The sequence below is a fragment of the Pseudonocardia kongjuensis genome (assembly GCF_039526905.1).
Classification (GTDB): domain Bacteria; phylum Actinomycetota; class Actinomycetes; order Mycobacteriales; family Pseudonocardiaceae; genus Pseudonocardia; species Pseudonocardia kongjuensis.
Window position 1 is genome coordinate 1 of the sequence record NZ_BAAAJK010000004.1, and the last position, 55,271, is coordinate 55,271.

The window sequence follows — 55,271 nt, forward strand, 5'->3', positions numbered from 1 at the left end:
GGCTGTCCGCAGCCGCCGAGCAGACCGAGGCATCATGGCGGTCGGTGGACCGACTGGCCCGATCACTGGGAACCGACGACCCCCGCACCCTGGACCAGCGCCGCGTCGATCTGGCGCATCAACTGCTGCAGGGCACGATGACGGTCACCGACGTGGAGACCATCCGGGAGGCCGTCACCCAGATCCTGGCACCCCACCCACCCGACACCACCAGCACAGCTAGTGCCACCGGCACGGCAGGTCTGCACGGCACAGCAGGTGCCGCCGCCACCGCCGGTGCCCGGACCACCGGTGCTGCCCGGACCACCGGTGCTGCCCGGACCACCGGTGCTGCCCGGACGACCGGTGCAACCGGAACGACCGGAACGACCGAAACGACCGGTGCAACCGGAGCGGCCGAGCCGGACGCCGGAGACCGAGCCGCCGGGGCCCGAGCCGCCGGGGCCGGAGCGGCTGGAGTCGGAGCGGCCGGAGCCGGTGGGGGCATCGGACAGATCGATCAGGTCCCCCGCGCCGCCGGATACGTCAGCCCCCCGGCCGAGATACTCACAGACATCGTCGCCGCCGTACTGGCGGCACGCCCCGATCCAGGCACGGCGATCGGACGCAAACCACTGATCCAGGTCGTCGTCTCCCTCGACACACTGCTCGGCGACGACCACCCCGCCGAACTGGTCGGACACGGCCCGATCCCCGCCACCACCGCACGCGCCCTGGCCGCCGGCGGCACATGGACCCGCCTGGTGATCGACCCGCTGTCCGGAACGGTCCGCGACCGCGGCCGCACCACCTACACCCCACCCGAGGACATGGCCGACCTCATACGAGCCCGCGACGGCCTCTGCCGCGGACCACTGTGCAGCCGACCGATCCGCGACCTCGACCACCTCATCCCCTGGGCCCACGGCGGCACCACCGACACCACGAACCTGCACGGCCTGTGCCAGCACCACCACAAACTCAAAGACGCACCCGGCTGGCAGGTCCTCGCCGCCACCGACGGCTCACTGACCTGGATCAGCCCATGCGGACACCGGGAGACCACCCACCCACACGACTACCGACCCCACCTCACCGGCTCGGACACGACATCGCCCTCCGATGGCTCGGCAGCCGCAACCACGGCGGCCGCGGCCCGAGACGACGCCGATGACGATGCCCCGCCGTTCTGACCCGGAGGTAGGGGAGGAACCTCCGGGCCCGCTCGGGTCCTTCGGGCCCGTCCGATCAACGGTGTCACTGGCGTTGTCGGACAGGCCCTCAATCACAGGCTCTCGGCCGGGGCGTCGGCGCATCTGTCTTCTGTGGACCCGTCGCGGGTGGCATCGGCGTCGACCAGGTGCGGGCGAACCGCAGCGCGTGTTCTGAGCGTTCCTGTCGCAGTGCAGGATCAGCCGCCCAGGGCTCAGGGTTCGGGAGCACAGGGTTCGGGAGCGTGGGGAAGGTGAGCGTCAGGGCCGTCGTGGTGTGGGTCGGTGGCCCAGCCGACGACCGGGCGGCCGCCGGTCCTCGCGGGCGGCCGCGCGGCAGGAGCGGTCTGCGGACCGGGGCGCCACTGGTGTCGTCGCGCTGGAGATCCCGGTCGGTGAACGCGTCCCGCATCGCGGTGGGCCATCGGACATTCTCGCCGGTGCCGGTGCCGGTGCCGGTGCCGGTGCCGGTGCCGGTGCTGGTGCTGGTGCCGGTCGGGGTCAGCTCGGCTCCCCGCGCGCCTGGGCGCGGTTCGGGGGTGGAGGCGGTGAAGTCCCACTTGCGTAGGTCCGCGGGTCGGTGCTGGCTCTCGCGGGCGGAGCCGGTTGCGGGCGCAGGGTGTGCGTCCTGCGGGCCGTGCTCGCGCATGATCCGCTCGACCCGCTCGACCCGCTCGACCCGCTCGACCCGCTCGACCCGCTCGACGCGCTCGACGCGCTCGACGCGCTCGACGCGCTCGACGCGCACGTGCACGCCGTGGCGGCGCAGTTCGGGCCGGCGCCGGGGGAGAGCCGCGGCGGCGGGCTCGCTGACCGGCCGCATCTCGATGATCCGCACGGCTGCTGCCGCGGTCGTGCGGCGGACTCTCCGGCCGGATCGCTGACCTCACGCCGTGACGGGCGGGTCTTCGGCGGCTTCGGCGCAGCGGGAGAACCCCCACTGCGGTACGACCCGGGGGGCGGGTGCAGCGCGATGCGACCCCGCGGCAGGCCGGGCGGGATGCACGCAGAGCACCGGGCGGGGGATCGGCGGCCGACAGGTCTGTCGTGCGCAGGGCCCGTACGCGGACACGCGACGGCGTGGGTGCGCACCCCGGACGTCGGCGACGAGGCGCTCCGTCCGGGCCACCGGGCCGGGCACTGCGAGCTGCACGCCGGGACCGGCGGCATCCCGCCGGCCTCCCCGCCCCGTGGCCCGCCGGGGCGCACGGGCAGCGCGCGGACGAGAAGGCGCGGGACCGGCGGTGCCGGCGATGAGCGGGAAAGACACTGTGCCACAGCATCATCAACCGGTCGGTGGCCCCGCATGACGAGGGCACCCGGCCGACCGGTGCGATCGACCGAGGCGGCATCGCCGAGCAGGAGCCTCGAACCCGGGTCCCGTTCCCACGGCGTGGCACCGCCCGGATCGCGCTACGGTCCGCAACCCTCTGGGTCACCTGAACGAGTGAGGATCGAGTGGGGTGGGGGAAGTGGGTTCCGTACGGTCGCTGCGCGTTCCCGCCGTCGTGCTGGGCGTGCTCGTCCTGGCCGGGTGCACGCGCACGTCGATCGAGGGCCTGCAGGTCCGCTCCGGCCCCGGCACCGGGCACGGCGTCGTCGCCACGATCCCGGAGGCGGGCACCCCGGTCCGGGTGAGCTGCTGGCAGCGCGGCGAGCCGGTGCGCGGCGACGACGTCTGGTACCGGATCGGTTCCCCGGAACAGGGCTGGGTGACCAACTACTACATCCGCACCACCCGGGACTTCGGCAGCGCCCCCGCCTGCTGAGCGTGGCCCGTCACTCGTGCTCGGGCAGCAGCGGGACCTCCAGGTCGTCGCCCCGCCCGAGCCCGGTCGCCCGGGACACCGCCGCGGCGCCGAACCGGCGGCGCACCGCGTCCAGTGCGGTGTCCAGCGCCGGGCCGGACCGCGCGTCGAACGGGAGCTCCAGCTGCGGCGCGTCGTCCCGGTCGAGGTTGGTCAGCGACAGCCCGAGCAGGGTGATGCCGCGCTCGCGGATCTCCGGGAGCGCCGCGACCAGCAACCGCCGGGCCGCGCCGAGGATGGTCGGGGTGTGGGCGGTCGGCGCCGGCAGGGTGTGCGAGCGGGTGACCCGGGCGTAGTCGGCGAAACGCAACCGCAGCACCACCGTCCGGCAGGTGCGCCCGCCGCCCGGCCCCGCCGGGTCGAGGTCGCTCCCCTTCGGCGCGCGCAGCCGCCGGGCGAGCCGGTCGACGGTGCCGGCCAGGATCGCGTCCAGCTCCTCCGGATCACGGTGCCGGCGCCCGAGCGCCCGCTGCGACCCGATCGAGCGCCGCGCCCGGCCGGTCTCGACCGGGCGCGGATCGCGCAGGTGCGCCAGCGCGTGCAGGTGCCGCCCGGCGGCCGGGCCGAGCAGCGACACCAGGGCCGGCTCGCCGAGGCCCGCGACGTCGGAGACGGTGCGCACGCCCAGCTCGTGCAGCCGGCCTGCGGTGACCGACCCGACGCCCCACAACCGTTCCACCGGCAGCGGATGCAGGAACTCGCGCTCCCGCTCCGGATCGACGACGAGCAGCCCGTCGGGTTTCGCCACCCCGCTCGCGACCTTCGCCAGGAACTTGGTGCGTGCGACGCCGACGGTGATCGGCAGGCCCGCCTCGGCCAGCACCCGTTCGCGCAGCCGGGCGGCGATCTCGCGCGGCGCCCCCGCGATCCGGGCGAGCCCGCCGACCTCCAGGAACGCCTCGTCGATCGACAGGCCCTCCACCTCGGGCGTGACGTCCCGGAAGATCGCGAAGACGGCGCGGCTCGCCGCCGAGTACGCGGCCATCCGGGGCGGCACGACGACCGCGGCCGGGCAGAGCGCCCTGGCCTGCCTGCCGCCCATCGCCGTCGCGACGCCGTACGCCTTCGCCTGGTAGCTCGCCGCCAGCACGACCCCGCCGCCGACGATCACCGGCCGGTCCCGCAGGCGCGGATCGTCGCGCTGCTCGACCGAGGCGTAGAACGAGTCCAGGTCGGCATGCAGGATCGTGGCCAGGCCGCGCACGAACATATGTTCGCACACCCGGCAGCCCCGCGTCACCCGCCGCCGGTGCGGCTCTCCCAGCGCGTCCGGGCCCGCCGCGCCGCCTTCGCGACGACCTGGTCGGGATGGTTCGCGCCGAGCTCGGCGAGCACGTCGCCCAGGTGCGGGTTGTCGAGCCGCCAGAGCACCTCGAACACCGGGACGGTCTCCGGCGGGAACTCCCGGGCGAACAGCTCCGGCCACTGGTCGGGGGCGATCGTGTCGATCGTGACGGCCAGCACGTCGACCGAGGCGTGCAGCAGCAGGTCCGGCTCCACCTCGTCCGGGTCGAGCAGCCCGCGGCCGACCAGCCGGCGGGCGACCTGCGCGCGGTGCGGCCCGTCGAGGTGCTCGTGCAGCAGGTCGTCGACGATCGATCCGAACCGCTCGGCGGCGACGCTGGTCGCGGTCAGGACGACGACCAGCGGCCGGCCCGGGGCGAGCGCCTCGGTCACGAACGCCGAGACGGCCTGCGCCGGATCGGGCTGCGCCGCGTACCAGACGTCGATGTCGTCGCGCCACTGGTCGGGTGGCACCTCGCCGGCCAGCCCGACGACGTCGGCGGCGGTCGCGACGGCCGGATCGGGCCGGGTCGGGAAGTCCAGCCCCTCGGCGGAGAGCACCAGCAGCGCGCAGGCGATCCCGCCGGGGGTGAGCGTGACCCGCCCGCCGGCCCGCCGGACCTCCCCGGGGGCACCGGAGTCGGGCACCGGCTCGGCACCGTCCCAGCGGACCAGCCCGAGCCGCTCGAGCCGGGTGACCAGGGTGCCGGTCGTCGCGGGGACGACGTCGAGCTGCCGGTACCACTCCGACCAGCCGAGGACCAGGCCGAGCAGCTCGGCGAGGGTGTCGAACTCCAGGCCGTCGGCGGGATGGCGGAGCAGGGCCAGGAAGCCGGGCGTCGCGTCGTCGGCGGGATGCGGCAACGGCTCGTCGTCGTCCTCGGAGTCGGCGAGCCGGCCGGCGACCGCCTCCAGGTGCTCCTGCAGGACCTCGACGGCGTGCCGCTCGATCTCGTCGGCCGGCGCGTCCGCGGCGTCGAGCAGCCCGTCGAGGCCCTCGTCGATGAGGTCCCCGGACCACTCGTCGTCGTCGGCGCGGCGGTCGCCGAGCACGGTGAGCACGCCCTCGTCGCGGGCGCCGAGCACCAGGTCCTCGTGCGCCGTGGTGTCGTCGAGCGCGGCGAAGCGGGGCACCGCGACCAGCCGCCCGCCGTCGCGGCGGACCGCCCCGGCCCGCACCGCCGCCCCCAGCACCCAGGTCAGCGTCGGCAGCTGGCCGGCCCGGACGAGCCGGCTCCCGCCCGGGCGCTCCACGTCGTCCCCGGTGCCGAGCAGCTCCACCAGCTCCCGCGCGTCGGCGAGCCGGAGGTTGCCGGTCTTCGTCAGCGCCCGGCCGCCCTCGCCGCACCACTGCGCCAGCAGCCGGGCGTCGCGCAGGATCGGGGCCTGCGCGGCGCTGCGCGCCCGGTCGGCCGGCGACGGGATCCGCACCGGGTCCGGCGGCGACTCGAACTCGGCGAGCAGCGGCTCGACCGGGCCGGCCTCCAGCTCGTCGTAGGTGTCGGCGAAGCCGGTGCACAGCCGCCGGATCGCCGACGGCCGCGGGCTCGCCTGCGCGAGCAGGCCCTGCTCGTCGAGGTACTCCACGAACACGACGACGGTCAGCGGCACCAGCCGCAGCGGCAGCCGGTGCTCGGCCATCACGTGCGGGCACCAGTCGTCCAGGAACTCGGTGAGCTGCTCGAGCGGCCAGCTCGCCAGGTCGCCGTCGGCGGCGAGCCACTTGTACTGCATCAACAGCTCGGCGGACATCGGTTCGCCGACGAGCTCGTGCTCGTCGAGCCACGCGGCGAAGCCGGTGCTCAGCTCCGCCAGCCGCTCATGGAACGCGTCGCCCTCGTCCACACCGAACTGCATGCGCATGACGTCGAGTGTGCACTGCCGGTCCGACAGTGGCAGACCGGCGTGTCCGACGCCGGTTCGGCCCGGAACGGGCAGGATGGGCCGCGCCATGACCACCCTGTTCGCGCTGCTCATCGCCGTCGCCGCGATGATCGGCAACACCGTCGCGGCGCTCTGGGAGGCCAAGGGCAGCCGGCTGGCGAAGTACGGCAGGCCGGTGTGGCTGCAGCCGTGGTTCCTGGCCGGGCTGTTCGCCGACGTCGTCGCCTGGGTGCTGACCGTGGTCGCGCTGCGCTACCTGCCGGTGTTCGCGGTGCAGTCGATCCTGGCCGGGGCGATCGCGCTGACCACGCTGGCCGACCACGGCTGGAACCCGTGGAACCTGATCTGGCGCGACCGCTGGGCGGTGGTCGCGGTGCTGGCCGGGCTGGTGCTGGTCGCGGCGAGCGCCGAGCCGGAACGACCGGAGGCGCTGCCCCCGGCCGCGACGCCGGTGCTGCTGGTGTCGTTCGCGGTGCTGCTGGTCGCGGCGCCGTTCGTGTGGCGGGCCGGACGGCCGATGCTGCTCGCGTTCCTGGCCGGGCTCGGCTTCGGCGGCACGGCGCTCGCGGTGCGCGCCATCCATCCCGGCCCGATCCGCTGGGAGACGGTCGGCGAGCTGCTGCTCGATCCGCTCGTCTACGGCGTCGTGGTGATGGGGGTGCTCGGCGTGCTGGCCTTCGCGAAGGCGCTGCAGGACGGCGCCGTCGGCACGGCGACGGCGGTGCTGTCGGTGACCGAGGTGGTCGTGCCCGGCGTGGTCGGCATCGCGCTGCTCGGCGACCGGATCCGGCCGGGCTGGGAGGGCGCGGCGCTGCTGGGCGTCGTCGTCGCGCTGGCCGGGGTGGTCGCGCTCACCCGGCCCGATCCGGACTCGCAGCGCAGGCGGGTGCACTGACCCGGGAAGCCCGGCGGCGCCGCAGGCGTTGCCCGGACATGACGACGACCGGGACCGACATCCGCACCGAGCACGCCGCGTGGAGGGCCGAGCGGGAGGAGCAGCTCCGCGCACCGCACGGCTGGCTGTCCCTGACCGCCCTGCACTGGCTCGACGACGGCCCCGGCGACATCGGGTCGCTCCCGGGCACCTGGCGGGTCGCCGACGCCGACACCGTCGAGATCACCGCGGCGGCGGCCGACGGGGTCGTGCTGCCGGGCACCGCCGGGCCGCTGGACGGCAGCGCGCAGGTCCGCCCGGTCGACGGTGCGCCCGGCGCGATGGTGACGGTGGGGGAGCGGATCGTCGAGATCGCCCGCCGCACCGACGGCTACGCGTTGCGGGTGCGTGACCCGCAGGCGGTCACCCGGACCGCGTTCGACGGCGTCCCCACCTGGGACTTCGACCCGGGTGCCGTCCTGACCGGCCGGTTCACCGCCTACGACGAGCCGCGCCGGATCACCGTGGACGCGGTCGTCGAGGGGCTGCAGCACTTCCCGACCGCGGTCGGCGAGGTCGAGTTCGAGCTTCGTGGCGGCACCCGGCGGCTGGTCGCGCTGGCCGGGAAGGACGGCGGGCTGTCGCTGCACTTCCGGGACGCGACCTCGGGCCGGGAGACCTACGGCGGCGGCCGCATCCTGAAGACCGCCGATCCGGACGCCGACGGCACCGTGCAGGTCGATCTGAACCGCACGGTGAACCTGCCGTGCGCCTTCACCGCGTACGCGACCTGCCCGCTGCCGCCCGCGGGCAACGCGCTCGACGTCGCCGTCGAGGCGGGCGAGCGGACGCCGCCGCGCCCGGACCTGGTCTGAGAGAGGGAGGCGCCCGGCCCGGAAGGGGGGCGGGCCGGGCGCCGGGGAGCGTTCCCGGCGTCAGCCGAGGAAACGCTGGTACAGGTCGGTCACCAGGAGCGTCAGGAACAGCGCGGAGGACGCGCCGAGCAGCGTGTTCGACAGCCACCGCGAGCGCCCCTGCGCCGGGATCCGCTTCGAGTTGAGCAGCAGCATCAGGGTGATCGCGAGGAACGGCATGAACACCGAGCCGAGCACGCCGTACACCAGGGTGAGCCCGAACGGGCGGTCGATGAACAGCAGCCCCATCGGCGGGATCGTCAGCCACAGCAGGTAGCCGCGGAACGGCAGCGAGCGCTCGATCTCGGTGGCGACGAACGCGCCGGAGCGCTCCTCGGCGGTGTCCGGGGCGGCCGCGGCGCCGGCCGCAGCGGTGTTCGCCGTGGCGCCGACGGCGGCGTCGTTGCCGACCGTCTCGGCGGCCCTGCCGTGCGGCAGCCGCAGCGTGCGGACCATGTCGGCGAACAGCAGGCTGACCCCGTTCCAGACGCCGAGCAGCGAGCTGGAGGTCACCGCGAGGAACCCGAACAGGAACAGCAGCCGGGCCCACTCGCCGTAGCTCTCGCCGAGCGCCTCGCCCAGGGTGAGCAGGCCGCGGTCGTTCTCGGTGAGGTCCTGGCCGAGCAGCATGGTCGAGCCGACCACCAGCATCGCGACCACGAAGATGCCGGTCATCACGTAGCCGACGGCGTTGTCCAGCCGCATCATCGACAGCCAGCCGGTGCCCTTCCAGCCCTTCGCGAACATCCAGTAGCCGTAGGCGGCCATGGTGATCGTCCCGCCGACGCCGCCGATCAGGCCGAGCACGTAGACGACCGAGCCCTCGGGCAGCCGCGGCACCAGCCCGTTCGCCAGGTCGCCGAGATCGGGGGTGACCAGCACGGCCACCGACACCACGGACACGAACTTGATCAGGACCAGCACGGTCATGAACTTCTCGAACACGTGGTAGCGCTGCGCCCAGACCAGCGCCAGGCCGACCACCCCGGCGATCATCGCCCAGTAGCGCACGGTCAGGCCGCCGAACAGCGCGTTCAGCGGGAGCCCGACGGCGGACATCGCGGTCGCCCCGTAGACGAAGCCCCAGATCACGATGTAGGCGGCGAAGAAGGTGGTCGCCCAGCGCCCGAGCCGCCGCCAGCCGTCGAGCAGCGTGGATCCGGAGGCGAGGTGCCAGCGCCCGACCCCCTCACCGAGCGCGAGCTTCAGGACGGTGCCGAGCACGGCAGCCCACAGCAGCGCGGTGCCGTACTGCGCGCCGGCGATCATCGTCGCGACCAGGTCACCGGCCCCGACTCCGGTGGCCGCGGCCAGCAGGCCCGGTCCGAGGCTGCGGAACCGGTCCTTCCCGGTCGGCGGGAGCATCGGTTCCGCGGGGAACTTCTGCAGGGCGTCATTGCTCATGGGGTGGGGGCTCCTCGGGCGCGCCAATGCTCGGACGCGGGGACGCTAGACGCCGCCGGCGGTCCTGCCCGGCGGTCTTTACCGGGGCTTAAGGCGGATCAGCCGTGCAGGTCGCGGTAGGCGGCCGCGGCACCCGGGTGCAGCGGGACGTCGCCGGTGTCGACCAGCGAGGGCTGGTCGAGATAGCGGGTGCCCAGCGCCGAGCCCGGCATGAGCCGGGGCGCGTGCTCGACGAGCATCCGCGCGATCGCGCCCGCGTCGTCGTCGGCGAGCGCGGAGGTGGCGACGAGCAGGTTGGGCACGCCGATGGTCAGCACCGGCTCGGCCGCGCCGTACACCCCGGGCGGGACGACGGTCGCCGTGTACAGCCCCGGGCCGACGACATCGCGCAGCCCGCCGGCGTACCCGGCCAGCGGCAGCAGCCGGATCGCCAGCCGGGCGGCCAGCGCGTCGGCGGCCGGGGTGGGCAGCCCGCCGGACCACAGCAGGGCGTCGATCCGGCCCTCGGCCAGCGCCGCGGTGGCCTCGGTCAGCGGGAGCTCCAGGCTCTGCACCGCGACCCCGGACAGCGCGACCAGCCGGGCCCCGGCGAGCGCCGAGCCCGAGCCGGTGGAGCCGAGCGACACCGGCCTGCCCGCGAGATCGGGCAGCCCGGTGAACGGGGAGTCCGCCCGGACGGCGAGCTGCAGGTAGTTCTCGTAGACGCGGCCGATCGCCAGGTACTCGACCGGCCGGTCGAACGGGGGCACGCCGGCCCGGGCGTCGCGCACGACGTCGGTCATCGCCAGCCCGACGGCGGCCTCGCCGCTCGCGACGAGCTCCAGGTTGGCGCGCGATCCGCCGGTCGTGACCGGGTCCAGCGGGTGCCCGGCCTCGCGCGAGACCGCGCCGAGCAGGGTGCCGAACTCGGCGTAGAACCCGCCGGCCTCGCCCGCGGCGAACGGCAGGCCGCCCGCCCGGGCGCGGGCGCAGCCGGCGAGCGGCAGCGCGAGCAGCCCGGCCAGGAACACCCGCCTGCCGAGCGCGGTCACCGCCGCCCCAGGGTCACCGTGGCGAGCAGCCCGCCGCGCGGGGCCGGGCCCAGGGTCAGCTCGCCGTCCCGGGCCCGGACGAGCCGGTCGGCGATCGCCAGCCCGAGCCCGGAGCCACCGGAGGACCTGCCCTGCCAGAAGCGCTGCCGGGCGCTGGCGAGATCGCCCTCGGAGAGACCGGGGCCGTCGTCGGCGACCGAGACCGCGATCGTCGAGCCGGTACCGGTCCAGCGGACCCGCACGGTGGTGCCGGGGCCGGTGTGCCGGATGGCGTTGTCGAGCAGGACGTCCAGCACCTGCTCCAGGTCGCCGGCCGGCCAGCCGGTGACCAGGGCGTCCTCCCCGTCGCCGAGCAGTGCGACCTCCGCGGCGTCGGCGGCCGGCCGCCAGGCGTCCACCCGGCCGGCCGCGACCTCCCCGACGTCGCACCGCGATCCGCCGTCCGATCCGGCCGCGACCGCCGACGCCGTGGCCTCCGCCGAGGCCAGCCCGAGCATCCCGTCCAGCAGCCGCTCCAGCCGGTCCACCTCGTTGAGCGTGGAGTCGTAGGCGGACCGGCCGTCGCCGTCGACGTGCGTCTCCAGCCCGTCCACCCGCAGCCGCAGCGCGGCGAGCGGATTGCGGATCTGGTGCGAGGCGTCGGCGACCAGGCGCTGCTGCTCCTCGGCGCCGGCCCGCACCGAGGCCGACATCCGGTTGAACGACTCGGACAGCTCGCGCAGCTCGGCGGGGCCCTCGGAGACGGCGATCTGCTCTCCGGCCCGGCCCGCCGCGAGGGCACCGACCCCCTCCGCGAGCGCGTCCACCGGGCGCAGCACCCAGCGCGCCACGGCCAGCGCCAGCGCCGCGAAGGCCAGCGCCGCCGCGAGCGCGCCGAGCAGCACCAGCGACCAGGCGACGGTGACGTCGGCGGCCGCCCGGGACGGGTCGACCTGCAGCAGGACGGCGCCGTCGGCCCGGCTGCCGGTGCCGACCGGCTGCCACATCAGCACCGGCTCGTCGTCGAACGGGGTGACCCGGGCGGGCACCGCGGACGGCTCGTTGCGCAGCGCGGCGTTCAGCGCGGCGTCCACGCCGGGCGCGTCCGGGGACAGTCCGGACCACACCACCGGCCTGCGCAGGGCGTCGACGACGAGCACGCCCTCGCCGTACAGCTCGGCGTGCCGGCGCACGCTGCGTTCCAGCTCCGCGCACAGCTCGTCGCGCTCGGCGTTCAGCGCGGCCAGCGCGACGAACCGGTCCAGGTCGTGCGCCCGGCTCATCGTGAGCACCTGGGCCCGTGCGGTCGCCCGCTCGTCGAGCAGCGGCACGACGAACGCGGTCATCGTGAGCAGCGAGAACAGCGAGAGCACGACCAGCAGCCGCCGGCGCACGGCGTCACCGCCCCAGCCGGTAGCCGAACCCGCGCACGGTCGCGACCAGACCGGGCCGGTCGAGCTTCGCGCGCAGCGCGGCGACGTGCACGTCGAGCGCCTTCGAGCCGGCGACCGTGGCGTCGCCCCACACCTCGTCGAGCACCTGCTGGCGGCTGACCGCGACCCCGGCCCGCCGGGCCAGCACCGCGACCACCGCGTACTCGGTGGCGGTCAGCGCCAGCTCGGTGCCGGCCACGGTGACCCGGCGCGCGTCCAGGTCGATCCGGACGTCCTCGGCGTCGACCACACCGGGCGCGGCCGTGGCCGCGGGCGCCCGGCGGGCGACGGCGTCGACCCGGGCCAGCAGCTCCCGCAGCCGGACCGGCTTGACCAGGTAGTCGTCGGCGCCCAGGTGCAGCCCGCGGATGACGTCGCGCTCGCTGGACCGCGCGGTCAGCACGATCACCGGCACGGGCGAGTCGCGGCGCAGCCTGCGCAGCAGGGTCAGCCCGTCGCCGTCGGGCAGGCCGAGATCGAGCAGCACCAGATCGGCCTCGCCCAGCAGCGCCGACGCGGTACCCGCGGTCGGCGCGTGCAGCACGCCGTGGCCCCGGGTCCGCAGGGCGTCGACCACCGCTCCGGCGACCCCCTCGTCGTCCTCGATCACGAGCACCCGCACGTTTGCGAGCATGCCGCACGGCACCGGTGCGGCACAGTCATTGCAACCTCACCGCAACCGTGTCGCCGGACACGCCGGGTGGTGTTCACTGCAGGCGTTGCCCCGACGACCGTGGCACGGACGGCGAGCACCGCCGCGGTCGTGGCGAACCCGCTCGCAGGAGGCCCCGACGTGACCGAGACACTCGAGAAGTCCGCGGCGCGCGACACGGCGCAGACCTGGTTGACCGCGTTCGGCGACGCGCTGGCCGCCCGCGACGTCGACCGGGCCGTCGGCCTGTTCGCCGCCGAGAGCTACTGGCGGGACCTGGTCGCCTTCACCTGGAACCTGAGGACCGTCGAGCACCACGACGGCGTCCGGGACCTGCTGACCAGCACCCTGGAGAGCACCGACCCGTCGAACTGGACGATCACCGCCGAGCCCACCGAGGCCGGCGGCGTCACCGACGTCTGGTTCTCCTTCGAGACGGCGGTCGGCCGCGGCTCCGGGCACGCCCGGCTGGTGTCCGAGGACGGCGCGCCGCGGGCCTGGACCTTCCTCACCACGCTCGACGAGCTGAAGGGCCACGAGGAGCCGCGCGGCGACAACCGGCCGTTCGGCACCGAGCACGGCGCCAACCCGAATCGGGTCACCTGGAAGGAACAGCGCGAGCAGGAGCTCGCCGAGCTCGGCCGCACCCGCGACCCGGAGGTCGTGATCGTCGGCGGCGGGCAGGGCGGGATCGCGCTGGGCGCGCGGCTGCGGCAGCTCGGCGTCGACACGATCATCGTCGAGCGCAACGAGCGGCCCGGCGACTCCTGGCGCAAGCGCTACAAGAGCCTCGCCCTGCACGACCCGGTCTGGTACGACCACCTGCCCTACCTGAAGTTCCCGGACAACTGGCCGGTGTTCGCGCCGAAGGACAAGATCGGCGACTGGCTGGAGTTCTACACCCGGATCATGGAGCTCACCTACTGGGGCTCGACGACGGCGCGCTCGGCCACCTTCGACGAGGCGAGCGGCCGGTGGGCGGTGGTCGTCGACCGGGCGGGCGAGGAGATCACGCTGCGGCCGCGGCAGCTGGTGTTCGCGCTCGGGGTGTCCGGGAAGCCGAACATCCCGGACGTCCCGGGGCGGGAGCGGTTCTCCGGAGACGTGCAGCACTCGTCGCAGCATCCCGGCCCGGACGCCTACCGGGGCCGGAAGGTCGTCGTCATCGGGTCGAACAACTCGGCGTTCGACATCTGCGGCGCGCTGTGGGAGGTGGGCGCCGACGTCACCATGGTGCAGCGGTCCTCCACCCACATCATCAAGTCCGACACCCTGATGGAGCTCGGTCTGGGCGACCTCTACTCGGAGCGGGCGGTCGCGAACGGGATCGACACGCACACCGCCGACATGATCTTCGCGTCGCTGCCGTACCGGATCATGCACACCTTCCAGAAGCCGACCTACGACAAGGCCCGCGAGGTCGACGCCGACTTCTACCGGCGGCTGACCGAGGCCGGGTTCGATCTCGATTTCGGCGACGACGACTCCGGGCTGTTCATGAAGTACCTGCGCCGCGGCTCCGGCTACTACATCGACGTCGGCGCCGCCGAGCTGGTCGCCGACGGCCGGGTGAAGCTCGCCAAGGGGCAGGTCACCGAGTTCACCGAGAAGGGCGTCCGGCTGTCCGACGGCACCGAGCTCGACGCCGACCTGGTCGTCTTCGCGACCGGCTACGGCTCGATGAACGGGCTCGCCGCGGACATCGTGGGCCAGGAGGTCGCGGACGCGGTCGGCAAGGTCTGGGGCCTCGGGTCGGACACCACCAAGGACCCCGGTCCGTGGGAGGGCGAGCAGCGCAACATGTGGAAGCCCACCCAGCAGCCCAACCTGTGGTTCCACGGCGGGAACCTGCACCAGAGCCGGTTCTACTCGCTGTACCTGGCGCTGCAGCTCAAGGCCCGGCAGGAGGGCATCCCGACGCCGGTGTACGGGCTGCAGGAGCGGCACCACCTGTCGTAGCCGGCGGGCACGCCGGCGGCCCGCGTATCCCCCCGGAACACGCGGGCCGCCGGTCGGGAGCCCACGGGCGGCCCCCACCGCCCCGGGCGGGCCGCGGATCCGGATCCGGGCCCGGCCCGGACGATCTGGACAGGTGTCAGGATTTTACTGGACGACTGTCCAGCCCGGATCGCGGGCCCGCCGCCGGACGGACCGAGGGTCAGGAACCGGCCGGTGCGGCCAGGTCCTCCACCGCCGACCCGACGTCGACCGGGCTGCGCAGCACGCCGTAGTCGGCGTAGCGGTCGGCGACGCCCTGCAGCTCGGCGACCAGGTCGTCGTCCAGCGCCTCGGACTCGCGCTGTGCCCGGTCGGCCATCAGCTCGGCGACCTCGGCCGGGCGGCCGGTCAGCTCCGAGTAGATCGCCGCGTTCTCGGCCGGGTTCTCCCGGGCCCACTGCAGGGCAGTGGCGTAGCGCTCGGTGAAGTCGGCCATCGCCGCCCGGGTGCCCGGGTCCTCCAGGGCCGCGGTGTTGGCGTCCAGGAAGGTCAGGCCGGTGCCGAGGCCCTCGGCGTCGCGCAGGATCCGGGCGCCGGACTCCTGCTGGGCGACCGCGGTGTACGGGTCCCAGGTCGACCACGCGTCGATCGCACCCGAGTTCAGCGCGGCGGCCGCGTCGACCGGCTGCAGGAACGAGATCTCGACCTCCTCGGCGGGCACCCCGGCCTCCTCCAGCGCCCGCAGCAGCAGGTAGTGCCCGATGCTGCCCTGGGTGGTGGGGGAGACGGTCTTCCCGCGCAGGTCGGCGACCGACTGCACCGGGGAGTCGCCGGGCACGAGCAGCGCGAGGCCGCCCTTCGCCGGGGACCGGGTGGCCTTCACGATCTTGATGCTGTCGGTGGAGGACAGCGCGGTCAGGGTCGGCGCGTCACCGGCGATGCCGATGTCGATCGCCTCGCTGCGCAGCGCCTCCAGCAGCGGCGCCGCTGCCGGGAACTGGGCCCACTCGACGGTGTACGGGGCGCCGTCGAGCGCGCCGGAGGCCTCGACCAGCGCGGACTGGATGCCGGCCTGGTCGCCGACCCGCAGCGTCACCTGGGACAGGTCGACCGGGGCGTCGTCGTCGGCGGGGGTGCCGCCGGCGCAGCCGGTGAGGGCGACGGCGAGTGCGGCGAGCAGTGCGGGGAGCGCGAGCAGGCGGTTCACGGGGCGGGCTCCGGATCGGTGAGCGGGGTGAGCGAGGGGAGGTTCACGACGATCCCCTCCTGGGTGCTGCGCGAGATCACCACGACGGCCGGGTTGTCCGGGTCGGGGTTCTCCTCGCGGTGCGGGACGTAGGGCGGGACGAACACGTAGTCGCCGGGCTCGGTCTGCAGCACGACCTCGCCGGTGCCGTCGTGGAAGACGAACCGGGGCCGCCCGCTGACCACGTAGATCGAGGTCTCGGCCTCGCCGTGGTGGTGGTCGCCGGAGTTGGTGTCCGGCGCGACGTGCGTCTCGCCGGTCCACAGCTTCCGCGAGCCGACGGTCCGGCCGCTGACCGCCTCGCGCCGGGACATGCCGCTGGTCTGCGCGGTGTCCGCGGACAGATCGGCACCGCGGATCAGGTGCACCCGCGCGTGCGCCGGCGGGTCGCCGGGGGTCGCCGGGAGATCGGGATGGAAGGCGTCGGTACTGCTCATCGGGGGTCACGCTCCGGGGTGAGTGCGGTCAGGGTGTGGCCGGTCAGGAAGTCGGCCACGGTGCGTTCGAGGTCCGCCCACAGGACGGCGGCCGGTCCGGTGCCACGGACCGTCGCGAGCGCGCCCTCGGTCGCGCGGACGACGTCGGCGACGGTGATCGCGCCGGCCGGCCGGGCGAGCCGGTAGCCGCCCTCGCAGCCGCGCCTGCTGGTGACCAGCCCGGCCCGGCGCAGCTGCAGCATGATGTTGACCAGCGAGTTCAGCGGGATGCCGCGGGACCGGGCGATGGCGTCGCAGGTGACCGTTCCGTCCCCGGCAGCGCCGCCGTCCCCTGCCGCGCCGCCGTCCCCTGCCGCGCCGCCGTCCCCGGCAGCGGCCGCGAGCTCGGCCAGTGCCCGCAGCGCGTGGTCGAGCCGGGCGGACACGTTCAGCGGTGCGGCCCGCCGGGCGCGCGCCGCGGGTTCCGCCGCGGCCGGGGCGAGGAAGGCCGCCCCCTTCGCGGCCTTCTCCAGGAACAGCACCAGGCGGGCGGCGACGATCCGGTGGAACTGGTCGTTCAGCACGTCGTGCACCCCGTCGGCGACGACGGCGAGCTCGTCGGCGGCCCGCACCAGCGGCCGCACCGCGGCGACCGGGGCGACGGCGTCGGCGGCGCCGTGCAGCCACAGCACCGGCACCCCGGGCAGCGCGCCGGACGGCACCGCCCCGGCCGGCTCGGCGATCTCGCCCCAGCGGAACCCGGGATCGGCCTCCAGCACGCCGCGGTGCACCGGGCAGGCGGTGCGCGCGTCCAGCTCGCCGGCCCGGTCGCGCGGCGGCCCGCCGTCCGGCGGCGCGGCGGGCAGCCCGGCCAGCACCAGCGCGTCCAGCGCGACGGTGCCCGCGGCGGCGATCTCCCAGGCGCGCAGCGCGCCCGTGTCCGAGCCGAGCAGCACCCGGGCGCCGGTCGCGCCGTCCAGTGCCGCCGCGACCGCCGCGGTCGCGGCGCCGGGGCCGGGATCGGCGCCGGGGTCGATGCCGATGCCGCCTGCGCCGGTTCTGCCGGTGCTGGTACTGCCGGTGCCGCTGCTGTCGGTGCTGGTGCTGCTGCTGGTGCTGCCGGTGCCGTCCGAGTCGTCCATGGGCTCCGCGGCGACGACCGTCCAGCCGTCGAAGGCCAGCCGGCGCCCGAGCCGGGAGTAGAGGCCCGGGTGCTCGCCGCGGCCGGGGAGCACGACGACGGTGCCCCGGGACGCGCTCTCCGGTGTCCAGCGGACCGACGCGGTGGCGGGTGCGCTCATGCCGGGACCCCCACCGCGGCGCCCCGGCGGGCCAGCTCGGCGCGCACCGCGGGCAGCAGCTCGCTGCCGTAGCGGCGGGCGTCGGCGATCGGGTCGTAGCCGCGGATCAGCAGCGTGCCCACCCCGATGTCGACGTAGTCGGCCAGCGCGGCGGCCACCGTGTCCGGGGTGCCGACCAGCGCGGTGGAGTTCCCGGCCGCGCCGGACGCCGCCGCGGTCGCCGTCCACAGGCAGCGGTCGTGCACCTCACCGGCGGCGGCCGCGGCCAGCAGCCGCTGCGAGCCGACGTTGGCCGGGGCGCCGGGCTCGCGCATCCGGGTCCCGGTGAAGGATCCGTGGCCGCCGTTCGCCGCGACGATCCGGGCGTGCACCTCGCGGGCCCTGGCCCACGCCTGCTCCTCGGTGTCGCCGAGGATCGGCCGGAACGACACGCTGATCCGCGGTGCCTCGGCGCGCCCGGCCGCGTGCGCCGCGTCCCGGACACGGGCGATCTGCTCGGCCGTCCCGGCCAGCGGCTCGCCCCACAGCGCGAACACGTCGGCGTGCCGGCCGCCGACCCGGTAGGCGGCCTCGGACGAGCCGCCGAAGTACACCGGGATCGGCGACAGCGGACGGATCTCCTGCCGGACGCCGGCCACCCGGTAGTGCTCGCCGTGGTGGTCGAACGCGTCCGGCTCGGTCCACGCGCGGCGGACGACCGACAGGTACTCGTCGGTGCGGGCGTAGCGCTCGTCCTTGTCCAGCCAGTCGCCGTCGCGCCGCTGGTCGACGTCGCTGCCGCCGGAGATGACGTGCATCGCGACCCGGCCGCCGCCGGTGAAGTGGTCCAGCGTCGCGAACTGGCGGGCGGCCAGCGTCGGCGCGGTGAACCCGGGCCGGTGCGCGACCAGGAACCCGAGCCGCTCGGAGTGCGCGGCGGCGTAGGCGGCGACCTGCAACCCGTCCGGGGTGGACGACGAGTGGCCGACCAGCACCTTGTCGAAGCCGGCCTCCTCGTGCGCCGCGACGAAGCCGCGGACGGTGGCGCGGTCGATCACCGGGCCGGTCGCGGGCCGGATCTCGGAGACCTCCTGGGTCCCGATCATGCCGATGAACTCGACGGACATGGAGTGCCTCCGGTCAGTGGACGCCGAGGCGGCCGAGCAGCTCGGCGCGCAGGCGCTGGAAGTCGGGATCGGTGACGTCACGCGGCCGGTCGATCGGGACCGGCGCGTCGTAGGAGATCCGGCCGCCCTCCATCACGAGCACCCGGTCGGCGAGCACCAGCGCCTCCTCGACGTCGTGGGTCACCAGCAGCACCGCGCACCGGTGCCGCTGCCACAGCTCGTCGACCAGGCCGCGGGCGGTGATCCGGGTGAGCGCGTCGAGTGCGGAGAACGGCTCGTCGAGCAGCAGCAGGTCCGGATCGCGGACGAGCGCGCGGGCCAGCGCGGCGCGCTGCGCCTCGCCGCCGGAGAGCACCTTCGGCCACACGTCGGTGCGGTGCGACAGGCCGACCTCGGCCAGCGCGGCCTCCGCGCGGGCCCGGTCCGGTCGCCCCGGGAGGCCCATGACGACGTTGCGCCACACCTTCTTCCACGGCAGCAGCCGGGGCGCCTGGAACCCGACGGCGCGCCGCCGGGCGACCGTCACGTCGCCGGTGACGTCGTGGTCGAGATCGGCCAGGATCCGCAGCAGCGTGGACTTGCCGCAGCCGGACGCGCCGAGCAGCGCCACGAACTGGCCGGGCTCGATGTCGAGATCGAGGTCCTCCAGCACGGTGCGGTCGCCGAAGCGGCGGGTCAGCCCGCGCACCGAGACGGGGCGGGTCACTTCCCGCTGAACGCCGGTCGCCACGACAGGAACCCCCTCTCCAGCATCCGCACGACGAAGTCGCCGAGCAGCCCGAGCAGCGCGTAGAGCGCCAGGCAGACGACGATCACGTCGGTCTGGAAGAACTCGCGGGCGGTGTTCATCTCGTACCCGATGCCGGAGGTGGCGTTGATCGTCTCGCCGAACACCAGCGCCAGCCAGGCGGTGCCCAGCGAGAACCGCAGGCCGACCAGGAACTGCGGCATCGCCGACGGCAGGATCACGTGCCGGACCTGGCCGAACCAGCCCAGTCCGAGGGTGCGGGCGGCCTCGACCAGGGTGGCGTCGACGTTGCGGATGCCGCCGAAGAGGTTCATGTAGAGCGGGAAGGTGACGGCCAGCGCGATCAGCGCGATCTTCGGCTCCTCGCCGATGCCGAACCAGATGATCAGCAGCGGGATCAGGCCGATCACCGGGACCGTGCGCAGCATCTGCACCGGGGCGTCGATCACGTCCTCGCCGAGCCGGAACAGCCCGGACAGGGTGGCGAGCACGACCGCGGTGACCAGGCCGATCGCGATCCCGGCGACGACCCGGCCGGTGGAGGCGAGCACCGCGCTCTGGATCGCACCGTCGGCCCACATGTCGGCGGCGGTGACGGCGACGGTGAGCGGGGCGGCGAGCACGTCGCGGGGGAGCACGCCGGTGCTGGACAGCAGCTGCCACAGCGCGACGAGCGCCACCGGCGATGCGGTCTTCACCACCCAGCGCGGGACCCGGCCGGCACCGCGTTCGTGCCGGGTCCGGAGGGTCTCCACGTCGGGCGGCGCCTGGGCGCGCGCCCGTTCGGAGGTCGTGGTCATGGCTGCTCCCAGCGGGATTCGGGGCGGGTGCGGGCACACCGGTGCACCGCCCGGCCCGGAACGGGCGGCGGGCGGATCGGGTGCCTGCGGGTGTGTGGGTTGGGTGCGGCGCGGCCGGTCGCGCCGTGGTGCGGGCCGCGCGGTCCGGGAGCCGGCCGGGACTGTGCGGGCCGGGACCGTGCGGGCCGGGACCGTGCGGACCGGGACCGTGCGGACCGGGACCGTGCGGACCGGAGCCGCGCGAACCGGAGCCGGGGGTGCCGTCAGGGTCGACAGAGCGCCGACGCGACGCGCAGCAGGTCGATGTGACCTCGCGTCGTCAGCAGCACCGATCCGGTCATGGGAGGACGGTAACCCGGCGCGGCCCGAAACCCAACCCCGCAGGTTGGGATTGACCTCACTGCGTTTCGGCTGGTGGGACGCGGTGCACCCGTCCGGACACGTTGCCCGCTCCGGTCACACGCCACGAGCGGGCCGTCCGTGGGACCGACCGTCCCACGACAGGCCCGCTCGTGACGGTGGGGCGGGCTCAGACCGTCAGGGCCAGCCCCCGGGCGCGCAGCACCCGGCGCTCCAGCGGCCGGAACACCAGCAGCTCGATCCCGATCCCGACGATCAGGATCAGCAGGATGCCGGCGAACACCTGGGAGATGTTGCTGACGTCGGCGCCGTTCTTGAGGTAGGCGCCCAGCCCCAGCCCGAGGGCGGGCCCCATCGCGATGATCTCGGCGGCCATCAGCGACCGCCAGGCGAACGCCCAGCCCTGCTTGCAGCCGGCCAGGTAGCCCGGCAGCGCCGCGGGCAGCAGCACGAACCGGGCCATCGCGAAGCCGGTCGCCCCGAGCACCCGTCCGGCGCGGGGCAGGATCGGCGGCACCTGGTCGATCCCGGCGACCAGCCCGTTCGCGATCGAGGGCACCGAGCCGAGCAGCACCACGTAGAAGATCGTGGCGTCGGTCAGGCCGAACCACAGCACGGCCGCGGGCACCCAGGCGACCGACGGCAGCGACTGCAGCCCGGTCAGCAGCGGGCCGATCGCGGCGCGGACCAGCGGGACCTTCGCCACCAGCAGGCCGAGCGGGGTGGCGATGGCGAGCGCGAACAGGAACCCGATCGCGGCCCGGCTGACCGAGGTCCACAGGATCGACCAGATCGAGCCGTCGATCACGATCGCGGCGAACTCCTCGCCGACCGCCGACGGCGAGGGCAGCCGGAACTCCGGCAGCACCGCCGAGGCCCACACCGCCTGCCAGATCCCGATGATCGCGGCGAGCGCGACCAGCGGCGGCAGCCAGGTGCGCAGCAGCATCTGCCACCACGGCGTCCGCCGGACGACCGGGGTGTCCAGCGCGTCCAGGCCGGCGATCGCGTCGGCGGTGTCGTTGTCCGGGGCGGTGCGGTCGTCCAGTGTGGTGCCGCCGGTCACGCCGACCGGGCGGCGTCCGTCCTCACGCGGCATGGCTGGTGATCACCTGCCGCAGCCGTCCGGTGATGTCGTCGTGCAGCTGCGCCTGCTGCTCGGCGCCGTGTCCGTGGGTGGGGACCTCCCACTCGCGGACGACGGTGCCGGGCCGCGACGACAGCAGCACGACCCGCTCGGCCAGCCGGACGGCCTCGCGGACGTCGTGCGTGACGAACACGATGGTCGTGCCGGTGGCCCGCCACACCCGCAGCAGCTCGCCCTGCAGGACGTCCCGGGTGATCGCGTCGAGCGCGGCGAACGGCTCGTCCATCAGCAGCAGGCCGGTCGCGTCGGAGCCGGGGTCCTCGGCACCCAGCCCGGTGGCCGCGGCGAGCGCGCGGGCCAGTGAGACGCGCTGCCGCATGCCGCCGGAGAGCTCGTGCGGGCGCTTGTCGCCCACGCCCTCCAGCCGGACCAGCGACAGCAGCTCCTCGGCCCGCCGGGTGCGCGCCGCCCGGCCGTGCCCGGCGAGCCGCAGCGGCAGCTCGACGTTGCGCCGGGCGGTCAGCCACGGCATCAGCGCGGCCTCCTGGAACATGAACGACGGCCGGGCCGCGCCGACCGAGACGGAGCCGGCGGTGGCGTCGTCCAGCCCGGCGAGCAGGTTGAGCAGCGTCGACTTGCCGCAGCCGGAGGCGCCGAGCAGGCAGACGAACTCGCCGTCGGCGACCTGCAGGTCGATCCCCTTCAGCGCGGTCACCGCCGCCGGGCCGTGGCCGAAGGTCTTGCCGACGCCGCGCAGCTCCACGGCGGCGGTGGCGGAGCGGGCGCCGGCCCGGTCGGTGCCGTCGGTGCGGCTCGTGCGGTCGGTGCGGTCGGTGAGGTCTGCGGGCATCGCGGGGGTCCCCCTCGTCGTGGTGGCGGTCGTCAGCTCGCGTCGAGCCCGGCCGGGTCGATGGCGGGCTCGCCTGCGGCCTCACGGACGGTGTCGATCGCGGTCGGGTCGAGGAAGCCGGTGAGATCGGCGGGGGTGTCCGCGATCTCGGCGGTGACGGCGTCCTCGGCGAGCTGCGGCCAGGTCGCGGCCAGCGGGTCGGTGTCGAAGGTCAGCTCGCTGAAGGCCCGCTCCAGCACCGGCTCGGTCAGGGCGTTGCCGGTGATCTCCTGGATCGCCTGGTTGGAGATCGTGCGGGCCTGCTCGGGCTGCTCGCGGATGAACTCGATCGCCCGCTGCTCGGCGCGCAGGATCGCCTCGACGGTCTCCGGGTGCTGCTGCAGGAACTCGGTGCGGACGATGATCACCGTGGTCGGGAACTCGCCGTCCGGCCAGAGGGTGCGCTCGTCGAGGAAGACCGACGCGCCGGCGTCGACCAGCCGGGAGCTCCACGGCTCGGGCAGCCAGCCGCCGGCGACCTCGCCGGTCCGGAACAGGTCGAGGGTGCGCGGGTTCTCGATGTTCTGCACGGTCACGGCGTCCGGCCCGTCGCCGATCGGGAGGTCGTTCTCCTTCAGCCAGGTCTTCAGCGCGACGTCCTGGGTGTTGCCGAGCTGCGGCGTCGCGATCGTCTTGCCGCGGAGCTGGTCGGGGGTGGTGATGTCCGGGGAGGTCACCAGCTGCGCGCCGGCCGAGGTGGAGCCGGCGACCAGCCGGACGGCCTCGCCGTTCGAGCGGGAGAAGGCGTTGATCGCCGGGCCGGAGCCGATGAACGCGACGTCGATCGAGCCGCCGAGCAGCGCCGCGACCTGGTCCGGGCCCGCGTTGAAGGTCTGCGGGGTGAGCGCGGTGTCGCCGAGCTCCTCGGCGAACAGGCCGTTCTGCACCGAGATCAGGGCGGGCGCGTGGGTGATGTTCGGGAAGTAGCCGAGGCGGACCTCGGCGGCGGGGGAGGTCTCGCCCGAGGCGGCCGCGCCGCCTCCCTCGTCGGCGCGGGAGCAGCCGGCCAGCACGCCGACCGTGGCGAGCAGTGCGACGAGGACGGCGGCGGTGCGCCTCCGGGAACCGGGGCGCAGGACGTGCGGGGGCATCGGGACGTGGTCCTTCCGTGGTGGGGCCCGCGCCGGAGGGTGGGCGCGGGGCGGGGACGCCCGGTGCGGTCGCCGGGGGTCGGGGCGCGCCGGGGACACGGCACGCCGGGGAGCCGGCCGGGCCGGCGGCCGGGGGAGGGCGTCCCCCGGGTGGAGGTTCAGCGACAGTGCTCGCTGAAGGCCGGGGCGCGCCGGCTGGGCCAGAACGGCTCGAGGCCGGTCGGGCGGACGGGGACCGTGCAGCGCCGCGTGCGGAACCGCACGGCGGCGGGCCGGTCACCCCGCGTCGTGGTGTCCGGAGCCTCGAGCGCGCCCCGGAGACGCGGACCGGGACGCGATGGCCGTCCCTGGCACGTCGTCACCCGGACAGCGTGCGGTGCGGTCACCTCTCCGGACAACCCTCGGTCCACCCGCCAGGAAACGGGACATCCTGTCCGGACAACATCGGCCGGAATCGGCGATCATCCGTCCGTAGCCCGGGACGACCGGAATATTCCGGACGCGTCGCAGGTCACTCCCGGTTCGCGCGGGTTGACACATCCGTGGCGACACTCCTTAGAGTCGTGGTCGGACACCATCCGGAGCGGCCGAGAGACCCGGCTCGACGACGCCGCAGCAACCCCCCGCAGCACGCGGGTGCGGGTGCTCCTGCCGGGCACGATGGAGGGGATCATGCGGTCGGTGGCGGATCGGGTGCGCGGCGCGCACCACCCGCGGTACCGCAGGCACGTCGATCTGCTGCGGGTCACCAGCGCGGCCTGTCGCGGCTGACGCGTCCCCGACTCCCGCCCCCACGTTCCGCCGCGCGCCGCCGCGCGGCGAGGAAGCGATGCCCTGATGTCCTCATCGGACACCCCTGTCCGTCCGGCGCGGCCACTGCACCTGGCGGTCGCGCTCGACGGCGCCGGCTGGCACCCCGCCGCCTGGCGCGAGCCGGGAACCCGCCCCGGCGAGCTGTTCACCGCCCGGTACTGGGTGGAGCTGGCCCGCACCGCCGAGCGCGGGCTGCTCGACCTGATCACCATCGAGGACGGCCTCGGCCTGCAGTCCGGCGACCACCTGTCCGAGCCGCAGCGGCGGACCGACCGGGTCCAGGGCAGGCTCGACGCCTCGCTGGTGGCCGCCTTCCTGGCGCCGCTGACGTCGCGGATCGGGCTGGTCCCGACCGTCACCACCACGCACACCGAGCCGTTCCACGTCGCCTCCGCGCTGGCCACGCTCGACCACGACTCGCACGGCCGGGCCGGCTGGCGGGTGCAGACCTCGGTGCGCCCCGACGAGGCCGCCCACTTCGGACGCAGGCAGGTCCCGGCGGTCGGCCGCGCCGACCTGGACACCCCGCAGGGCCGCGCGCTGGTCGCCGAGCTGTTCGGCGAGGCCGCCGAGGTGGTCGACACGGTGCGCCGGCTGTGGGACTCCTGGGAGGACGGCGCCGAGATCCGGGACGCGATCACCGGCCGGTTCGTCGACCGGGACCGGCTGCACACGGTCGACGTCGAGGCGTCGCAGTTCTCGGTGCGCGGCCCGTCGATCGTGCCGCGGCCGCCGCAGGGCCAGCCGCTGGTGGTGTCGCTGTCGCACGGCTACGAGCCGTCGCTGCTCGCCGCGAAGGTCGGCGACGTCGTGTTCACCACCCCGCACGACGCCGACGACGCCGTCCGGACCGTCGACCAGGTCCGCACCGCCGAGCGGGCCGCCGGGCGCACCGCGCCGCCGCTGAAGATCCTCGCCGATCTCGTCGTCGTGCTCGCCGACACCGAGGCGGCCGCCCGGGACCGGCTGGCCCGGCTGGACGCCCGCGATCCGCTCTCCAGCGACGCGCTGGTGCTCGCCACCACCCCGGCCGGCCTCGCCGACACGCTGCTCGACTGGCAGGCCGCCGGGCTGGACGGCTACCGGCTCCGCCCGGCCGTGCTCCCCACCGATCTCGACGCGATCGTCGACGGCCTGGTCCCCGAGCTGGCGCGGCGCGGCGCGTTCCGCACCGGCTACGCCGAGGCCGGCCTGCGCGAGCGGTTCGGCCTGCCCCGCCCCACCAGCCGCTACGCACCGGACGCGGACCCGGCGCTCGTCCCCGGACTCGTCCCGACCACCACCGGGAGTCCCGCATGACCCGCAAGCAGATCGTCCTGGGCGCCTACTTCCCGGGCGTCAACCACGACACGGTGTGGAGCGATCCGGCGTCCGGCAGCCACATCGCCTGGGAGTCGTTCGAGCACTGGGCGCGCACCGCCGAGCGTGGCGGGCTCGACCTGCTGTTCCTCGCCGAGGGCCTGCGGCTGCGGACCCGCGGCGGCGAGATCTTCGACCAGGACGTCGTCGGCCGCCCGGACACCTTCACCGTGCTCGCCGCGCTGGCCGCGGTGACCGAGCACATCGGACTCGCCGGGACGATCAACTCCACCTACAACGAGCCCTACGAGCTGGCCCGCAAGTTCGCCACCCTGGACATCCTGTCCGGCGGGCGGGCCGCCTGGAACGTGGTGACCAGCTCGGACGCCCCGACCGGGGAGAACTTCCGGCGCGGCGCGTTCCTCGGGCACCACCAGCGCTACGAGCGGGCCGGTGAGACGCTGGCCGCGGTCCGCGCGCTGTGGGACTCCTGGGGGTCCGATGCGGTCGTCGCCGACCAGGAGTCCGGCCGGTTCCTGTCCGATCCGCAGGTGGGCGACTTCGCGGTGTCGGGCAACCAGTTCGACATCGCCGGCCGGTTCACCACCCCGCGCAGCCCGCAGGGCCATCCGGTGATCCTGCAGGCGGGCGAGTCGCCGGCCGGGCGGGACTTCGCCGCGGCGAACGCGGACGCGATCTTCTCCCGCTACCAGAAGTTCGACGAGGCCCGCGCCTTCTACGACGACGTCAAGGCCCGGGTCCGCAAGGCCGGCCGGGACCCGCACGAGGTCCGCATCCTGCCGAGCGCCGGTGTCGTGCTGGGGGACACCGACGCCGAGGCCCGGGAGCGGCACGAGCACATCCACGACCAGCAGGTCGACCCGTGGACCGCGATCGTGCTCGCCGAGATGGTCTGGAACCGCGACCTGTCGTCCTACGACCCGGACGGCCCGCTGCCCGACGTCGACCCGACCCCGGAGGCGCCGCGCTGGATCGAGGGCCGGGCCCCGCTGACCCAGGACCCGCACGCCACCGCCGCCGCCTGGCGGGAGATCGCCGAGGCCAACGGGTACAGCCTGCGGGACACCGTGAAGCACGTCTTCGACCGGGCCGTGTTCGTCGGCACCCCGGAGCACGTCGCCGACGAGATCGACCGCTACGTGCAGTCCGACGCCAGTGACGGGTTCATCCTCGGCTCGCACGTCAGCCCGTCGGGTCTGGACGAGATCGTCGACCGGGTGGTGCCGATCCTGGCCGAGCGCGGGGCGTTCCGGACCGGGTACGACGGCGGCACGCTGCGCGACAACCTCGGTCTGGCCCCGCCGGCCCGGTTCGGCGAGCGCGCGGCGGTGGCGTCGTGAGGCCCGCCCGCCCGGTCAACGGCCGGTCCGGCCGGCGGTCGTCCCGGTTGCGGCGGCTGGTCCCCGGCGGTGCGGGGCCGCTGCGCCGGCTCCCGGCCGGGCGCAGCGCCGTGCTGCTCGCGGCGACCGCGCTGACCCTGACCGCCTGCGGCTCCGGGCCCGAGGCGGCCGGCGCCGCCGGGGAACCGCAGCCCGGCGGCACCCTGGTGTTCGCGGTGTCGTCGGACCAGGGCTGCGCCGATCCGCAGCAGGTCGGCTCGAACGACTCGATCTACTCGCTGCGCCAGGTCGTCGACTCACTCACCGACCAGGACCCGGAGACCGGCGAGATCGTCCCGTGGCTGGCCACCGAGTGGTCGTCCAACGACGACGCGACCGCCTGGACGTTCACCCTGCGCGAGGGCGCCACCTTCTCCGACGGCACCCCGGTCGACGCCGCGGCCGTGAAGGCCAACTTCGACCGGGTCCCGGACATCGGCGCCCGCGGCACCCTCCCGAAGGGCTACCTCGCCGGGTACGCGGGCACCGACGTGACCAGCCCGACCGAGTTCACCGTGCGCTTCGAGCAGCCGAACGTGCAGTTCCTGCAGGGCACCTCGACGCACAGCCTCGGCCTGCTCTCCCCGGCCAGCGCGGCCGGGACCGACGAGGAGCGCTGCGCCGGCGTGATCGGCTCCGGGCCGTTCACCCTCGAGTCCTACGTCAAGGACGACATCACCGTGCTGGCCAAGCGGACCGGCTACGACTGGGGCTCGTCGCTGTTCACCCACCCCGGCGAGGCCTACCTCGATCGCGCCGAGTTCCGGGTCGTCCCGGAGTCCGGCGTGCGCTCGGGCAGCCTGCAGTCCGGCGAGATCGACGCGATCGCCAGCGTCGGCCAGCAGGACGAGGCACCGCTCACCGCCGCCGGTGTCGAGCTGCAGGCCCGGCCGAACCCGGGCATCCCGTTCGGGATCACCTTCAACCACGAGACCCCGCTGGGCGCCGATCCCGCGGTCCGCGAGGCCGTGTCCCGGGGCATCGACCGGGACGAGCTCGTCACGGCCGTCTACCCGACGCAGACGGTGAAGGCGACCAGCTCGCTGTCCTCGACCACACCGGGCTACGCCGACCAGTCCGCACTGGTCGACTACGACCCGGCGGCGGCCACCGCCGCGCTGGACGCCGCGGGCTGGGTGCCCGGGCCGGACGGCATCCGGGCCAAGGACGGCCGGCCGCTCACGCTGCCGCTGACCTTCGCGCAGAACATCGCGACCGCCAAGCCGTCGCTGGAGCTGATCCAGCAGCAGCTGCGCCGGATCGGGATCGACCTGCAGCTGCGCGAGGTGCAGATCTCCGAGACCCCGGTCGTCCAGCAGGACGGTGACTTCGTCGCCCTGTGGGGCAACCTGACCCGGGCCGACCCGGACATCCTCCGGTCGCAGTTCTGGACCGGCGGCAACAACTACTACCGGTTCCCGCCGAGCCCGCTCGACGACGCGCTGGCCGGCCAGGCCGCCGCCACCGACGAGGCGCAGCGGGCCGAGCTGGCCGGGACCGCGCAGCGGCTGCTCGCCGAGGGCAACCACAACGTGCCGGTGGTCGAGCTGACCACCGTCCTCGGGGTCGGACCGACCGCGCACGACGTGGCGTTCGACGCGTCGTCGCGGATCCAGCTGCACGACACGTGGAAGTCCGGATGACGCCCGCCGACGTGCTCTTTCCCGCGGAGGCGGCATGAACACCGCCGACGTGCTCTTTCCCGCGGAGGCGGCATGAACACCGCCGACGTGCTCTTTCCCGCGGAGGCGGCATGAACACCGCCGACGTGCTCTTTCCCGCGGAGGCGGCATGAACACCGCTTACCTGCTGCGCCGGCTCGGCCTGGCCGTCGTCGTCCTGTGGGCGGCGTGGACGGTGTCGTTCGTCGTGCTCTACCTGCTCCCCGGCGACCCGGTGGCCACCATGGCCGCCGGGGGCGGGGACGGCGAGCAGCTCAGCCCGGCCGAGCTGGACGAGCTGCGCGCCCGGTACGGGCTCGACCAGCCGCTGATCGTCCAGTACGTGACGAAGCTGCTGGCTGCGGTGCAGGGCGACCTCGGCACCTCGTTCGCCACCGGGCAGGGCGTCCGGTCGGCGATCGCCGAGGCACTGCCCCCGACCCTGCAGATGGCGGGGGCGGGTCTGCTGGTCGCGATCGTCGGCGGCACCGCCCTCGCCGTCGCCGCGACCTGGACCCGCCGCCCGTGGCTGCGCCAGGTGCTGGCCGGGCTGCCCTCGCTGGCCGTGTCGCTGCCGGTGTTCTGGGTCGGGCTGATGCTGGTCCAGCTGTTCTCGTTCCGGCTCGGCTGGCTCCCGTCGGTCGGCGACCGCGGGTTCGCCGCGCTGGTGCTCCCGGCGATCACGCTCGGCCTGCCGACCGGTGCGCTGATCGCCCAGGTGCTGGCGAAGAGCCTCAGCCAGACCCTGGAGGCGCCGTTCGTCACGACCGCCCGGGCCAAGGGCGTCGGCCCGGCGGCGGTGCACCTGCGGCACGCGCTCGGCAACGCCGTCATCCCCGCGCTGACGGTGCTCGGCTACGTCGTGGGCAACGTGCTCGCCGGGTCGGTCGTCGTCGAGACGGTGTTCACCCGGCCCGGGCTGGGCCGGCTCACCGTCGCCTCGGTCGGGGTGCAGGACATCCCGGTCGTGCAGGGCGTCGTGCTGTTCGCGGCGCTGGCGTTCGTCGTGGTCAACCTGCTCGTCGATCTCGCCTACCCGCTGCTCGACCCGCGGGTCGCCGTCACCGGAGCCGTCCGGTGAACGCGGTGACCCTGCTGCCCCCGCCCGGAGGTGCGTCATGACCGAGCTGCTGGACCGCGCCGCACGCGGCGCACCCGATCCCGCGGCCCGCCCCGGCTCCGGCGGCCGCGGCGGAACCGGCCGGGCCGGACGGCCGGGTGGTGGACCCGCCCGGCTCGGCCGGTTCCTGCGGGCCCGGCCGGGGCTGGTGGTCGCGGTCGCGGTCGTGCTGCTGGTGCTGACGGCCGCCTTCGTCCCGGGGCTGCTCGCCCCCGGCGACCCGGCGATCGGCGACACCGCGGACCGGATGCTCCCGCCCGGCCCCGGGCACCTCTTCGGCACCGACCACCTGGGCCGGGACGTGTGGACCCGGGTCGTGCACGGGGCGTCGCTGTCGTTGCAGGCCACGGTGATCGCGGTGTCCGTCGCGCTGATCGCCGGTGGCCTGATCGGCCTGGTCGCCGGCTTCGCCGGCGGCTGGGTGGACGAGGTCCTGATGCGCATCGTCGACGTGCTGCTGGCGATCCCGGCGATCCTGCTGTCGCTGGCCCTGATCACCGCACTGGGCTTCGGCACGGTGAAGGTGGCGATCGCGGTCGGCATCGCCAGCGTCGCGAGCTTCGCCCGGGTGATGCGCGCCGAGACGCTGCGGGTGCGCCGTTCGCTCTACGTGGAGGCCGCCCGCGCGGTCGGCACCCGCAGGCACGTGACGCTGCTGCGGCACGTCCTGCCGAACGCCGCCGGGCCGGTCGCGGTGCTCGCCGTGCTGGAGTTCGGGCTGGCCATCCTGGCGATCTCGGCGCTGTCGTTCCTCGGCTACGGTGCGCCGCCGCCGGCGTCGGAGTGGGGGTCGCTGGTCGCCGACGGCCGCAACTACCTGGCCGTCGCCTGGTGGATGTGCGCGATGCCCGGCCTGGTGATCGCGGCGACCGTGCTGTCGGTGAACCGGATCTCCCGGGCCCTGGACGGCGAGTGGAGGCGTTCGGCATGACCGGGGAGCTGCTGTCGGTCCGCGACCTGGAGATCACCTACCGCGGTTCCGCGGGACCGGTGCACGCCGTGCGCGGGATCGACCTGGACGTGGCGCCCGGCGAGGTCGTCGCGATCGTCGGGGAGTCCGGATCTGGCAAGTCGACGCTGGCCCAGGCGGTGCTCGGGCTGCTCCCGGAGAACGGCTCGGTCACCGGCGGGTCGATCTCGCTGGCCGGCGCCGGTGAGCTGACCGGTCTGTCCGAGAAGGCGTACCGCGCCGTGCGCGGCGCCCGGATCGGGCTCGTCCCGCAGGATCCGGGGGTCGGGCTCAACCCGGTGCAGCGGGTCGGCGAGCAGGTCGCCGAGGTGCTGCGCACGCACGGCCTGGCCGACCGGCGCTCGGCGGCCGGCCGGGCCGTCGAGCTGCTGGAGCGGGCCGGGCTCACCGACCCGGCGACCCGGGCCGGGCAGTACCCGCACGAGCTGTCCGGCGGGATGCGGCAGCGGGTGCTGATCGCGATCGCGATCGCCGCCGATCCGTCGCTGGTCGTCGCCGACGAGCCGACCAGCGCGCTGGACGCGACCGTCGCCCGCCGGATCCTGGACCATCTGGACACGCTGCGCCGCGGCTCCGGCACCGCGCTGCTGCTGATCACCCACGACCTGGCGGTGGCCGCCGACCGGGCGGACCGGATCGTCGTCATGCGGCACGGCCGGATCGTCGAGCAGGGGCCCGCGGCGCAGCTGCTGGCCGGCGCGACCGACCCGTACACCCGCGAGCTGCTCGCCGCGGCGCCGGGACTGGCGGTGACCGCACCGCCGCCGCGGCCCGCGGTCGATCCCACCGGCGTCCCGATCGCCGAGGTCCGGGACCTGGTGAAGGACTTCCCGCTGCCGCGGGTGCGCGGGCAGTGGCGGCGCCCCACGCACCGCGCGGTGGACGGGGTGTCGTTCAGCATCGCCCGCGGCGAGACCCTGGCCCTGGTCGGCGAGTCCGGCTCGGGCAAGTCGACCACGGCGCGGCTGCTGCTGCGGCTGGAGGACCCGACGTCCGGCGAGATCCTGATCGACGGCGCGGACGTCACCCGGGTCCGGGGCGAGGCGTGGCGACGGCTGCGGCGCCGGGCCCAGCTCGTCTACCAGAACCCGTACGCCTCGCTGGACCCGCGGTTCCGGGTGCGCGAGATCGTCACCGAGCCGCTGCGGGCGTTCTCCGTGGGCACCGCGGCCGAGCAGGCCGAGCGGGCGGCCGAGCTGATCGACCGGGTCGCGCTGTCCGCCGAGCTGCTGGAGCGCCGGCCCGCGGAGCTGTCCGGCGGGCAGCGCCAGCGGGTCGCGATCGCCCGGGCGCTCGCGCTGTCGCCGGACCTGGTGGTCTGCGACGAGCCGGTGTCCGCGCTGGACGTGTCGGTGCAGGCGCAGGTGCTGGAGCTGCTCGCCGAGCTGCAGGAGCGCGACGGGCTGGCCTACCTGTTCATCTCGCACGACCTGGCCGTCGTGCGCCGGGTCGCGCACCGCACCGGGGTGATGCGGGACGGGGCGCTGCGCGAGCTGCGGCCCACCGCGGAGCTGTTCGACGACCCGCGCGACGACTACACCCGGGAGCTGCTGGCCGCGATCGCCGGCCGCCGCGCCGAGGTCGCCCCGTGAACCGCCAGGTGATCCGCCCGGTGAGCCGCACCGTGACGTCGCGGCGGCGGATCGTCGACTTCGGGCTCACCCACACCACGCTCTGTCGTCCGGCCGGTCCACCTCGACCCGACCAGACCGCAGAGCCCAGGAGGCCGCCGTGAGCACTCCCGTCCGTACCCTTCCGACCGACCGCACCAGCCGATCCGGCGCCGTGGACCCCGGCGCCCAGCTGCTCGACGGGCTCGAGGCCCTCGTCCGGCGGCACCGGGCGCTGGCCCGCGACACCGCGGGCACGCTGCACGCCGAGCTGATCACCGCCGAGGTGGCGCAGCAGCTGGCGGTGGCCCGCAACGCGCTGCGGCGCGTCCCGCGGTCGGCCTGACCGACATCGCGGGCCCGGCCGGATCCCCGGCCGGGCCCGCGACGGCGGTGCGGTCAGACCACCTCGTTGAGCTTGCCGGTCGCGACGTCGAACACGAACCCGCGGATCGAGTCCTTCTTCGGCACGAACGGGTTCGCCTTGATCCGGGCGATCGACTGGCGGACGTCGGTGTCCAGGTCGGTGAACGACTCGGCGGCCCACTCCGGCTTGATGCCGGTCTCGTCCTGGATCGACTTCTTGAAGGCGTCGTCGGTGAAGGTCAGCATCCCGCAGTCGGTGTGGTGGATGAGGATGATCTCCTCGGTGCCGAGCAGCCGCTGGCTGATCGCCAGCGAGCGGATCTCGTCGTCGGTGACGACGCCGCCGGCGTTGCGGATGACGTGCGACTCGCCCTCGTTCAGGCCGAGGACGCGGTAGACGTCGATCCGGGCGTCCATGCAGGCGACCACGGCGAGCTTGCGGGCCGGCGGCAGCGGCAGCGGGCCGGAGAAGGACTCGGCGTAGCGGGCGTTGTTCTCGAGAAGTTCGTCGGTGACGGACACGGGCTCTCCTGGAGCGTGGGGGGATCGCGGGCGTCGTGCCCGCGCAGAAGGGCACGGGGCGGCCACGCGGCGACCCACCGGTCGCACGGTGCGACGGGTCGCTACGCGGCCCACCGACAGAACTCGTCGAACTGCACGATGCGACGGCTGGGCCAGAACGGCTCGAGCCGGGTGCGCATCACAGCATGATTCGACCGTGCAGGCCCACCGCGCGCAAGTCGGGGGCCGGCGGATTCTCCGATCGGTACCGCCGACCGCACGAACGGTGTCCCGTGTCCACCGGCATCGGTCAGGTGTCCGGACCGGTGAAGAACTCCAGCGCGATGTTGTCCGGATCGCGGAACGAGATGCCGCTGCCGTAGTGCGCCTTCTTGACGCCGTCGTGCGGGACGCCCAGCTCGGTGAACACGGTGTGGTGGAACCGGCCGCCGCAAGCACGCGGGCATCGCAACCTGTCTATCAGTCGGGTCCGCGCGGTCGGGCCCTCCGACCGGACGGGGACCCCGACCGGCCGGGCACGCCGACGGGCCCGGGGGTCTCCCCGGGCCCGTCGGCGGATGTCGCAGGTCAGGCCTGCGGCATGAGCACCTTGTCGATCACGAACACGGTGGCGTTCGCGGTCGGGATGTTGCCGCAGAGCACGTTGGCGGTGTTGCCCTGGCCGTCGGTGACGGTCGGGGCGTCCGCGGTGCCGCCGATGGTGAGGTCGCCGCCGGCCAGCTCGGTCAGCGTGCCCTTCTCGACGATCCCGGCGGCGTCCAGGCGCTCCGGGGTCACGTGGTAGGACAGCAGGCCCTGGAGCTGCTCGGTGTCGGCGAGCAGCGCGTTGAACTGCTCCTCGCCCAGCTGCTCCTGGACCGCCTCGAACGCCGGGTTCGCCGGCGCGAACACCGTGATGGCCTCCTGCTGGTTGAGCGTGTCGGCCAGGCCGGGGACCTCACCGACGGCGGTGACCAGCGTGCTGAGCAGCGGGTTGCTGCCCGCGGCGGTCGCCACCGGCTGCGGCCCCATCGCGTTCAGCGAGCCGGGCTCGTCGCCCTGCGGGAGCTGGCCGCAGGCCGGGCCGAACACGTCGTCGTTGGTGGTGACGCCGTCGGCGGCGGCCGGCTCCGCCGGGGCCGACGACATCGCGGGCGGGGCGGAGGCGGCCGGCTCCTCCTCGCCGCCCATGCCGCCGCCACAGGCGGTCAGGCCGAGGGAGAGTGCGGCCAGCAGGCCGACGGTGGCCATGGTGCGGGATGCGCGCATCGCGATGTTCCTTCCGTGGATTTTCCGGTCCGGTTCCATACATTCATCAATCGTGACCGTCGTGGAGTTGTTCGATCCGGGGAGGCGATTGGTTCGGCAATCCCGGAAATATTCTGAGGAGTCGGCCCGACGATTTCCGGAAATGGCATGGGGGTGCCCCGGAACCGCGTTCGGGCGGTGTCAGGCGACGGTGACGATCACCGACGGCCAGCCGGTGGCGCCGTCCGGTATCGGATCGACCCGCTCCTCGGTCTGGGTGAGCCCGCGCCGGTCGGTGGCCCGCGCGGTGAGGATGTGGTTGCCGGGTCCGAGATCGAGCTCGGCCGTCCACATCCGCCAGGTGTTCGGATTGACCTCGGTGCCCAGTTCGGCCCGCACCCACGGCCCGTCGTCGGCCCGTACCTCGACCTGCGCGACGCCCACCGGCTGCGCCCACGCGACACCGGCCACCCGGACCGCCCCCGCCGCCTGCTGGGAGAACCCGGTGGGGGAGTCGATCCGGCACTGGGTCTTGATCGGCGCCCGCTCCGCCCAGCCGCGGTCGCGCCAGTAGACGGTCCGGTCGGCGAAGGTGGTCAGCTCGATCTCGGTCAGCCACTTGGTGGCCGAGACGTAGCCGTACAGGCCGGGCACCACCATCCGCACCGGGAAGCCGTGCTCGACCGGCAGTGCCTCGCCGTTCATGCCGATCGCGAGCATCGCGCCGCGGCCCGGTTCCAGGACGGTCGCGGTCGGGGTGCCGGCCGTCCAGCCGTCCCGGCTGGTCGAGACGATCTGGTCGGCGCCCGGATCGACACCGGCCTCCAGCAGCAGGGGGGCCAGGTCGACACCGACGAAGTTCGCGGTCGACACCAGGTTGCCGCCGACGGTGTTGGAGACGCAGGTCATCGTGATCGTCCGCTCGACGAGGGGACGGGCCAGCAGGTCGTCGACACCGAGGGTGAGCTCGCGATCGACCCGGCCGTGGATGCGCAGGCTCCAGTCCTCGGCGCGCACGGCGGGGATCCGCAGCGCGACGTCGATCCGGTAGAAGTCGGCGTTCGACGTGACGAAGGGGACCGTGCCGAACCGGGCGAAGCCCGCCGACTCCGGCACCGCGGGTGCCCGCTCGGTGAGCCGGGCCGCGGCCAGCCGCCGGGTCAGCGCCGACCGGGACTCGGCGATCCCGCGACCGGAGGCCGCCAGCGCGACGCCCGATCCGCCCGCGACCAGCGAACCCAGCGCCACCGCTGCGGAGGCGCCGGCGAGGACCGAGCGGCGGCGGACCGGGGTCGCGACCGGTCCGCCGCCGGGCATCGGCGCGTCCGGCGCTGCCGCGCCTGCCGGATCGGCCGCGGCGGGTGCGGCTGCCGCGGATCGGGCCGCGCGGTGCAGGCCCAGCTGGGTGAGCAGCCCGATCACCAGCGCGACGAGCGGCGCGACCACGTCCGGTGGCTGCAGCGCGGGCGCGGTGAGCACCGCGGCCGCCGAGACGGCGCCGAGCACCGCGACCGCGACGGTCCCGGGCAGCGGACGGCGCCGGGCGGCGAGCCCGGCCAGCGCCCCGGCCAGCACCAGCAGCACGGCCGTCCCGGCGAGCAGCACCGGCTTGTCGGCGGTGCCGAACGCCGATTTGGCGAACTCGACCACCGGCTGCGGGGACAGCCGCACGACGGCGTCACCGACAGCGACGAACGGCGACGACGCCGGCGCGAGCAGCCCGGCGACGAGATGCCCGGACGCCACCGCGGCGCCGACGGCGAGCAGTTCCACGCCGATCGCGACCCGCCGTGACAGAACGGTGCTCGCGTTTCCCGGTGCCCGCTCGTCGCTGCTCACGCCTGTTCTTCGAGAATGCGGGGCCGCACGGTTCGGAGGATTTCCTGTTCGCCCCCGAAATGCTCACCCGGTGAGCGGGGCCGGCGGCGCAGCCGGGGGAGCGGCGGCGGGCGCCGGGGCGGGCAGCGCGGTGTCGGCGCCCAGTCCCATCTGTGCCGCGGCCGTCCGGATCGCGTCGATGACCAGCAGCAGCGCGGCCCGCCGTCCGGAGTTCGTCCGGTAGGCCAGCGACACGGTGCGGGTGAGTGCGTCGCCGAGTGCGACGACGTCCACCCCGGGTGGCCGCAGCGCCAGCCCCAGGTCGGACACCAGCGTCACGCCCAGCCCGGCCGACACCATCGCCATCGCGGTGGCCTGCTCCTCCACCTCGTGCTCGATCCGCGGGACGTACCCGGCGGCCTGGCAGGCGAGCCGGGCGGCGTGCCCGAAGTGCGACCGGGCCGGGGACATGATCCACGGGTGCTCGGCGAGCTCGGCCATCGTGACGCTCGCCGCGGGCACCGCGCCGGCCGGGACGGCGGCGTAGAGCCGCTCCACCGCGATCACCGAGCGTTCCAGGCTGCGGTCCCAGGTCATCGGGTAGTTGGAGTAGTCGATCACGAAGGACAGGTCGAGCTCGCCGTCGCGGACGGCGGCCGCGGTCTCCTCCGGGGCGAGCTCCCGGCTGCGCACCACGACGCCCGGATGGGTGCGGGCCAGTGCGGTCAGCGCGTCCGGCAGCAGCCCGGACGCCACCGACGCCCACACCCCGGCTGTGACCTTCGCCGCGACCGACTCGCCGGCCTCCTCGATGGCCTGGGTCGCGCGTTCCACGGCGGCCAGGATCTCCTCGGCGTGCTCGGCCAGCAGCACGCCGAGATCGGTCAGCTGCACCCGGCGGCCGCGCCGTTCGAACAGCCGGGTGCCGACGTCGCGTTCCAGCTGCGCCAGCTGCTGGGACACCGCGGACGCGGTGTAGTGCAGTGCCGTCGCGGCCGCGGTGATCGTCCCGCGCCGGTGCAGCTCACGCAGCATCCGCAGCCGGGGCAGCGACAGGTCCATGGACCGGAGCCTAGGCGTTGTGCAGGAACGCTGAACACCGCCGTGAATGATCCGTAAATGGACGGGGCCGCCGCTGCGCCCGCAGGCTGGGGTCACCGGTCGGCGAGCGAAGGGCCGGGGGGACGACGAGGTCCGCACAGGCGATGACGCGACCGGCGTGGCCCCAGGCCAGGCGACCGGCACGAGCACGACGAGGAGGTGGGTCGCCATGACCACGATGCAGAACCCCGCCGGGAGCACCCCGCAGACAGCGGTTCAGGCCGCCCCGGCCGTCCCGGGCATCGGCGCCGCGCCCGTCGCACCGGCGGTCCGCCGTTCCGAGCCGTACATGCGCCTGCAGTGGAACGACTCGGTGACCGGCGCCGTCGGCTACCTCGTGGTGCACACCCTGCGCGGCGGCCTCGCCACCGGCGGCACCCGGATGCGGGCGGGCTGCACGCTCAGCGAGGTCGAGGACCTGGCCCGCGGGATGGCCAACAAGACCGCCACCTTCGATCTGCCCATCGGCGGGGCGAAGGGCGGCATCGACTTCGACCCGAAGGACCCGCGCGCCGTCGAGGTGCTGGAGCGGTTCTGCGAGGCCATGCGCCCGTGGATCGACCGGCACTGGGTCACCGCGGAGGACCTCGGTGTCCCGCAGCACCTGATCGACGACGTCTTCGCCCGGCTCGGCCTCGGCCAGAGCTACCACGCCGCGATCAGCCGCGCCGACGACCCGGCAGCCACCCTGGAGCGGGTCCGCAAGGGCCTCACGGCCGAGGTCGAGGGCGGCTTCGAGCTCGGTGACGTGATCGGCGGCTACGGCGTCGCGCACGCCTGCCTGGCCGCCGCGGTCTCCTGGGGCCAGGTCCCGGCCGAGACGACGGTCGCGATCCAGGGCGTCGGCACCATGGGCGGCGCCGCCGCCTACTACCTGCACGAGGCCGGGATGAAGGTCACCACCGTGGCCGACGCCGCAGGCACCCTGCACTGCGCCGACGGGCTCGACGTCCCGGCCCTGCTGGAGCTGCGCGACGGCTACGGCGAGATCGACCGCAGCCGGCTGCCGGCGGGCGTCGAGGAGCTGCCGCGCAACGCGATCCTCTCCGCCGAGGCGGACATCCTGGTCCCGGCGGCCATCTCCTACGCGATCACCCCGGACAACTCGTTCGACGTCCGGGCGCGGGTCGTCGTGGAGGCCGCGAACGCCGCGACCACCCCGGAGGCCGAGGCCATGCTGGCCGCCCGCGGCGTCCCGGTGCTGCCGGACTTCGTCGCGAACGCCGGCGCGGTCGCCTGGGCCTGGTGGCTGCTGCTCGGGGAGGTCGACGACGACCCGCAGAACTCGTTCGACCGGCTCCGCACCGTGATGCACGCCAAGGTCGCCACCCTGCTGGCCGCGTGGGCCGAGGAGGGCGTCACGCCGCGGGAGAGCGGCCACCGCTGGGCCGACGACCCGGCCCCGACGACCGGCCCGGTCGTCATCCCCTGATCACGGGCACCACCGGAGTGGGCCCGGACCTGCACGGTCCGGGCCCACCGGTGTGTGTGCGGTCAGCCGGCGAGCGCGGCGATCCGGGACGCGAACGCACCGAGATCGTCCAGCCCGCCGTCGGCGATACTGCGGGCGAGCAGCTCGTCGTCGACCTCGGCGTAGAGGTGCACGATCACGTTCCGGGCGCCGGCGAGCGAGACCATCCGTGCGGCGAGCCCGTCGTCGAGCACCCCCACCTCGGCGAGCACGCGGAAGGCGTCCCCGTAGTCGCGTGGTGTGCGGTGCCCGTCGGCCGCGATGACGTGGTTCGCGAGGTCGATGCAGATCTGGGCCGCGGTCTGGACCAGATGTCTGCGCCGGTAGGGATCGGGGCCGCCCTCGGCGAGCAGGTCGCGGTAGCGCTCCAGCATCACCAGGAGGCGTCGTACCCGGTCGGTGTCCACCATCTAGCGCAGGCCCTCCCGTGCGACCCGTGCGAGGAACGACCGGGTGGTCTCCTCCAGCACCGGGCGGAACTCGATCCACCGGATCCGGGCGTCCACCTCGAACCGCACCCGGGCCGGCTCGTCCGCGCTGAACAGCAGCCGCCCGGACTCGGCGACCTTCCCGCGCAGCTCCAGACCGGCGCCCGCCAGGTCGACGACGTCGACCCGGGTCCCGAGCACCGGCGCGAGATCCGCGGCGAGCCGCTGGGTGGCGTCCAGCGCCGGCCGTCCGGCGGTGAACAGGACGGCGACGTCGTGATCGCTCGCCGGGGTCGCGGTGCCCTCGGCCCGTGACCCGAACAGGTAGGCGACCGCGACACCGTGTGCGGCGAACACGCCGTCGAGGTCGGGCCCCATGCGGCCATCGTGGCACAGCGGCTTGACCTGGAGCGCGCTCCAGGCCGGATGCTCGTCGCATGAGCACCCCGCAGATCGTCCTCGGCGCGATGAACTTCGGTACCCGCGTCGACACCGGCACGGCGTTCGCCCTGCTCGACCGGTTCGTCGAGCGCGGCGGCGAGTGGATCGACACCGCCGACGTCTACGCGTTCTGGAACGACCCGTCCGGTGCCGGCGGCCAGAGCGAACGGGTGATCGGCTCCTGGCTCGCGGCGCGCCCCGGCGTGCGCGAGCAGGTGCGCATCTCCACCAAGACCGGGGTGCGCGGCGGGCTCGGCCCGGCCGCGGTGACCGAGGCCGCGGCCGGCAGCCTGCGGCGGCTCGGCACCGGACACGTCGACCTCTACTGGGCGCACACCGACGACCGCGACGCCGATCCGGCCGCGACGGCGGAGACGTTCGGCGGGCTGGTCACCAGCGGTGTGGCCGGCCGGATCGGGGCGTCCAACCACACCTCGTGGCGGGTGCAGCGGTTGCGCGGCCTGGCCGGGGAGCGGGGACTCCCGGGCGTCGACGCCGTCCAGTGGCGGCACTCCTACCTGCTGCCGCGGCCCGGCGCCGCGCTGCCCGACGTCGGGCACATGCTGCTCACCGCCGACGGCGCCGATCTCGCGACCGCCGAGGGGCTCGATCTCTGGGCCTACACTCCGCTGGTGAACGGCGCCCTCACCCGCACCGACCGCGCGCTTCCCGACGCCTACGACCACCCCGGCACGACCGCCCGCGTCGCCGCGCTGGACGCGGTCGCCGCGGAGCTGGGGGCCACCCGCAACCAGGTCGTGCTGGCCTGGCTGCTCGCCGGGGGCGGCGGACGCGGCGGGCGGGCCGGAGATCTCGCCGTCCCACCGGCGTGGCCGCTGGTCGGGGTCAGCACGATCGGGCAGCTCGACGAGGCGCTCGACGCCCGCGATCTCGTGCTCGGCGCGGCCGCCCGCGAGCGGCTGGACACCGCCGCATGACGCTGCTCGGCGCCGGACCGTGCGCGACGGGCGAGGCCGCCCGGCGGACCGGGCTCTCGATCGACACACTGCGCTACTACGAGCGGGTCGGGCTGGTCCCGGCGCCGGCCCGGGACCGGGCCGGGCGCCGGATCTACACCGACGACGACCTGGCCTGGATCGGTATGGTCGGCTGCCTTCGCCGCGCCGGTCTGGGCATCGCCGATCTGCGCGAGTTCCGGGCCCGGCTCGACGACCGGGCGGGCGCCGCGGACCTGGTGGCCTTCCTGACCGCGCACCGGGCGGAGCTGCTGGAACGCCGGTCCCGGCTGGACGCGGCGCTCGCCGTGCTGGACGAGAAGATCGCGCACTACGGAACGGGCTGACGCTCAGCCAGGGCGGTCGCCCCGGCCGCGCTCGTCGCGGTAGATCTCGTCGTACCGGCGGCGGGCCTCGACGTGCTGCTCGGACCGGCGGGCCTCGCGGGTGGAGGCCGCCGCACCCACCGGGTACCCGGCCTTCATCACCCGCGTCTCCGCGGCCTCGACCATGTAGACCAGCGAGTAGAAGAACCCGATGAACGCGCCCGACATGATCGCGCCGAGCCGCACCCACGGCGGCCCGGGCACGACCAGGTAGAGCAGCGCCAGCAGCGGGGTCAGCTGGACGGCGGTGCGCGCGAGATGACGCAGCCACCAGGTGCGGCACGTGACGTCGTGCAGCACCCAGCGCCGGTGCCGCTCGGGCAGCCGGGCACCGAAGGCGTAGGCGAGCCAGCGGAAGGGGTTCGGGCGTTGCATGACGTCCTCCAAGTCAGGTGACCCTAACCCGGCGTGCTGCGGGGGGCGCCGACGGCCCCGGGCGGCGGACGAGCAGGGCGAGCGAGTCGCCCCGCAGGTGCCTGCTGCCCTCCGGTGCGACGGCGATGCCGTCCGGGTCGGGGACCGGCCGGGGCAGCGGCCGCCCGGCCCGCGCCGCGCCGACCAGGTCCCGGACCCGCTGCCCGGCGCGGTGGTAGAACTCCAGCTGCACCGCCCGCCCGAACAGGGCGAACCCGGTGGCGAGGACCGGATCGGGGATGGGCGCGCGCCGGGAGAAGGCCCGGATCACGAACTCGACCTCGCCCGTCGCCAGGTCCTTGACGACCTCGTAGGTGAGCCGGCCCTGCTCCAGGTGGCCGTGCAGCGTGTCGTAGCTCCAGCCCCAGACGCGGGTCCCGTCGCGCACCTCGTCGACGATGCCGGTGACCCGCACCCCCAGGTGGAAGCGCAGCGGCCCGAACCGGCCCTCCAGCAGCATGTCCCGGCCGAGCAGCGGATCGTCCGGCCGGAAGATGCCGCGCAGCCGGTGCGGGTCGGTGAACTGGTAGCCGCGCACCACCGTGCAGGCGCGCTCCCAGTCGCCGCCGGGCACCGGATCGCCGGGCGGTTCGGTGCCGACCAGGGCGCGGCCGTGGTCGACGTGCCAGGCCGGGTCGTCGGCGGCCCGCGGCTCGTCCGCCGGATCGACGTTCACGGCGAGACCGGCGAGCGCGTCCAGGTCCGCGGCCCGGCGGGCGGCGGACGGGCGGCCGAGGCGGGTGCTGATCAGGACCGGCCCCCCTTCTCCTCGCGGCGCATCGACTCGCCGATCATCCAGAGCATCGACGGCCACAGCCCGACGAACACGGCCCGGCGCTCGGCGTTGCCGCGCTCGTCCTGGTCGACCGTCTTGGCGCGCAACCACAACCCGATCGACAGGCCCACCGACCCGAGCGAGAGCCACTGGAGCTGCGCGCCGCGCAGACCAGTGCGGAGCAGGACCCGTCCGACCGTCATGCCGGACGGTTCCCCGCTCGCGCGCCGCCTACACCCGTGCTGCGATGCCGGAATGCATGCACGCAGCGCCCCGGCCACCGGTGACCGCCGATCCCGGCGGGTCGCGGCCGCCCTGCGCTGGCCGGTCGGCTGCGCGCTGGTGTCCTGGCGGTACTTCTGGCGGACCACCCCGATCCACCGCAGCGACGTCGCCGGCGACCGGTCCGACCTGCCGCCGCCGGACCCGGCCGGGACCGACGAGGACGGCGTCCAGCACCCGGCCGACGGGTACGGCACCCTGCTGCACCGCGTCTACCAGGTCCGGATCGCCGGCTCCGGCCTGAGCCCGCGGGAGCTGATGGGCCGCCTCACCGCCGACCCGGACCGCTGGTCGCCGGAGTTCGCGGTGTTCCGCCGGACCCGCGGCACCCCGGGCGCGATGGCGGTCGGCGACGAGTTCCTGATCCGGATGCCCGGCCCGTGGGACGGCCCGGTGCGGGTCTGCGCGGCCGATCCGGAGGGGTTCTCCTTCGTCACCCTGCGCGGGCACCTGGAGGCCGGCCGGATCGCGTTCCGGGCCGGCCGTGATCCCGGCGACCGGGATCGCCTGCTGTTCACGATCGAGTCCTGGGCGCGGCCGGGGGACCGGCTCTCGCACCTGATGTACGACCGGCTGCGGGTGGCGAAGGAGGTGCAGCTCAACATGTGGACGCACGCCTGCATCCGGGCCGCCCGGATCGCCGGTGGCCGGCTCGACGGCGGCGTGAGGGTGTCGACCCGGCGCTGCGTTCCCGCGGACTGACACCGCGGCCCCGCCGGGGCGCGGAAACCGGGTGCGCCGCCCGCACCGGGCGCCTACCGTCCGTCCCGTGGCAGCCTCCATACGCCTGCGCGTCGCCTGACGGCGGCGCCCTCTCCCGCGGCACCGCCGTCCCCGCAGCCGGTCCCCGACCACTGCCGGGCGGCGCCCCCGTGCGCGTCCGGCTCCCCTCCCCGGGAGCGTCCCTTGGCACGCCCACTCGGCCGTCACGAGCACGGCCAGAACTTCCTCGTCGATCCCGCCGTCCCGGCCGCGCTGGCCGCGGTCGTCGGCGGCTACCCGGCGTGGCCGGTCCTCGAGCTCGGCGCGGGCGACGGCGCGCTCACCGCCGCGCTGCTGCGGCTCGACCGGCCGGTCACCGCCGTCGAGATCGACCCGCACCGGGTCGACCGGCTGCGCCGCCGGTTCGGCGCCCGGGTCACCGTCCGGCACGGCGATCTCCTGCGCGAACGGCTCGACCGGCCGGTCGACGTCGTCTCCAACGTCCCGTACGCACTGACCACCCCGCTGCTGCGCCGGCTGCTGCCCGCCCCGCGCTGGGCGCACGCGCTGCTCCTGCTGCAGTGGGAGGTGGCGCGCAAGCGGGCCGCCGTCGGCCCGACGACGGCGCTGACCGCCCGCTGGTGGCCCTGGTTCGGCTTCCGCCTCGTCGGGCGCGTCCCGGCCGGCGCGTTCCGGCCGGTCCCCTCGGTGGACGGCGGCATCCTGGAGATCACCCGCCGGGCCCGGCCGCTGGTCGACGGCCCGGCCGGGCCCTACCAGCGGATGGTCGACCAGGTGTTCACCGGCCGCGGGCGGGGCGTGGTCGACGTCGTCGCGCGCCGGTACGGCCGCACCACCGCCCGCGGCTGGGCCGCCGGGGCCGGGCTGGACGCGCGCACGCTGCCCCGGGACCTCGGGCCGGAGCACTGGGCCGAGCTGTACACCCGGGTGCGGGAGCGCTGATCCCCGGCGGTCCGCCGGGCACCCGGACGCCGGACCCCGTTCCGGTGATCCCGATCGCCCCCCGGCCCGGCCGGATGTCCCACGACCGGGTGGTTACGGCCGGGGTGTGCCGCACCGGCGCGCCCCGGCCCGGCCCGTTGTGATCGTCTCTCCCCCGGCCGACCGGCGACCGGGGGAGTGCGATGACGAGGCGGGTGCGCGACCGGGTGGTGACGCCTGCCGTCACCGCGGTGCTCGCCGTGCTGCTGCCGGCGGGCCCGGTCACCGCGCCCGCACCCGCGACCGCGCCCGCACCGATCGTCGCGGTGCACACCGTCGCGCCGGCCCCCGCGATCACCCACCGGGAGGAGCGGATCGACACCCCGGGCGGCCCGGTGAGCACCGACGTCGTCGTCGCGGACCTCCGCCGGGACGGCGTCCGGGCCGAGCTGCTCACCGGCGCGACCGTCGGCGAGCGCGCGACCGTCCCGGTGCACGCCGGGCGGGCCGGCGTCGCCGCGGCCGTCAACGGTGACTTCTTCGACTTCGCCCGCAGCAACGCGCCCGCCGGGCCGTCGGTGCGCGACGGCCGTGCGCTCACCTCGCCGGTCCCGCCCGGGCGCCGGCTCGCACCGGCCGTCCCGGGCAGCGACCCCGGCGACGTGCTCGCCGTCGACGCGGCCGGCGGTCCCCGCCTCGACCGGCTCACCCTGGACGCCTCGGTCGGCACCGCCGACGGCACGACGCTGCCGATCCGCACCCTCAACGCCTATGCCGTCCCGGTCGACGGGATCGGCCTGCTCACCCCCGACTGGGACGGCGACCGCAACGCCACGCTCTGCGGCAGCGACACCGACCGGGACGCACCCTGCGCGCCGGACCGGATCGAGGTCGCGGTCCGCGACGGCGCCGTCGCCGAGGTCCGACCGCCCGGCACCGGGCCGGTCCCGGACGGCGAGCAGGTCCTGGTCGGGCGGGACGGGGGCGCCGCGGCGCTGCGCGGCCTGGCGCCCGGCGACCGGGTCGTCGTCGAGCACCGGCTGGCCGCCGCGTCCGGCGTGCCGCCGCGGACCGCGGTCGGCGGGAGCCCGGTGCTGCGCGACGGCGCACCCGTCGCCGGCCTCGACGACGCCGTCCGCGAGCCGCGCAGCGCGGCCGGGATCACCGACGACGGACGGCTGGTCCTGCTGACCGCGGACGGCCGCGACTCCACCAGCGTCGGCATCACGCTCGCCGAGACCGCCGAACAGCTGCGCCGGGCCGGCGCGGTGCACGGCGTCAACCTCGACGGCGGCGGATCGTCGACGATGGTGTTCCGCGGCCGGGTGGTGAACGCGCCGTCCGAGGACGCGCACCGTGCCGTCCCGAACGCGTTCGGGATCGTCGCACCCTGACCCGGACCGGTCAGGACCGCCGGGCGGTCACCTCGAGCATCGCGAACAGCTGCTCCACCAGCCAGTCCCGCAGCCCGGCGCGGTCCGGGACCCGCCCGGCCTCCAGCCAGGCCAGCACCGAGCCCTCGACGAGCGCGACCCAGCCGCGCAGCGTCATCAGCTGCAGCGGCTCGGGTTCCGGCACCCCGCCGCGCACGCACAGCAGGTCCACGATGTGGTCGCGGACCCCGTCGACCAGCGCGTCCGTCTCGCCGGTGGACACCACCGATCCGCTGCGCAGCAGCGCGACGTAGGCGCGGGCGTGCCGCTGCACCACGTCCAGGAACACGTCCAGCGCCGCCGCCAGCTGCTCCTCCAGCGGCCCCTCACCGGCCAGCGCGACCCGGGCGATCAGCTCGTCCGCGACGCTGCCCAGCGCCGCCACGTGCAGCTCCTCGACGCCGGAGAAGTAGCGGTAGAACAGCGCCCGCGACACGTCCGCGACCCGGGTCACGTCCTCGACGGCCACCTCGTCCGGGGAGCGGCTGCCGTAGAGGTCGAGGGCGGCCGACACGAGCTGTGCGCGCCGGGCCTCGGGCGTCATCCGACGCGGTGAACGGGCGGGTGAGGAGGTCATCACCGGAAAGGGTACGGAACCGCCACGCCTAGCGACCGAGATCGACGACGACACGCGCACCCTCCGCCCGCCCGACGCACAGCGCGGTCAGGCCCGGGCCCGCCGGATCGCCCACCGTCGACCCCTCGACCAGCCGCACGTGGCAGGTCCCGCAGAACCCCTGCCGGCAGGAGTAGGGGACATCCGGCCGGACCTCGCGGATCACGTCGAGCGCCGTCCGGTCCGCCGGCACCGGCAGCTCCGGTCCGCCGGCGAGCGCCACCGTGAACGGGCGGCCGTCCCGGATCGGCGGCGGCGAGAACCGCTCCGAGTGGAAGCGCCGGTGCGCCGGCAGCGCCCGGCGCACCGCGTCGATCATGGCCGGTGGGCCGCAGCAGTACACCGCCGCCGACGGGTCCGTCCCGGCCAGCAGCTCGGCCGCCGCCGGGATCCCGCCGTCGTCGTCCGGCCTGCGCCGGACCCGCCCCGGTGCGAGCTCGGCGAGACCGCCGGACAGCGGCATCGACGCCAGGTCGCGCCCGGTGTGCACCAGCTGCCACGGCAGCCCGGCGGCGTGCACCGACCGCACCATCGGCGCGATCGGGGTGATCCCGATGCCGCCCGCCAGGAACAGGTACGACGGGGCCGCCGCCAGCGGGAACGCGTTCCGCGGGCCGCGCAGCGTCAGCCGGGTGCCCGGGGTGAGCCGGTGCACCTGCGCCGATCCCGAACCGTCCGGGACCGCGCGCACCGCGATCCGGTACACCGACCGGTCCGCCGGATCGCCGCACAGCGAGTACTGGCGGAGCAGGCCGGACGGCAGCACGACGTCCAGGTGTGCGCCCGGCCGCCAGCCGGGCAGCGGCCCGGACCCGACGAGCTCCACCTCGGCGACGTCCGGGCAGGGGTGGGTCACCGACCGGACCGTGACCGGCAGCTCCCGGTCGACCGGGGCGGCCGGGCGACGGCGGCGGCCGCTGCGGACCGACACCTTCTGGGCGACGGCGGTGACCGTCGCCAGTGCCCGTGCGCTGCGGTTGGGATGCGGGGGCGGGGCGATGCCGCTCATGCCGCGCTCATGCCGCTCCGCCGTGCGGCTCGGCCGGGGTGCCGTCCGCCGGCCCGCCGTCGGCTGCGCGGGCCGCGGGGGAGACCGCCAGGTAGGCGACCGCCGCGTCGGTGTCGCCGTGGTTCGCCGGATGGAACCGCGGGTTCAGATAGGTGAGCATCGCCCTGGCGAACAGCATCGGACCCGGCACCAGACCCCGCCGCGACGCCCGCAGGTAGTCCCGGATCCGGGCCCGCCGCGCCGGTGTCCCGCGCAGCTCCGGATCCCGGGCGCACAGCTGCGCCGTGCCGGACGCCCACAACCGGATCAGGGCCGGTGCGGTCACCAGCATCGCCCGGATCCGGCGCAGGTAACGCCCGTCCAGATGCACGTACAGATCGTGTGCCACCGACCGGTGCTCGACCTCCTCCGCGCCGTGCCAGCGCAGCATGTCCAGCATCTGCGGGTCGGCGCCGGCCGCGTCGAGCTCGGGGGAGTGCAGGATCCACTCGCCCAGCACCGCCGTCAGGTGCTCGATCGCGGCGACCAGCCCGACCCGCTCGACCAGCCACTCCCGCGCCGCGTCCCCGGACAGCCCGCGCTCGCCGAGCAGCTCACCGAAGATCCACTCCACCTGCTCGACGTACCGGGACACGTCGATCCCGGCCTCGCCCAGGTGGTCCAGCGCGCCCTGGTGCGACGACGCGTGCATCGCCTCCTGCCCGATGAACCCGCGGACGTCCTCGGCCAGCGCGTCGTCGCGCACCATCGGCAACGCCTGCGAGAACACCTCGACGAACCAGCGCTCACCCTCCGGCAGCAGCAGGTGCAGCACGTCGATCAGGTGCGACGCGAACGGTTCGCCGGGGATCCAGTCGGTGCGCAGCGCCGAGAAGTCGAACCGGACGTCCCGGGCGTGCAGTGCTATCCGGTCATGGGCCATCCGGTCATCGGCTGTCCGGTCATGGGGCGTGCGGTCGTCGGCGGTCCGGTCACGGGTGATCCGGGTGCCGTGCTTGCCGAGCGTGCTCATCGACGTGCTCCTCTCTCCGGGCGTGGTGGGACGCGTGCGTCAGCGGGTTCCGCCGTCGATCCGGGCGACGGCACGGAGCAGGCCGGGGGACAGCCGGGACGCCAGCAGCCCGGCGTGCGCCTCCGCGGTGACCGGTGCCAGCGCGACGTTCCGCTCCACCGCACGGACCAGCCGCGACGCGACCCGCTCCGGGGTGTAGCCGCGCCGCGCGTACGCCGCCGCGGACGCCCGCCTGCGGGCCTCCTGGGTGGCCTCGTCGGTGCCGGCGAACCGGGTGTGCGCGGTGATCGGGGTGTCCACGAACCCCGGGCACAGCGCCGTGACACCGATGCCGTCCTCGGCCAGCTCGGCGCGCAGGCACTCGGACAGCATCAGCACCGCGGCCTTCGTCGTCGCGTAGGCGGGCAGCGCGCGGGACGGCAGGTAGGCCGCCGCGGACGCGACGTTCACCAGGTGCCCGCCCTCGCCGTGCTCGCGCAGCAGCGCCCCGAAGTGCCGGCAGCCGTGCACCACGCCCCACAGGTTGACGTCGACGATCCGCCGCCACTCCTCGGCGGTGGTGTCCGCGAACGGCCCGGCGACGGCGATCCCGGCGTTGTTGACGACCAGATCGGGGACCCCGTGCGTCGCCGCCACCCGGGCGGCCAGCGCGGCGACGACGTCGTCGTCGGCGACGTCGACGGTCTCCGCGAACGCCCGGCCGCTGCCGTACCTGCGTTCGACGATCCCGGCGGTCCCGGCGGCACCGTCGGCGGACAGGTCGGCGACCACCACCCGGCAGCCCCGGTCGGCGAGCGCCAGTGCGGTGGCCCGCCCGATCCCGCTCCCGGCGCCGGTGACCACGGCGAGACCGCCCGCCCAGCGGACCGCCCGCCCGGACCGGCCGCCGGAGGCGACCAGCGCGCGGCCACGGGCCGCGGCCCGGGCGAGGGCCGGCGGCCCGGTGGTCGGCTGCACGGTCGGCCCGGTGGTCGGCTGCACGGTCGGTTCGGCGGCCGGCTGCGCGGTCGGCTGCACGGTCGGCCCGGCGGCCTGCTCGGCGGCGGCCTGCTCGGCGGTCCCGGCGACCATCTCGGCGGTGCACCGGGCGATCACCTCGGGCCGGTGCCGGACCATCCAGTGCCCGCCCGGCAGGTAGCGGACCCGCAGGTCGGGGGCGAACTGCGCGGCGCTGGTGGCGAGTGCGGGCGTCACGTAGGCGTCGCCGCGCGGCGCCAGGATCTGGACCGGCACGTCGGTGCGGCGCTGCTCCGGGCGGCCGAGCCGGCGGGGCAGGTTCCGCCGGTAGAGCTCCAGCCCGTTCACCGCGTCGCGCACCGACGGGCGGGGGATCCGCTCGGTCCGCTCGATCAGCCCGCCGAGCAGCCCGCTGCGGCAGACCAGCTCGGGCAGCACCGGCAGCCGGAACGCCAGCGTGTACCAGGAGTGCAGCGCCTGCCGGACGACCGCGCGCAGGTCCCGCGGGGAGCGCCGGCGCAGGAACAGCCCGACGTGGTCGAGGCACGGCCCCGAGATCGAGGTGTAGGAGGCGACCCGGCCGCTCAGCGCGTCGCCGGTGACCGCGTGCCAGGTCTGGATGCCGCCCCAGTCGTGGGCGAGCAGGTGCACCGGTGCGTCCGGGGAGACCGCGTCGCAGACCGCGCGCAGGTCGGCGGCGAGCAGCTCGAGATCGTAGCCCGCACGTCCGGCCGGGGCGTCCGAGTCGCCGTGCCCCCGGACGTCGTAGGTGACGACGTGGTGGTCGGCGGCGAGCAGGCGGGCCACACCGTCCCAGACGTGCCGGTCGTCCGGGTACCCGTGCACGGCGACGACGGTCGGCGCGGTGCGGTCGCCCCGCTCCTCGACCGCGAGGCCCAGGCCGTCCGGCGTCGTGACGACGGTCGTGCGTTCCACCACATCACTGTGAGACACAACGTCATCATAGAAAACCCGTCAACAAGAGTCGAGACGGGAACGGTCGGTATCCCGGGTGATCGCGCAGCGTCACCGCGGGCCGGTGTGCCGCCCGTACCCGCTCCCGGGCAGGCCGTCGGCCGGTACCGGGCCGGGATCCGGCTCGCCCGCCGCCCACATCGCCGCCACCCGTCCGGCCACCCGGTCGTGCGCCGCGAGGATGGTCGCGCCGGTGGTCCGGACGCCGGCGAGCGCGTAGAGCAGCTCCGCGTCCTGGCCGTGGTCGAGATCGAGCACGCCGTGCATCCGGGCCAGCTCGACGACCAGCCCGCACGGCCCGGTGGCGGCGGCGCTCGCGGCCCGCAGCAGCGCCCGCGCGGTCGTCGGGCGGGCACCGGGGAGCAGACATCGTCCCAGCTCGCGGGCCAGCCGCCCGATCGGCTCGATGTCGGCGGGATGGACCGCGACCAGGCAGAGGTCCGGGCACGGTCCCGGCGGATAGCCCGGTCGCGCCTGCGCGGCGCGCAGCGCCCCGGAGAGCCGGCACCAGGACCGCACCGCGGCGGCCGTCGCGTCCGGCGGTGCGTCGTCCCGGGACAGCGTGACCAGCGCCGCGCACAGCATCCGGTCGGCCGCCGCCCAGCCGATCCGGTCGCGCGGCACCGCCCGGATCACCGTCCCGCCCGTCGATCCGTTCATGTGCCCCCCTCGGCCGTACCGACGTTGTCGGGTGCGTCGCCCGGTTGCCACCGTTCGTTACCGCGCGTAGTCAGAACTGGCGAGAAGGTACGTTCGAGCCGTCCCGATCCCGTTCCCGACACCACCGCCGGAGGCCCACGTGCCCGACGTCCCGCCCGCCTGGTTCACCTCGGCCGTCGACACGCCGTCCGGTTCCGGCAGCGTCGAGGTCGACGGGGTGCCGATCGCCTACCGGACGTGGGGCGAGCCGGGCGGGCCGGGCGTCGTCCTGGTGCACGGCGGTGCCGCCCACTCGCACTGGTGGGACCACATCGCGCCGCTGCTGGTGAAGGGCTCGCGCCGGGTCGTCGCGGTGGACCTGTCCGGGCACGGCGACTCCGGCCGGGCGCCGTCCTACGACCTGGACCGCTGGGCCGCCGAGGTACGGGCGGTGATCGACGACGCCCGGCTCGGCGAGCGGCCCACCCTGATCGGGCACTCGATGGGCGGCTTCGTCACGCTCACCGGGGCGCTGCGCTACGGCGAGGAGCTGGCCGGGGCGGTCGCGGTCGACTCGCCGGTGCGCGACCGGTCCCCGGAGGAGGACGCGGCCCGGGAGAAGCGGGCGTTCGGCCCGGCCCGGGTGCATCCGGACCGGGACGCGCTGATCGCCCGGTTCCGCACCGTCCCGGTGCAGGACGGCGACCTGCCCTGGGTGCACCGGCACATCGCCGAGCACAGCATCACCGCCGTCGACGGCGGCTGGCGCTGGAAGTTCGACCCGAGGATCTTCGCCGGCATCGGGCTCACCCCGGCCGACCTGGGCCGGCCCGGCTGCCGGATCGCGCTGTTCCGGGCCGAGCACGGGCTGGTCCCGGCCGACATGGGCGAGATGGTGGTGGACCGGATGGGCCGCGCCGCCCCGGTGATCGAGATCCCGGGCGCCGGGCACCACGTGATGATCGACCAGCCGCTGGCCCTGCTCAGCGCGCTGCGGACGCTGCTGGCCGACTGGGAGTACTCGGTGCCGGTGACCGCTCCGGAGGCGGTGGGTTAGGTTAACCTCACCCGGCGTGGGTCCGTGCGGGCCGCGCCGGGGAGGCGTGATGGGGGAGTCCGGGCGGTCGGCGGGGCGCGCACAGGGGATCCTGTTGCTCGCGGTGCTGGCCGCGATCGTCTCGCAGCAGGTCCTGGTGCCGGTGCTGGCCCCGCTGTCCCGCGAGGTCGGGCTGACCCCGGTCGAGCTCGGGCTGGTGATGACGGTCGCCGCCGGGCTGTTCGCCGTCACCAGTCTGTTCTGGGGGCGGGTGGTCGACCGGTGGGGGCACCGCCGGGTGCTGCTGGCCGGGCTGACCACGGCCGGGCTGGGGCTGACCGGGTTCGCGCTCGTCTCGCAGGCCGCGCTGGCCGGTACGCTGTCGCCGGGGGCCACCCTCGCCGGGATGATCGCGACCCGCAGCGTGGTGTTCGGCATCGGTCTCGGCGCGGTCCCGACGGCGGCGATGGCGCTGATCGCCGCCCGGACCGCGCCCGGCCCGGAGCGCACCGCCGGCATCGGCAGGCTCGGTGCGGTGCAGGGCGTCGCGGTCGCGCTGGGGCCCGCGCTGGGCGCCCTGCTCGCGTTCGCCGGCCTGCTCGGGCCGGTCTGGCTGGCGCCGGTCGCGGTGCTGGTGTCGATCGCGGTGGTGGCGGTCGGCGTCCGGCCGGCCCCCGCGGCGCCCCCGGCGCCCGGGCCCGCCGCCCCGCCGCCCCGCCCGGTCCGTCCGTGGGACGCCGGGATGTGGCCGGTCCTGCTGACCGGATTCCTGGTCATGCTGTCGCTCGGGCTGGTGCTGATCGTGCTCGGCTTCCTGGTCCAGGACCGGCTCGGGCTGGACGCGGCGGGCACCGTCCGGGTGTCCGGCGCGATGTCGTTCCTGTCCGGGGTCGCGCTGGTGCTGATGCAGGGCGTCGCGGTGCCCCGGCTGGGCTGGCCGCCGGTCCGGTTGCTGCGGGTCGGCCTCCCGATCGCCACCGCCGGGCTGCTGCTGCTCGCCGTCGCACCCGGGGTGCTCACCATCGGGCTGGCGATGACGCTGCTCGCGGCCGGTCTCGGGCTGGCGATGCCCGGCTACACCACCGCGGCGACCCTGCAGGCCGGGCCGGAGGGGCAGGGCGGGGTTGCCGGGCTGGTGAACGCGACCAACGGATCGACGTTCGTGATCGGCCCGCTGGCCGGGACCGCCCTGTACACGCTGGGGACCGGGGTGCCCGCGTTCGTCGCGGCCGTCGCCTGCCTGCTCGGCGTGCTGCTCGCCGTCCTCCATCCGGCGCTGCGCTCGGCACGGCCGGATCCGGCGGCTACTGTGGCGCCATGACCGAACAGTCAGAGCTGACCGTTTCCGCCGACGAGGTGCTCGTCGAGCGCCGCGACGGCGTCCAGGTGATCACGATCAACCGGCCGGCCGCGCGGAACGCGCTCAACGAGAACGTCGCGCACGCGATCGCGGCCGCCGCAGACGAGCTGGACGCCGACGACGACCTGCGGGCCGGCGTCCTCACCGGCGCGGGCGGGGCCTTCTCGGCCGGGATGGACCTCAAGGCGTTCCTGCGGGGCGAGCGGCCGGGGCTGCCCGGGCGCGGGCTCTGCGGCATCACCCAGACCCCGCCGCGCAAGCCGATGATCGCCGCGGTCGAGGGCTGGGCGCTGGCCGGCGGCTTCGAGCTGATGCTGGCCTGCGACCTGGTGGTCGCCGCCCGGGGCGCCCGGTTCGGGGTGCCGGAGGTGAAGCGTTCGCTGTTCGCGGCGGCCGGCGGCGCGCTCGAGCTGGCGAACCGGGTGCCGCGCGCGCTCGCCCTGGAGATGCTGCTCACCGGCGACCCGATCGACGCCGCCCGGGCCGAGGCCGCCGGGCTGGTCAACCAGGTCGTCGACGACGGCGGCGCGCTGGACGCCGCACTGGCGCTGGCCGCCCGGATCACCGGCAACGGCCCGCTCGGCGTCGCGGCGAGCAAGCGGATCGTGCTGGAGGGACCGGACTGGGGCGCCGACCGGTGGGCCCGCCAGGAGGAGATCGTCACCGCGGTGATGAGCTCGCAGGACGCCCGGGAGGGCGCGACCGCGTTCGCCGAGAAGCGGGCGCCGGTGTGGAAGGGCGTGTGAGCCCGGCTCAGCCGCCCAGGTGGCGGTGCATGACGTGCAGCCCGGTCGTGGTGCCGTCGGGGAGGGCGAACGCGTCCGGCACGATCCCGACCGTCGCGAAGCCCAGCGAGTGCCACAGCGCGACCGCCCGGGTGTTGGTCTGCACGACGGCGTTGAACTGCATCGCCGAGTAGCCGAGCGAGCGGGCCAGCGCCAGGACGTGCTCGCCGAGCGCCCGCCCGGTGCCCCGGCCGGCCCGCTGCGGGTCGACGGCGAAGCTCGCGGTCGCCACGTGCGATCCGGGGCCCGGCTGGTTCGGTCCGGTCTTCGCGGTGCCGACCAGCACGCCGTCGTCGTCGACCGCGACCACCACCCGGCCCGGCGGGCGCAGCATCCACATCGAGCGGGCCCATCCCTCGTCCACATCGGCCGGCACGGTGTAGGTGGTGCCCTCGGCGAAGATCGGCCGCAGGATCTGCCAGACGGCGGGCCAGTCCTCGTCGTGGGCGTCGCGGATCTGCACGTGATCAGGGTAGATAGAGGTCCCGCGGCCCGGCGTCGAGGGCCTCGACGGCGCCCCCGGTGTGCTCGGCCAGCCACCCGCCGAAGTCGTCGAGCCGGGACTCGGCGACGGCGACCGTGAACGTCACGTCGGCGCCGTGCTCGACCTCGCGCAGCAGGTAGGGCGAGTTCCGCAGGTCGTGCTCCAGGCGCCCGGCCCGGTCGTGCGGCAGCGCCAGCAGCAGCTCGCGGTGCCGGACCCGGCGCAGCTCGCCGACCCGGTCCAGGGTCTCCGACAGCGCCGTGGAGTAGGCCCGCACCAGCCCGCCCGCGCCGAGCTTGGTGCCGCCGAACCAGCGGGACACCACCGCGACGACGTCGGTCAGGTCGCGCCGGGACAGCACCTCCAGCATCGGGACGCCCGCGGTGCCGGAGGGCTCGCCGTCGTCGTTGCTGCGGGCGGTCATCGCCCCGGTCGCCGGGTCGCCGATCCGCAGCGCCGTGCAGTGGTGGGTGGCGTCCGGGCCGGCCCGGCGGACCCGGTCGATCACCGCGGTGGCCGCCGGGACGTCGGCGACCCGGGCCACCGTGCACAGGAACCGGGAGCGCTGGATCTCGATCTCGTGCGCCCCGTCCCGGGCGATCACCCGCACGGAGTGGCCCCGATGCAGGTCACAGGGTGACCCGGGTCGCCGTCGATGGCGCTTCCGGATCGATTCAGTGCATCCTGGAACGGTCCGGCGGGGCGGCCGCCCCGCACGTCCCCGACGGAGAAGGGATCTCCGCCCATGAGCGACACCGTCGCCACGCTGCACCTCCCGCACGGACTGCGCGCCGCCCTGAGCCGGCTGGGCCGCCGGATCGACGCC

55 protein-coding genes (1 of these 55 running past the window's edge) are annotated in these 55,271 nt (G+C 75.2%); 23 read left to right on the forward strand and 32 right to left on the reverse strand.

The annotated features are described in order from the left end of the window. The coding region (locus tag ABD160_RS04155; protein ID WP_344018390.1) for an HNH endonuclease signature motif containing protein at positions 1–1,172 on the forward strand (1,172 nt) is incomplete at its 5' end. Positions 1,173–1,260: 88 nt separating this feature from the next. Here the strand turns inward: ABD160_RS04155 and ABD160_RS04160 are convergent. Then, positions 1,261–2,028, reverse strand: a complete 768-nt coding sequence (locus ABD160_RS04160) for a hypothetical protein (protein ID WP_344018393.1) — start codon at positions 2,026–2,028, stop codon at positions 1,261–1,263. A gap of 634 nt (positions 2,029–2,662) precedes the next feature. On the opposite strand from ABD160_RS04160, the gene ABD160_RS04165 reads away from it, so the two are divergent. Continuing rightward, complete coding sequence (locus tag ABD160_RS04165; protein ID WP_344018395.1) at positions 2,663–2,959, forward strand: SH3 domain-containing protein; 297 nt, start codon at positions 2,663–2,665, stop codon at positions 2,957–2,959. Positions 2,960–2,969: 10 nt separating this feature from the next. On the opposite strand, the gene dinB is transcribed toward ABD160_RS04165, so the two are convergent. Continuing rightward, positions 2,970–4,208: a DNA polymerase IV gene (gene dinB / locus ABD160_RS04170; protein WP_344018398.1), complete on the reverse strand. Its 1,239-nt coding sequence runs from the start codon at positions 4,206–4,208 to the stop codon at positions 2,970–2,972. 26 nt (positions 4,209–4,234) lie between these two features. Further along, entirely contained in the window at positions 4,235–6,145 is a 1,911-nt protein-coding gene (locus tag ABD160_RS04175; RefSeq protein WP_344018400.1) for a hypothetical protein, read from the reverse strand. An 88-nt stretch (positions 6,146–6,233) separates the two neighbouring features. Between ABD160_RS04175 and ABD160_RS04180 the strand changes: the two genes are divergently transcribed. Both ABD160_RS04180 and ABD160_RS04185 read left to right on the forward strand, forming a co-directional pair. Beyond that, on the forward strand, positions 6,234–7,061 hold the full coding sequence (locus ABD160_RS04180) for a hypothetical protein (protein ID WP_344018402.1): 828 nt from the start codon (positions 6,234–6,236) through the stop codon (positions 7,059–7,061). 38 nt (positions 7,062–7,099) lie between these two features. Then, positions 7,100–7,915 (forward strand): DUF1684 domain-containing protein, encoded by an 816-nt coding sequence (locus ABD160_RS04185; protein ID WP_344018404.1) that lies wholly within the window; start codon positions 7,100–7,102, stop codon positions 7,913–7,915. 60 nt (positions 7,916–7,975) lie between these two features. On the opposite strand, the gene ABD160_RS04190 is transcribed toward ABD160_RS04185, so the two are convergent. From ABD160_RS04190 to ABD160_RS04205, 4 genes are all read right to left on the reverse strand, one after another. Further along, complete coding sequence (locus ABD160_RS04190) at positions 7,976–9,358, reverse strand: Nramp family divalent metal transporter (RefSeq protein ID WP_344018407.1); 1,383 nt, start codon at positions 9,356–9,358, stop codon at positions 7,976–7,978. 98 nt (positions 9,359–9,456) lie between these two features. Continuing rightward, positions 9,457–10,389, reverse strand: coding sequence for a TAXI family TRAP transporter solute-binding subunit (locus ABD160_RS04195; protein ID WP_344018409.1), 933 nt, complete (start codon positions 10,387–10,389; stop codon positions 9,457–9,459). Beyond that, the gene (locus ABD160_RS04200) at positions 10,386–11,762 is read right to left on the reverse strand and encodes a sensor histidine kinase (RefSeq protein ID WP_344018412.1); all 1,377 of its coding nucleotides are present in this window, start codon (positions 11,760–11,762) and stop codon (positions 10,386–10,388) included. The genes ABD160_RS04195 and ABD160_RS04200 overlap by 4 nt, the downstream gene beginning before the upstream one ends. A 4-nt stretch (positions 11,763–11,766) precedes the next feature. After that, entirely contained in the window at positions 11,767–12,435 is a 669-nt protein-coding gene (locus ABD160_RS04205) for a response regulator transcription factor (protein ID WP_344018414.1), read from the reverse strand. Between the two features lie 159 nt (positions 12,436–12,594). Between ABD160_RS04205 and ABD160_RS04210 the strand changes: the two genes are divergently transcribed. Next, the gene (locus ABD160_RS04210) at positions 12,595–14,412 is read left to right on the forward strand and encodes a flavin-containing monooxygenase (RefSeq protein WP_344018416.1); all 1,818 of its coding nucleotides are present in this window, start codon (positions 12,595–12,597) and stop codon (positions 14,410–14,412) included. 199 nt (positions 14,413–14,611) lie between these two features. On the opposite strand, the gene ABD160_RS04215 is transcribed toward ABD160_RS04210, so the two are convergent. The 9 genes from ABD160_RS04215 to ABD160_RS04255 form a co-directional block, all read right to left on the reverse strand. Continuing rightward, the gene (locus ABD160_RS04215) at positions 14,612–15,598 is read right to left on the reverse strand and encodes an ABC transporter substrate-binding protein (RefSeq protein WP_344018418.1); all 987 of its coding nucleotides are present in this window, start codon (positions 15,596–15,598) and stop codon (positions 14,612–14,614) included. Then, the gene (locus tag ABD160_RS04220; protein ID WP_344018420.1) at positions 15,595–16,074 is read right to left on the reverse strand and encodes a cupin domain-containing protein; all 480 of its coding nucleotides are present in this window, start codon (positions 16,072–16,074) and stop codon (positions 15,595–15,597) included. The genes ABD160_RS04215 and ABD160_RS04220 overlap by 4 nt, the downstream gene beginning before the upstream one ends. Further along, positions 16,071–17,354 carry an RrF2 family transcriptional regulator gene (locus ABD160_RS04225; RefSeq protein WP_344018422.1) on the reverse strand — a complete coding sequence of 428 codons (1,284 nt, stop codon included), beginning with the start codon at positions 17,352–17,354 and terminating at the stop codon, positions 16,071–16,073. The genes ABD160_RS04220 and ABD160_RS04225 overlap by 4 nt, the downstream gene beginning before the upstream one ends. Beyond that, on the reverse strand, positions 17,351–18,460 hold the full coding sequence (locus tag ABD160_RS04230; RefSeq protein ID WP_344018424.1) for an LLM class flavin-dependent oxidoreductase: 1,110 nt from the start codon (positions 18,458–18,460) through the stop codon (positions 17,351–17,353). The genes ABD160_RS04225 and ABD160_RS04230 overlap by 4 nt, the downstream gene beginning before the upstream one ends. Positions 18,461–18,473: 13 nt before the next feature. Further along, entirely contained in the window at positions 18,474–19,166 is a 693-nt protein-coding gene (locus ABD160_RS04235; protein ID WP_344018426.1) for an ABC transporter ATP-binding protein, read from the reverse strand. After that, positions 19,163–20,008: an ABC transporter permease gene (locus tag ABD160_RS04240; RefSeq protein WP_344018428.1), complete on the reverse strand. Its 846-nt coding sequence runs from the start codon at positions 20,006–20,008 to the stop codon at positions 19,163–19,165. The genes ABD160_RS04235 and ABD160_RS04240 overlap by 4 nt, the downstream gene beginning before the upstream one ends. Positions 20,009–20,537: 529 nt before the next feature. Continuing rightward, positions 20,538–21,467 carry an ABC transporter permease gene (locus tag ABD160_RS04245; protein ID WP_344018430.1) on the reverse strand — a complete coding sequence of 310 codons (930 nt, stop codon included), beginning with the start codon at positions 21,465–21,467 and terminating at the stop codon, positions 20,538–20,540. Further along, positions 21,457–22,305, reverse strand: a complete 849-nt coding sequence (locus ABD160_RS04250) for an ABC transporter ATP-binding protein (RefSeq protein WP_344018433.1) — start codon at positions 22,303–22,305, stop codon at positions 21,457–21,459. Before ABD160_RS04250 ends, ABD160_RS04245 begins: the two co-directional genes overlap by 11 nt. Before the next feature lie 32 nt (positions 22,306–22,337). Continuing rightward, a complete protein-coding gene (locus ABD160_RS04255) occupies positions 22,338–23,435 on the reverse strand; it encodes an ABC transporter substrate-binding protein (RefSeq protein ID WP_344018436.1) in 1,098 nt (365 codons plus the stop codon). Between the two features lie 681 nt (positions 23,436–24,116). On the opposite strand from ABD160_RS04255, the gene ABD160_RS04260 reads away from it, so the two are divergent. The 8 genes from ABD160_RS04260 (at position 24,117) to ABD160_RS04295 (ending at position 32,654) form a co-directional block, all read left to right on the forward strand. Next, positions 24,117–24,206: a putative leader peptide gene (locus ABD160_RS04260; protein ID WP_344018438.1), complete on the forward strand. Its 90-nt coding sequence runs from the start codon at positions 24,117–24,119 to the stop codon at positions 24,204–24,206. Positions 24,207–24,272: 66 nt separating this feature from the next. After that, a complete protein-coding gene (locus tag ABD160_RS04265; protein ID WP_344018440.1) occupies positions 24,273–25,547 on the forward strand; it encodes an LLM class flavin-dependent oxidoreductase in 1,275 nt (424 codons plus the stop codon). Then, positions 25,544–26,908, forward strand: coding sequence for an NtaA/DmoA family FMN-dependent monooxygenase (locus tag ABD160_RS04270; protein WP_344018442.1), 1,365 nt, complete (start codon positions 25,544–25,546; stop codon positions 26,906–26,908). The genes ABD160_RS04265 and ABD160_RS04270 overlap by 4 nt, the downstream gene beginning before the upstream one ends. Then, complete coding sequence (locus tag ABD160_RS04275; protein WP_344018444.1) at positions 26,905–28,590, forward strand: ABC transporter substrate-binding protein; 1,686 nt, start codon at positions 26,905–26,907, stop codon at positions 28,588–28,590. Before ABD160_RS04270 ends, ABD160_RS04275 begins: the two co-directional genes overlap by 4 nt. A 148-nt stretch (positions 28,591–28,738) precedes the next feature. Beyond that, positions 28,739–29,689 (forward strand): ABC transporter permease, encoded by a 951-nt coding sequence (locus ABD160_RS04280; protein WP_344018447.1) that lies wholly within the window; start codon positions 28,739–28,741, stop codon positions 29,687–29,689. Between the two features lie 37 nt (positions 29,690–29,726). Then, positions 29,727–30,659: an ABC transporter permease gene (locus ABD160_RS04285; RefSeq protein WP_344018449.1), complete on the forward strand. Its 933-nt coding sequence runs from the start codon at positions 29,727–29,729 to the stop codon at positions 30,657–30,659. Then, complete coding sequence (locus ABD160_RS04290) at positions 30,656–32,290, forward strand: dipeptide ABC transporter ATP-binding protein (protein ID WP_344018450.1); 1,635 nt, start codon at positions 30,656–30,658, stop codon at positions 32,288–32,290. Before ABD160_RS04285 ends, ABD160_RS04290 begins: the two co-directional genes overlap by 4 nt. Before the next feature lie 139 nt (positions 32,291–32,429). Next, the gene (locus tag ABD160_RS04295; RefSeq protein WP_344018452.1) at positions 32,430–32,654 is read left to right on the forward strand and encodes a hypothetical protein; all 225 of its coding nucleotides are present in this window, start codon (positions 32,430–32,432) and stop codon (positions 32,652–32,654) included. A gap of 53 nt (positions 32,655–32,707) precedes the next feature. On the opposite strand, the gene ABD160_RS04300 is transcribed toward ABD160_RS04295, so the two are convergent. From ABD160_RS04300 to ABD160_RS04315, 4 genes are all read right to left on the reverse strand, one after another. Further along, complete coding sequence (locus ABD160_RS04300) at positions 32,708–33,196, reverse strand: beta-class carbonic anhydrase (protein WP_344018454.1); 489 nt, start codon at positions 33,194–33,196, stop codon at positions 32,708–32,710. Positions 33,197–33,763: 567 nt separating this feature from the next. Beyond that, positions 33,764–34,444, reverse strand: a complete 681-nt coding sequence (locus ABD160_RS04305) for a fasciclin domain-containing protein (RefSeq protein ID WP_344018456.1) — start codon at positions 34,442–34,444, stop codon at positions 33,764–33,766. 180 nt (positions 34,445–34,624) lie between these two features. Further along, positions 34,625–36,262, reverse strand: coding sequence for a molybdopterin-dependent oxidoreductase (locus ABD160_RS04310; RefSeq protein WP_344018459.1), 1,638 nt, complete (start codon positions 36,260–36,262; stop codon positions 34,625–34,627). Positions 36,263–36,325: 63 nt separating this feature from the next. Beyond that, positions 36,326–37,303, reverse strand: coding sequence for a LysR family transcriptional regulator (locus ABD160_RS04315; RefSeq protein WP_344018461.1), 978 nt, complete (start codon positions 37,301–37,303; stop codon positions 36,326–36,328). 328 nt (positions 37,304–37,631) lie between these two features. Between ABD160_RS04315 and ABD160_RS04320 the strand changes: the two genes are divergently transcribed. Continuing rightward, positions 37,632–38,774, forward strand: coding sequence for a Glu/Leu/Phe/Val dehydrogenase dimerization domain-containing protein (locus tag ABD160_RS04320; protein ID WP_344019318.1), 1,143 nt, complete (start codon positions 37,632–37,634; stop codon positions 38,772–38,774). Positions 38,775–38,836: 62 nt separating this feature from the next. On the opposite strand, the gene hepT is transcribed toward ABD160_RS04320, so the two are convergent. Beyond that, positions 38,837–39,223: a type VII toxin-antitoxin system HepT family RNase toxin gene (gene hepT / locus ABD160_RS04325; RefSeq protein ID WP_344018463.1), complete on the reverse strand. Its 387-nt coding sequence runs from the start codon at positions 39,221–39,223 to the stop codon at positions 38,837–38,839. Beyond that, positions 39,224–39,619: a type VII toxin-antitoxin system MntA family adenylyltransferase antitoxin gene (gene mntA, locus ABD160_RS04330; protein ID WP_344018465.1), complete on the reverse strand. Its 396-nt coding sequence runs from the start codon at positions 39,617–39,619 to the stop codon at positions 39,224–39,226. A gap of 59 nt (positions 39,620–39,678) precedes the next feature. Between mntA and ABD160_RS04335 the strand changes: the two genes are divergently transcribed. Together ABD160_RS04335 and ABD160_RS04340 are read left to right on the forward strand one after the other, a co-directional pair. Further along, positions 39,679–40,620: an aldo/keto reductase gene (locus ABD160_RS04335; protein ID WP_344018467.1), complete on the forward strand. Its 942-nt coding sequence runs from the start codon at positions 39,679–39,681 to the stop codon at positions 40,618–40,620. Beyond that, positions 40,617–40,985 carry a MerR family transcriptional regulator gene (locus tag ABD160_RS04340; protein WP_344018470.1) on the forward strand — a complete coding sequence of 123 codons (369 nt, stop codon included), beginning with the start codon at positions 40,617–40,619 and terminating at the stop codon, positions 40,983–40,985. The genes ABD160_RS04335 and ABD160_RS04340 overlap by 4 nt, the downstream gene beginning before the upstream one ends. A gap of 3 nt (positions 40,986–40,988) precedes the next feature. Here ABD160_RS04340 and ABD160_RS04345 read toward each other — a convergent pair whose 3' ends face one another. From ABD160_RS04345 to ABD160_RS04355, 3 genes are all read right to left on the reverse strand, one after another. Continuing rightward, the gene (locus tag ABD160_RS04345; protein WP_344018472.1) at positions 40,989–41,399 is read right to left on the reverse strand and encodes a DUF5313 family protein; all 411 of its coding nucleotides are present in this window, start codon (positions 41,397–41,399) and stop codon (positions 40,989–40,991) included. Between the two features lie 13 nt (positions 41,400–41,412). Continuing rightward, positions 41,413–42,114, reverse strand: a complete 702-nt coding sequence (locus tag ABD160_RS04350; RefSeq protein ID WP_344018474.1) for a DUF1990 family protein — start codon at positions 42,112–42,114, stop codon at positions 41,413–41,415. 71 nt (positions 42,115–42,185) lie between these two features. Next, positions 42,186–42,416, reverse strand: a complete 231-nt coding sequence (locus tag ABD160_RS04355) for a hypothetical protein (RefSeq protein WP_344018476.1) — start codon at positions 42,414–42,416, stop codon at positions 42,186–42,188. Between the two features lie 52 nt (positions 42,417–42,468). On the opposite strand from ABD160_RS04355, the gene ABD160_RS04360 reads away from it, so the two are divergent. From ABD160_RS04360 to ABD160_RS04370, 3 genes are all read left to right on the forward strand, one after another. Then, entirely contained in the window at positions 42,469–43,197 is a 729-nt protein-coding gene (locus ABD160_RS04360) for a DUF1990 family protein (RefSeq protein ID WP_344018478.1), read from the forward strand. Positions 43,198–43,401: 204 nt separating this feature from the next. Continuing rightward, positions 43,402–44,160 carry a 23S ribosomal RNA methyltransferase Erm gene (gene erm / locus ABD160_RS04365; RefSeq protein WP_344018481.1) on the forward strand — a complete coding sequence of 253 codons (759 nt, stop codon included), beginning with the start codon at positions 43,402–43,404 and terminating at the stop codon, positions 44,158–44,160. A 182-nt stretch (positions 44,161–44,342) separates the two neighbouring features. Next, on the forward strand, positions 44,343–45,533 hold the full coding sequence (locus ABD160_RS04370; protein WP_344018482.1) for a phosphodiester glycosidase family protein: 1,191 nt from the start codon (positions 44,343–44,345) through the stop codon (positions 45,531–45,533). A gap of 10 nt (positions 45,534–45,543) precedes the next feature. Here ABD160_RS04370 and ABD160_RS04375 read toward each other — a convergent pair whose 3' ends face one another. From ABD160_RS04375 to ABD160_RS04395, 5 genes are all read right to left on the reverse strand, one after another. After that, positions 45,544–46,149 carry a TetR/AcrR family transcriptional regulator gene (locus tag ABD160_RS04375; protein WP_344018484.1) on the reverse strand — a complete coding sequence of 202 codons (606 nt, stop codon included), beginning with the start codon at positions 46,147–46,149 and terminating at the stop codon, positions 45,544–45,546. Between the two features lie 28 nt (positions 46,150–46,177). Then, complete coding sequence (locus ABD160_RS04380) at positions 46,178–47,197, reverse strand: PDR/VanB family oxidoreductase (RefSeq protein ID WP_344018486.1); 1,020 nt, start codon at positions 47,195–47,197, stop codon at positions 46,178–46,180. 7 nt (positions 47,198–47,204) lie between these two features. Then, positions 47,205–48,119: a metal-dependent hydrolase gene (locus tag ABD160_RS04385; protein ID WP_344019320.1), complete on the reverse strand. Its 915-nt coding sequence runs from the start codon at positions 48,117–48,119 to the stop codon at positions 47,205–47,207. A 129-nt stretch (positions 48,120–48,248) separates the two neighbouring features. Beyond that, the gene (locus ABD160_RS04390) at positions 48,249–50,102 is read right to left on the reverse strand and encodes an SDR family oxidoreductase (protein WP_344018488.1); all 1,854 of its coding nucleotides are present in this window, start codon (positions 50,100–50,102) and stop codon (positions 48,249–48,251) included. A 90-nt stretch (positions 50,103–50,192) separates the two neighbouring features. Further along, positions 50,193–50,801, reverse strand: coding sequence for a hypothetical protein (locus ABD160_RS04395; protein ID WP_344018490.1), 609 nt, complete (start codon positions 50,799–50,801; stop codon positions 50,193–50,195). A 139-nt stretch (positions 50,802–50,940) separates the two neighbouring features. On the opposite strand from ABD160_RS04395, the gene ABD160_RS04400 reads away from it, so the two are divergent. The 3 genes from ABD160_RS04400 to ABD160_RS04410 are packed head-to-tail and all read left to right on the forward strand — an operon-like array spanning position 50,941 to position 53,922. Beyond that, positions 50,941–51,837 (forward strand): alpha/beta fold hydrolase, encoded by an 897-nt coding sequence (locus tag ABD160_RS04400; RefSeq protein WP_344018493.1) that lies wholly within the window; start codon positions 50,941–50,943, stop codon positions 51,835–51,837. A gap of 49 nt (positions 51,838–51,886) precedes the next feature. Beyond that, the gene (locus ABD160_RS04405; protein ID WP_344018495.1) at positions 51,887–53,137 is read left to right on the forward strand and encodes an MFS transporter; all 1,251 of its coding nucleotides are present in this window, start codon (positions 51,887–51,889) and stop codon (positions 53,135–53,137) included. Beyond that, entirely contained in the window at positions 53,134–53,922 is a 789-nt protein-coding gene (locus ABD160_RS04410; protein ID WP_344018497.1) for a crotonase/enoyl-CoA hydratase family protein, read from the forward strand. The genes ABD160_RS04405 and ABD160_RS04410 overlap by 4 nt, the downstream gene beginning before the upstream one ends. Before the next feature lie 7 nt (positions 53,923–53,929). On the opposite strand, the gene ABD160_RS04415 is transcribed toward ABD160_RS04410, so the two are convergent. Next, complete coding sequence (locus ABD160_RS04415) at positions 53,930–54,424, reverse strand: GNAT family N-acetyltransferase (RefSeq protein WP_344018499.1); 495 nt, start codon at positions 54,422–54,424, stop codon at positions 53,930–53,932. 4 nt (positions 54,425–54,428) lie between these two features. After that, positions 54,429–55,055, reverse strand: a complete 627-nt coding sequence (locus tag ABD160_RS04420) for an IMPACT family protein (protein ID WP_344018501.1) — start codon at positions 55,053–55,055, stop codon at positions 54,429–54,431. 135 nt (positions 55,056–55,190) lie between these two features. Between ABD160_RS04420 and ABD160_RS04425 the strand changes: the two genes are divergently transcribed. After that, positions 55,191–55,271, forward strand: the 5' portion of a protein-coding gene (locus ABD160_RS04425) for a hypothetical protein (RefSeq protein ID WP_344018503.1). It continues 57 nt past the right edge of the window; only the first 81 of its 138 coding nucleotides appear in the window; its start codon is at positions 55,191–55,193; its stop codon lies off the right edge, out of view.

Coding starts and splice junctions, on each gene's coding strand:
- dinB (WP_344018398.1), bottom strand. CDS start 4,208: ATGTTCGTGCGCGGCCTGGCCACGATCCTGCATGCCGACCTGGACTCG.
- ABD160_RS04175 (WP_344018400.1), bottom strand. CDS start 6,145: ATGCGCATGCAGTTCGGTGTGGACGAGGGCGACGCGTTCCATGAGCGG.
- ABD160_RS04180 (WP_344018402.1), top strand. CDS start 6,234: ATGACCACCCTGTTCGCGCTGCTCATCGCCGTCGCCGCGATGATCGGC.
- ABD160_RS04185 (WP_344018404.1), top strand. CDS start 7,100: ATGACGACGACCGGGACCGACATCCGCACCGAGCACGCCGCGTGGAGG.
- ABD160_RS04190 (WP_344018407.1), bottom strand. CDS start 9,358: ATGAGCAATGACGCCCTGCAGAAGTTCCCCGCGGAACCGATGCTCCCG.
- ABD160_RS04205 (WP_344018414.1), bottom strand. CDS start 12,435: ATGCTCGCAAACGTGCGGGTGCTCGTGATCGAGGACGACGAGGGGGTC.
- ABD160_RS04220 (WP_344018420.1), bottom strand. CDS start 16,074: ATGAGCAGTACCGACGCCTTCCATCCCGATCTCCCGGCGACCCCCGGC.
- ABD160_RS04225 (WP_344018422.1), bottom strand. CDS start 17,354: ATGAGCGCACCCGCCACCGCGTCGGTCCGCTGGACACCGGAGAGCGCG.
- ABD160_RS04230 (WP_344018424.1), bottom strand. CDS start 18,460: ATGTCCGTCGAGTTCATCGGCATGATCGGGACCCAGGAGGTCTCCGAG.
- ABD160_RS04240 (WP_344018428.1), bottom strand. CDS start 20,008: ATGACCACGACCTCCGAACGGGCGCGCGCCCAGGCGCCGCCCGACGTG.
- ABD160_RS04245 (WP_344018430.1), bottom strand. CDS start 21,467: ATGCCGCGTGAGGACGGACGCCGCCCGGTCGGCGTGACCGGCGGCACC.
- ABD160_RS04250 (WP_344018433.1), bottom strand. CDS start 22,305: ATGCCCGCAGACCTCACCGACCGCACCGACCGCACGAGCCGCACCGAC.
- ABD160_RS04255 (WP_344018436.1), bottom strand. CDS start 23,435: ATGCCCCCGCACGTCCTGCGCCCCGGTTCCCGGAGGCGCACCGCCGCC.
- ABD160_RS04265 (WP_344018440.1), top strand. CDS start 24,273: ATGTCCTCATCGGACACCCCTGTCCGTCCGGCGCGGCCACTGCACCTG.
- ABD160_RS04270 (WP_344018442.1), top strand. CDS start 25,544: ATGACCCGCAAGCAGATCGTCCTGGGCGCCTACTTCCCGGGCGTCAAC.
- ABD160_RS04280 (WP_344018447.1), top strand. CDS start 28,739: ATGAACACCGCTTACCTGCTGCGCCGGCTCGGCCTGGCCGTCGTCGTC.
- ABD160_RS04285 (WP_344018449.1), top strand. CDS start 29,727: ATGACCGAGCTGCTGGACCGCGCCGCACGCGGCGCACCCGATCCCGCG.
- ABD160_RS04290 (WP_344018450.1), top strand. CDS start 30,656: ATGACCGGGGAGCTGCTGTCGGTCCGCGACCTGGAGATCACCTACCGC.
- ABD160_RS04305 (WP_344018456.1), bottom strand. CDS start 34,444: ATGCGCGCATCCCGCACCATGGCCACCGTCGGCCTGCTGGCCGCACTC.
- ABD160_RS04315 (WP_344018461.1), bottom strand. CDS start 37,303: ATGGACCTGTCGCTGCCCCGGCTGCGGATGCTGCGTGAGCTGCACCGG.
- ABD160_RS04320 (WP_344019318.1), top strand. CDS start 37,632: ATGCGCCTGCAGTGGAACGACTCGGTGACCGGCGCCGTCGGCTACCTC.
- hepT (WP_344018463.1), bottom strand. CDS start 39,223: ATGGTGGACACCGACCGGGTACGACGCCTCCTGGTGATGCTGGAGCGC.
- mntA (WP_344018465.1), bottom strand. CDS start 39,619: ATGGGGCCCGACCTCGACGGCGTGTTCGCCGCACACGGTGTCGCGGTC.
- ABD160_RS04335 (WP_344018467.1), top strand. CDS start 39,679: ATGAGCACCCCGCAGATCGTCCTCGGCGCGATGAACTTCGGTACCCGC.
- ABD160_RS04340 (WP_344018470.1), top strand. CDS start 40,617: ATGACGCTGCTCGGCGCCGGACCGTGCGCGACGGGCGAGGCCGCCCGG.
- ABD160_RS04345 (WP_344018472.1), bottom strand. CDS start 41,399: ATGCAACGCCCGAACCCCTTCCGCTGGCTCGCCTACGCCTTCGGTGCC.
- ABD160_RS04355 (WP_344018476.1), bottom strand. CDS start 42,416: ATGACGGTCGGACGGGTCCTGCTCCGCACTGGTCTGCGCGGCGCGCAG.
- ABD160_RS04360 (WP_344018478.1), top strand. CDS start 42,469: ATGCATGCACGCAGCGCCCCGGCCACCGGTGACCGCCGATCCCGGCGG.
- ABD160_RS04370 (WP_344018482.1), top strand. CDS start 44,343: ATGACGAGGCGGGTGCGCGACCGGGTGGTGACGCCTGCCGTCACCGCG.
- ABD160_RS04375 (WP_344018484.1), bottom strand. CDS start 46,149: ATGACCTCCTCACCCGCCCGTTCACCGCGTCGGATGACGCCCGAGGCC.
- ABD160_RS04380 (WP_344018486.1), bottom strand. CDS start 47,197: ATGAGCGGCATCGCCCCGCCCCCGCATCCCAACCGCAGCGCACGGGCA.
- ABD160_RS04385 (WP_344019320.1), bottom strand. CDS start 48,119: ATGGCCCATGACCGGATAGCACTGCACGCCCGGGACGTCCGGTTCGAC.
- ABD160_RS04395 (WP_344018490.1), bottom strand. CDS start 50,801: ATGAACGGATCGACGGGCGGGACGGTGATCCGGGCGGTGCCGCGCGAC.
- ABD160_RS04405 (WP_344018495.1), top strand. CDS start 51,887: ATGGGGGAGTCCGGGCGGTCGGCGGGGCGCGCACAGGGGATCCTGTTG.
- ABD160_RS04410 (WP_344018497.1), top strand. CDS start 53,134: ATGACCGAACAGTCAGAGCTGACCGTTTCCGCCGACGAGGTGCTCGTC.